The sequence below is a fragment of the Curtobacterium sp. ODYSSEY 48 V2 genome, assembly GCF_023712625.1.
In the GTDB taxonomy this organism is placed as follows: domain Bacteria; phylum Actinomycetota; class Actinomycetes; order Actinomycetales; family Microbacteriaceae; genus Curtobacterium.
Genome location: NZ_JAMAXX010000003.1, coordinates 230,687 through 287,557 on the forward strand (window position 1 = coordinate 230,687; position 56,871 = coordinate 287,557).

General features: G+C 71.3%; 52 protein-coding genes and 3 tRNA genes (1 of these 55 running past the window's edge). 34 read left to right on the forward strand and 21 right to left on the reverse strand.

Annotated features, from left to right (window positions below):
- Positions 1-110: 110 nt before the first annotated feature.
- Positions 111-1,349, reverse strand: coding sequence for an MFS transporter (locus M3666_RS06115; protein WP_251154758.1), 1,239 nt, complete (start codon positions 1,347-1,349; stop codon positions 111-113).
- On the reverse strand, positions 1,346-1,867 hold the full coding sequence (locus M3666_RS06120) for a MarR family winged helix-turn-helix transcriptional regulator (protein WP_251154759.1): 522 nt from the start codon (positions 1,865-1,867) through the stop codon (positions 1,346-1,348). The genes M3666_RS06115 and M3666_RS06120 overlap by 4 nt, the downstream gene beginning before the upstream one ends.
- Between M3666_RS06120 and M3666_RS06125 the strand changes: the two genes are divergently transcribed.
- The 3 genes from M3666_RS06125 (at position 1,857) to M3666_RS06135 (ending at position 2,970) form a co-directional block, all read left to right on the forward strand.
- A complete protein-coding gene (locus M3666_RS06125) occupies positions 1,857-2,147 on the forward strand; it encodes a hypothetical protein (RefSeq protein WP_066653044.1) in 291 nt (96 codons plus the stop codon). The genes M3666_RS06120 and M3666_RS06125 overlap by 11 nt on opposite strands.
- A 29-nt stretch (positions 2,148-2,176) precedes the next feature.
- Positions 2,177-2,437, forward strand: a complete 261-nt coding sequence (locus M3666_RS06130) for a thioredoxin family protein (protein WP_251154760.1) — start codon at positions 2,177-2,179, stop codon at positions 2,435-2,437.
- A 460-nt stretch (positions 2,438-2,897) separates the two neighbouring features.
- Positions 2,898-2,970 (forward strand) — tRNA-Arg (locus tag M3666_RS06135).
- 59 nt (positions 2,971-3,029) lie between these two features.
- Here M3666_RS06135 and M3666_RS06140 read toward each other — a convergent pair.
- Together M3666_RS06140 and M3666_RS06145 are read right to left on the reverse strand one after the other, a co-directional pair.
- Positions 3,030-4,202 (reverse strand): hypothetical protein, encoded by a 1,173-nt coding sequence (locus M3666_RS06140; protein ID WP_251154761.1) that lies wholly within the window; start codon positions 4,200-4,202, stop codon positions 3,030-3,032.
- 169 nt (positions 4,203-4,371) lie between these two features.
- Positions 4,372-4,737 carry a hypothetical protein gene (locus tag M3666_RS06145; protein WP_209683505.1) on the reverse strand — a complete coding sequence of 122 codons (366 nt, stop codon included), beginning with the start codon at positions 4,735-4,737 and terminating at the stop codon, positions 4,372-4,374.
- A 74-nt stretch (positions 4,738-4,811) separates the two neighbouring features.
- Here M3666_RS06145 and msrA point away from each other — a divergent pair, with 74 nt between their 5' ends.
- The 5 genes from msrA to M3666_RS06170 all read left to right on the forward strand — a co-directional run bounded on the left by msrA (position 4,812) and on the right by M3666_RS06170 (position 8,796).
- Positions 4,812-5,339, forward strand: a complete 528-nt coding sequence (gene msrA / locus M3666_RS06150) for a peptide-methionine (S)-S-oxide reductase MsrA (RefSeq protein ID WP_066653055.1) — start codon at positions 4,812-4,814, stop codon at positions 5,337-5,339.
- A gap of 37 nt (positions 5,340-5,376) precedes the next feature.
- A complete protein-coding gene (locus M3666_RS06155) occupies positions 5,377-5,580 on the forward strand; it encodes a hypothetical protein (RefSeq protein ID WP_081984725.1) in 204 nt (67 codons plus the stop codon).
- A 117-nt stretch (positions 5,581-5,697) separates the two neighbouring features.
- Complete coding sequence (locus M3666_RS06160; protein WP_251154762.1) at positions 5,698-6,408, forward strand: single-stranded DNA-binding protein; 711 nt, start codon at positions 5,698-5,700, stop codon at positions 6,406-6,408.
- Between the two features lie 216 nt (positions 6,409-6,624).
- Positions 6,625-8,310, forward strand: a complete 1,686-nt coding sequence (gene ettA, locus M3666_RS06165; protein ID WP_209683500.1) for an energy-dependent translational throttle protein EttA — start codon at positions 6,625-6,627, stop codon at positions 8,308-8,310.
- Between the two features lie 3 nt (positions 8,311-8,313).
- Positions 8,314-8,796 (forward strand): thioesterase family protein, encoded by a 483-nt coding sequence (locus M3666_RS06170; protein WP_251154763.1) that lies wholly within the window; start codon positions 8,314-8,316, stop codon positions 8,794-8,796.
- 122 nt (positions 8,797-8,918) lie between these two features.
- Here the strand turns inward: M3666_RS06170 and M3666_RS06175 are convergent, their stop codons facing one another.
- Positions 8,919-9,776 carry an acyl-CoA thioesterase II gene (locus M3666_RS06175; protein WP_066653071.1) on the reverse strand — a complete coding sequence of 286 codons (858 nt, stop codon included), beginning with the start codon at positions 9,774-9,776 and terminating at the stop codon, positions 8,919-8,921.
- Between the two features lie 43 nt (positions 9,777-9,819).
- On the opposite strand from M3666_RS06175, the gene M3666_RS06180 reads away from it, so the two are divergent.
- Both M3666_RS06180 and M3666_RS06185 read left to right on the forward strand, forming a co-directional pair.
- The gene (locus M3666_RS06180; protein WP_066653076.1) at positions 9,820-10,521 is read left to right on the forward strand and encodes a hypothetical protein; all 702 of its coding nucleotides are present in this window, start codon (positions 9,820-9,822) and stop codon (positions 10,519-10,521) included.
- Between the two features lie 109 nt (positions 10,522-10,630).
- Positions 10,631-11,473, forward strand: a complete 843-nt coding sequence (locus M3666_RS06185; protein WP_251154764.1) for an NAD-dependent epimerase/dehydratase family protein — start codon at positions 10,631-10,633, stop codon at positions 11,471-11,473.
- 125 nt (positions 11,474-11,598) lie between these two features.
- On the opposite strand, the gene M3666_RS06190 is transcribed toward M3666_RS06185, so the two are convergent.
- The 3 genes from M3666_RS06190 to pepN all read right to left on the reverse strand — a co-directional run bounded on the left by M3666_RS06190 (position 11,599) and on the right by pepN (position 15,800).
- Positions 11,599-12,009: a globin gene (locus M3666_RS06190; RefSeq protein ID WP_209684416.1), complete on the reverse strand. Its 411-nt coding sequence runs from the start codon at positions 12,007-12,009 to the stop codon at positions 11,599-11,601.
- 44 nt (positions 12,010-12,053) lie between these two features.
- Complete coding sequence (locus M3666_RS06195; protein ID WP_251154765.1) at positions 12,054-13,139, reverse strand: mechanosensitive ion channel family protein; 1,086 nt, start codon at positions 13,137-13,139, stop codon at positions 12,054-12,056.
- An 81-nt stretch (positions 13,140-13,220) separates the two neighbouring features.
- Positions 13,221-15,800, reverse strand: coding sequence for an aminopeptidase N (gene pepN / locus M3666_RS06200; RefSeq protein WP_251154766.1), 2,580 nt, complete (start codon positions 15,798-15,800; stop codon positions 13,221-13,223).
- A gap of 120 nt (positions 15,801-15,920) precedes the next feature.
- Between pepN and M3666_RS06205 the strand changes: the two genes are divergently transcribed.
- Positions 15,921-16,565, forward strand: coding sequence for a DsbA family protein (locus M3666_RS06205; protein WP_308301834.1), 645 nt, complete (start codon positions 15,921-15,923; stop codon positions 16,563-16,565).
- A gap of 87 nt (positions 16,566-16,652) precedes the next feature.
- Here M3666_RS06205 and M3666_RS06210 read toward each other — a convergent pair whose 3' ends face one another.
- On the reverse strand, positions 16,653-17,180 hold the full coding sequence (locus M3666_RS06210) for a GNAT family N-acetyltransferase (RefSeq protein ID WP_251154767.1): 528 nt from the start codon (positions 17,178-17,180) through the stop codon (positions 16,653-16,655).
- Here M3666_RS06210 and M3666_RS06215 point away from each other — a divergent pair.
- Genes M3666_RS06215 through M3666_RS06225 form a run of 3 tightly spaced genes read left to right on the forward strand, consistent with a single transcriptional unit; the run spans position 17,179 to position 19,279 of the window.
- Positions 17,179-17,832 carry a helix-turn-helix domain-containing protein gene (locus M3666_RS06215; RefSeq protein WP_251154768.1) on the forward strand — a complete coding sequence of 218 codons (654 nt, stop codon included), beginning with the start codon at positions 17,179-17,181 and terminating at the stop codon, positions 17,830-17,832. The two genes, M3666_RS06210 and M3666_RS06215, sit on opposite strands and share 2 nt — an antisense overlap.
- Before the next feature lie 10 nt (positions 17,833-17,842).
- Positions 17,843-18,331 (forward strand): ribose-5-phosphate isomerase, encoded by a 489-nt coding sequence (locus M3666_RS06220; RefSeq protein WP_251154769.1) that lies wholly within the window; start codon positions 17,843-17,845, stop codon positions 18,329-18,331.
- Between the two features lie 18 nt (positions 18,332-18,349).
- Positions 18,350-19,279 (forward strand): Fpg/Nei family DNA glycosylase, encoded by a 930-nt coding sequence (locus tag M3666_RS06225; protein WP_251154770.1) that lies wholly within the window; start codon positions 18,350-18,352, stop codon positions 19,277-19,279.
- 28 nt (positions 19,280-19,307) lie between these two features.
- Here the strand turns inward: M3666_RS06225 and M3666_RS06230 are convergent, their stop codons facing one another.
- Both M3666_RS06230 and M3666_RS06235 read right to left on the reverse strand, forming a co-directional pair.
- Positions 19,308-20,786, reverse strand: coding sequence for an amidohydrolase family protein (locus tag M3666_RS06230; RefSeq protein WP_251154771.1), 1,479 nt, complete (start codon positions 20,784-20,786; stop codon positions 19,308-19,310).
- Positions 20,783-21,436: an FMN-binding negative transcriptional regulator gene (locus tag M3666_RS06235; protein WP_251154772.1), complete on the reverse strand. Its 654-nt coding sequence runs from the start codon at positions 21,434-21,436 to the stop codon at positions 20,783-20,785. Before M3666_RS06235 ends, M3666_RS06230 begins: the two co-directional genes overlap by 4 nt.
- Positions 21,437-21,469: 33 nt before the next feature.
- Between M3666_RS06235 and M3666_RS06240 the strand changes: the two genes are divergently transcribed.
- From M3666_RS06240 to M3666_RS06255, 4 genes are all read left to right on the forward strand, one after another.
- Positions 21,470-22,876, forward strand: coding sequence for a serine hydrolase (locus M3666_RS06240; protein WP_251154773.1), 1,407 nt, complete (start codon positions 21,470-21,472; stop codon positions 22,874-22,876).
- A gap of 94 nt (positions 22,877-22,970) precedes the next feature.
- Positions 22,971-24,587, forward strand: coding sequence for a sensor histidine kinase (locus M3666_RS06245; protein ID WP_251154774.1), 1,617 nt, complete (start codon positions 22,971-22,973; stop codon positions 24,585-24,587).
- 60 nt (positions 24,588-24,647) lie between these two features.
- Entirely contained in the window at positions 24,648-25,310 is a 663-nt protein-coding gene (locus M3666_RS06250) for a response regulator transcription factor (protein WP_066653098.1), read from the forward strand.
- A 22-nt stretch (positions 25,311-25,332) separates the two neighbouring features.
- On the forward strand, positions 25,333-26,220 hold the full coding sequence (locus M3666_RS06255) for a DMT family transporter (protein WP_251154775.1): 888 nt from the start codon (positions 25,333-25,335) through the stop codon (positions 26,218-26,220).
- 36 nt (positions 26,221-26,256) lie between these two features.
- On the opposite strand, the gene M3666_RS06260 is transcribed toward M3666_RS06255, so the two are convergent.
- The 3 genes from M3666_RS06260 to M3666_RS06270 all read right to left on the reverse strand — a co-directional run bounded on the left by M3666_RS06260 (position 26,257) and on the right by M3666_RS06270 (position 27,934).
- Positions 26,257-26,409, reverse strand: coding sequence for a hypothetical protein (locus tag M3666_RS06260; RefSeq protein WP_158407736.1), 153 nt, complete (start codon positions 26,407-26,409; stop codon positions 26,257-26,259).
- A gap of 100 nt (positions 26,410-26,509) precedes the next feature.
- On the reverse strand, positions 26,510-26,827 hold the full coding sequence (locus M3666_RS06265; protein ID WP_066653100.1) for a hypothetical protein: 318 nt from the start codon (positions 26,825-26,827) through the stop codon (positions 26,510-26,512).
- Positions 26,828-26,875: 48 nt separating this feature from the next.
- The gene (locus tag M3666_RS06270) at positions 26,876-27,934 is read right to left on the reverse strand and encodes a LacI family DNA-binding transcriptional regulator (RefSeq protein ID WP_251154776.1); all 1,059 of its coding nucleotides are present in this window, start codon (positions 27,932-27,934) and stop codon (positions 26,876-26,878) included.
- A gap of 103 nt (positions 27,935-28,037) precedes the next feature.
- Between M3666_RS06270 and M3666_RS06275 the strand changes: the two genes are divergently transcribed.
- The 9 genes from M3666_RS06275 (at position 28,038) to M3666_RS06315 (ending at position 42,908) form a co-directional block, all read left to right on the forward strand.
- The gene (locus M3666_RS06275) at positions 28,038-29,333 is read left to right on the forward strand and encodes a sugar ABC transporter substrate-binding protein (RefSeq protein ID WP_251154777.1); all 1,296 of its coding nucleotides are present in this window, start codon (positions 28,038-28,040) and stop codon (positions 29,331-29,333) included.
- Positions 29,333-30,205, forward strand: a complete 873-nt coding sequence (locus M3666_RS06280) for a carbohydrate ABC transporter permease (protein WP_058727596.1) — start codon at positions 29,333-29,335, stop codon at positions 30,203-30,205. Before M3666_RS06275 ends, M3666_RS06280 begins: the two co-directional genes overlap by 1 nt.
- Positions 30,202-31,167 (forward strand): carbohydrate ABC transporter permease, encoded by a 966-nt coding sequence (locus tag M3666_RS06285; protein ID WP_220456183.1) that lies wholly within the window; start codon positions 30,202-30,204, stop codon positions 31,165-31,167. Before M3666_RS06280 ends, M3666_RS06285 begins: the two co-directional genes overlap by 4 nt.
- Positions 31,167-32,546, forward strand: a complete 1,380-nt coding sequence (locus tag M3666_RS06290; RefSeq protein ID WP_251154778.1) for a glycosyl hydrolase — start codon at positions 31,167-31,169, stop codon at positions 32,544-32,546. The genes M3666_RS06285 and M3666_RS06290 overlap by 1 nt, the downstream gene beginning before the upstream one ends.
- Positions 32,547-32,612: 66 nt before the next feature.
- Positions 32,613-35,642: a glycoside hydrolase family 38 C-terminal domain-containing protein gene (locus M3666_RS06295; RefSeq protein ID WP_251154779.1), complete on the forward strand. Its 3,030-nt coding sequence runs from the start codon at positions 32,613-32,615 to the stop codon at positions 35,640-35,642.
- An 86-nt stretch (positions 35,643-35,728) separates the two neighbouring features.
- The gene (locus M3666_RS06300; RefSeq protein WP_066653112.1) at positions 35,729-36,691 is read left to right on the forward strand and encodes an endo-beta-N-acetylglucosaminidase H; all 963 of its coding nucleotides are present in this window, start codon (positions 35,729-35,731) and stop codon (positions 36,689-36,691) included.
- Between the two features lie 13 nt (positions 36,692-36,704).
- On the forward strand, positions 36,705-39,896 hold the full coding sequence (locus M3666_RS06305; protein ID WP_251154780.1) for a GH92 family glycosyl hydrolase: 3,192 nt from the start codon (positions 36,705-36,707) through the stop codon (positions 39,894-39,896).
- Positions 39,897-40,032: 136 nt separating this feature from the next.
- Entirely contained in the window at positions 40,033-41,199 is a 1,167-nt protein-coding gene (locus M3666_RS06310; RefSeq protein ID WP_251154781.1) for a hypothetical protein, read from the forward strand.
- Entirely contained in the window at positions 41,196-42,908 is a 1,713-nt protein-coding gene (locus M3666_RS06315; RefSeq protein WP_251154782.1) for a glycosyltransferase, read from the forward strand. The genes M3666_RS06310 and M3666_RS06315 overlap by 4 nt, the downstream gene beginning before the upstream one ends.
- Before the next feature lie 75 nt (positions 42,909-42,983).
- On the opposite strand, the gene M3666_RS06320 is transcribed toward M3666_RS06315, so the two are convergent.
- Positions 42,984-43,057, reverse strand: a tRNA-Gly gene (locus M3666_RS06320).
- 55 nt (positions 43,058-43,112) lie between these two features.
- On the opposite strand from M3666_RS06320, the gene M3666_RS06325 reads away from it, so the two are divergent.
- From M3666_RS06325 to M3666_RS06345, 5 genes are all read left to right on the forward strand, one after another.
- Complete coding sequence (locus tag M3666_RS06325; RefSeq protein WP_251154783.1) at positions 43,113-43,436, forward strand: hypothetical protein; 324 nt, start codon at positions 43,113-43,115, stop codon at positions 43,434-43,436.
- A gap of 53 nt (positions 43,437-43,489) precedes the next feature.
- Positions 43,490-43,566 (forward strand) — tRNA-Pro (locus M3666_RS06330).
- Positions 43,567-43,602: 36 nt separating this feature from the next.
- Positions 43,603-44,946 (forward strand): trigger factor, encoded by a 1,344-nt coding sequence (gene tig, locus M3666_RS06335; RefSeq protein ID WP_251154784.1) that lies wholly within the window; start codon positions 43,603-43,605, stop codon positions 44,944-44,946.
- Positions 44,947-45,104: 158 nt separating this feature from the next.
- The gene (locus M3666_RS06340; protein WP_066653123.1) at positions 45,105-45,731 is read left to right on the forward strand and encodes an ATP-dependent Clp protease proteolytic subunit; all 627 of its coding nucleotides are present in this window, start codon (positions 45,105-45,107) and stop codon (positions 45,729-45,731) included.
- A gap of 26 nt (positions 45,732-45,757) precedes the next feature.
- Positions 45,758-46,417 (forward strand): ATP-dependent Clp protease proteolytic subunit, encoded by a 660-nt coding sequence (locus M3666_RS06345; RefSeq protein WP_066653125.1) that lies wholly within the window; start codon positions 45,758-45,760, stop codon positions 46,415-46,417.
- Between the two features lie 114 nt (positions 46,418-46,531).
- Here the strand turns inward: M3666_RS06345 and M3666_RS06350 are convergent, their stop codons facing one another.
- Together M3666_RS06350 and M3666_RS06355 are read right to left on the reverse strand one after the other, a co-directional pair.
- The gene (locus tag M3666_RS06350; RefSeq protein WP_251154785.1) at positions 46,532-47,155 is read right to left on the reverse strand and encodes a copper resistance CopC family protein; all 624 of its coding nucleotides are present in this window, start codon (positions 47,153-47,155) and stop codon (positions 46,532-46,534) included.
- 65 nt (positions 47,156-47,220) lie between these two features.
- Entirely contained in the window at positions 47,221-47,943 is a 723-nt protein-coding gene (locus M3666_RS06355) for a YcnI family protein (protein ID WP_251154786.1), read from the reverse strand.
- Between the two features lie 196 nt (positions 47,944-48,139).
- Between M3666_RS06355 and clpX the strand changes: the two genes are divergently transcribed.
- Positions 48,140-49,420: an ATP-dependent Clp protease ATP-binding subunit ClpX gene (gene clpX / locus M3666_RS06360; RefSeq protein WP_066653131.1), complete on the forward strand. Its 1,281-nt coding sequence runs from the start codon at positions 48,140-48,142 to the stop codon at positions 49,418-49,420.
- 423 nt (positions 49,421-49,843) lie between these two features.
- Here the strand turns inward: clpX and M3666_RS06365 are convergent, their stop codons facing one another.
- From M3666_RS06365 to valS, 4 genes are all read right to left on the reverse strand, one after another.
- Positions 49,844-51,871 (reverse strand): M3 family metallopeptidase, encoded by a 2,028-nt coding sequence (locus tag M3666_RS06365; protein ID WP_251154787.1) that lies wholly within the window; start codon positions 51,869-51,871, stop codon positions 49,844-49,846.
- A gap of 139 nt (positions 51,872-52,010) precedes the next feature.
- Positions 52,011-52,619: a TetR/AcrR family transcriptional regulator gene (locus M3666_RS06370; RefSeq protein WP_251154788.1), complete on the reverse strand. Its 609-nt coding sequence runs from the start codon at positions 52,617-52,619 to the stop codon at positions 52,011-52,013.
- A gap of 116 nt (positions 52,620-52,735) precedes the next feature.
- Positions 52,736-52,987 (reverse strand): hypothetical protein, encoded by a 252-nt coding sequence (locus M3666_RS06375; protein ID WP_066653141.1) that lies wholly within the window; start codon positions 52,985-52,987, stop codon positions 52,736-52,738.
- A gap of 99 nt (positions 52,988-53,086) precedes the next feature.
- Positions 53,087-55,678, reverse strand: a complete 2,592-nt coding sequence (gene valS, locus M3666_RS06380; protein WP_066653142.1) for a valine--tRNA ligase — start codon at positions 55,676-55,678, stop codon at positions 53,087-53,089.
- A gap of 225 nt (positions 55,679-55,903) precedes the next feature.
- Here valS and proP point away from each other — a divergent pair, with 225 nt between their 5' ends.
- A protein-coding gene (gene proP, locus M3666_RS06385) for a glycine betaine/L-proline transporter ProP (protein WP_235426521.1) crosses the window boundary here: on the forward strand, positions 55,904-56,871 show its 5' portion. The gene runs 607 nt beyond the window's last position; 968 of the gene's 1,575 nt are visible here — the first part of the coding sequence; its start codon is at positions 55,904-55,906; its stop codon lies off the right edge, out of view.

The following is a 56,871-nucleotide window of genomic DNA, read 5'->3' on the forward strand; positions in this document are numbered from 1 at the left end:
ACCGCAGCCCTCGCCCGCAGCGAAGCGCACCGGGCGCGAGCAGGCTCACCGCCCACCCGCGCTCGCACCGAGCGCGAGCGGGCTCATCGCCCACCCGCGCTCGTGTCGACTCAGACCATCTCGCCCGCCGAGATCGCCTCTGCCTCGACACGCTCCGGCTCGGCCCCGTCGTCGACCCGCCGCAGCACCTTGGTGGTCAGCACCACGACCACGAACGCGACCGCCACCGAGACCCCGGCGAACACGTAGGCCGCCGACGGCGAGAACGAGTCGGCGAGCAGCGTCGCCACGGGCGGGGCGATCGCACCGCCGATGAAGCGCACCGCGGAGTACGCGCTCGATGCCACCGAGCGGGGGAGGTCCGTCGCCTCCATCACGCACTCGGTGAGCACCGTGTTGAGGACACCGAGCACGAGGCCGCCGATGACCACGCAGATGATGAGCCCGGCCTGCGAGGTCACGACGACCGCCGCGGCGAACAGGTCGAGGGCGAGGAGCGGCAGCGCGATCTTCAGCACGGTCGTGCGGCGCATGCGCGCGGTCAGCATCGGGGCGACCCACACGGAGGTGATCGCGAGCCCGACACCCCACCCGAAGAAGGTGAAACCGATGCCGAGTGCGCCGAAGCCGAGCGGGAACGGCGTGTACGCGAGCAGCACGAAGAAGCCGATGTTGTAGAAGAGCGCGGTCACCGCGAGGGCCGCGAGCGCCGGCTGTCCGAGGGCGCGGAACGGTGCCGAGAGCTTCGTCGGCGTGGGCTTCTCGAGTCCGGAGGTCTTGAGCAGCGCGACGACGGCGATGAACGCGATCGCCATCAGGGTGGTGACGCCGAAGAAGGGACCGCGCCAGCTCACCGACCCGAGCAGTCCGCCGACCAGGGGCCCGATGGCGATGCCGAGGCCGAGCGCTGCCTCGTAGAGGATGATCGCCGACGCCGTGCCGCCGGACGCTGCACCGACGATGGTCGCGAGTGCGGTGGAGATGAAGAGCGCGTTGCCCAGACCCCAACCGGCGCGGAAGCCGATGATGTTCCAGACGCTGCCCGAGGTCGCTGCGAGCACCGAGAAGACCACGATGAGCGCGAGCCCGATGAGCAGGGTGTTCTTCGCACCGATGCGGCTCGACACCCAGCTGGTGAAGAACATGGCGACGCCGGTGACGGCGAGGTAGCTCGTGAAGAGCAGTTCGGTCTGCGCGGCGGTGGCGTGCAGCGACGTCGCGATCGCGGGGAGGATCGGGTCGACCAGGCCGATGCCCATGAAGGCGACGACGCAGGCGAACGCGATCGCCCAGACGGCGGACGACTGCTTGAGGATGCTGCCGGACGCAGCGGGTGCGTGGGCGTTCACGCGTGGATCTCCGTTCTGGTGGGGTTCGTGGTGGTGCGCGAGGCGATGATGGCGGCGGCGTCGCGCAGGACGTCCCAGTCGTCGTCGTCGAGGTCGGCGAAGACCGGTCCGACGGAGTCGGCGATCGTCGCGCGCCAGGTGGCGAGCCGCTCGCGCCCCGCGTCGGTGAGCTCGATGAGCTGCCCGCGTGAGTCGTCGGGGTCGACGGTGCGCGAGAGCAGACCGTCGGTGAGCATGCCGGCGACGATCCGGGTCATCGTGGGCTGTGCCACACGGGACGCGGCGGCGAGCTCACCGAGGCGCAGCGGCTGCTCGGTCTCGAGGATGCCGAGCGTGCGCCAGACCGCGGCCGAGGTGGCGTCGCCGGAGGCCTGCGCCGCAGCACGGACCAAGCGGTTGACCGAGATGATCAGCGTCTCCAGCGCCTGCGCCCGTGATGCTTCCATGTCTGAACTATATAGCGGTGCTATACATTCGTCAACAGGGCGCTCCTGGTAGAAGGGACGCATGAGCGACATCACCATCCACGAGGGCGACGAGTACACCGCGATCTTCCACGGCGGTCCCTTCGACGGCACGACCGACACCCGCACCGCCACGAGCGACGCGGTCGACGACGAGGTCACGGTGTACGCGGACGTCGAGGGCCTGCAGACGGCCTTCGCCTACAAGGCCACCAAGACCCGTCAGGTGCTCGACCAGACCTCGGTCGAGTACGAGTACGACGCCGCGGACTCCGACCCGGTCGACGACCTGCAGGACCGCGGGGACCGCAGCGGCGAGTTCGACCGGGAGTAGATCGCGCGCCGCGCACGTTGCACCGTCCCGTGCAGCTCGATCTCTGGACCTCCGCCTTCTGCGCGCCGTGCGCTGCCGCCCGCCGTGTGAGCGGTGAGGCAGCGGCGCTCGTCCCCGGGCTCCGGGTCACCGAACGCGACGTCGCGGCACACCCTGACACTGCAGAGGACCTCGGCATCCGTTCGACCCCCACGATCATCGTGCGTCGGGACGACGGTGCCGAGGTCTTCCGTTCGCCGGGCGTCCCCTCGCGGGACCAGCTGCTGGTGGCGGTCGCGGAGGCGCTCTGAGCGGACCCGGTCGGGAGGCACGGGTCACGTCCGCCTCGTCAGGTCACCGTGGAGCCGTGCTCGGCCAGGAGGCGCGGTGCATGTCCGCCACGTCGGTCGCGCCGGCAGCGCGTGCCCTCACGCGAGCGGGCGTTCCCTGCTGACCGGCGGTGCCGCGCGGACCGGTTCCGCCCGCTCGGTGCGCCGGTCGTCCGGGCTGCCGGGCGTTTCCGCGCGGGCGGGCGTTCCCTGCTGACCGGCGGTGCTGCGCGGACCGGTTCCGCCCGCTCGGTGCGCCGGTCGTCCGGGCTGACCGGTGCGACCCCGGCGGGCGGGCTCTTCGTGCTCACCGGCGGCACGCGCCGCACCCCTTCCGCCCGCTCGGGACTAACGGAGCAGTCGGGCGCGATCGCCGAGCACCGGCCTCGTGCGTGGCAGTGCAGCGCCCCGACGACCGACGGCGGTAGAATCGTCGCCGCTCGCCTCCGTAGCTCAGTGGATAGAGCAGGTGGTTTCTACCCTCCGTGTCGCGGGTTCGATTCCTGCCGGGGGCACACGCGACGAGAGGCCGCCATCCGTCGGGATGGCGGCCTCTCGTCGAACGGGGGAGGTCTCAGTCGTCCTCGGCTGCTCGGCGTCGCAGCTCGCTCGCGCTGATGGGCTGGGTGTACGGCGAGGCGTCGTCGTCGTCCTCTCGAGCACCCGGCGTCGCGTTCGCCGCCCCGGGCCGGTCGAGCCCGGTCGCGGACGCTGCGGCACGGTTCACGTGGGCGTCAGCCGACGTCGGGCTCGCGACCCGGGGCGCGGAGGTCGGCCGGTCGTCGGAGCGGGCATCACCGCCACGATCGGTCACGTCGACCTCGCCGGAGTCCGAGGAGTCGTCGCTGCGCGAGCCGAGGTCGTTCCGAGCGCTCGGAGTCGTGCCGCTCCCCGGACGCGCCGACGCGATCGGCGACCCGAGCGGAGGGCGGACCGGCGTGCCGTCGAGCTGGACCGTCTCGCGGTCGCCGTAGGGGCGCGTCCGGTTGTCGGCAGCACCTCGGACGTCGTCGATGGGGGTGGTGGCGTCCTGGTCGACCGCCGGCGCAACGGTCGGACCCGAGGTGCGGCCCGCCGACGTCGCGGCCGCAGGGGAACCGACGGGAGACTGCTGCGGCGCAGGACGGAGCGAGGTGGTGGTCGGCGTCGGGCGCGACGGGGCCGTGCCGGCGTCTGCCTCGGCCGACCGCTGCTGCTGCTGACCGGCGTTCCAGTCCTGCTGGCGGGCGATGAGGTCGGCGTCGGGGTCCGGGGAGTCGAACTTCCAGCGTTCGAGATCGGCCTTGAACAGCTTCTTCGCGCGACCTGGCTTGCCGTTCCACTCGAGCAGACGGTCGCGGAGTTCACCGAGCGACTGGTCCGCCTGCGAGGTGAAGGTCGAGGAGTTCCGCTTGATGTCGGCGATCTCGTGCTGCACCCAGTCGGCGGCCAGCGGAGCACCGCTCACCGGCAGGAGGCGCAGCCGCACGTCGGCATCCTCGGCGAGGTGGTCGGCGTAGGCACGTTCCTCGTGTCCGAGTGCTCCCCAGCGCGAGGCCTTGCGCGCCGCGGTGACCATGCCCGCCACCGCTGCGTTCCGGCTCTCGCGGTCGTGGAGCGCGACGACGCGCTTCGTTGCCGCGCGTCCGATCAGCGCGGCGATCACTCCGGCGACGACGATCGCGACGAAGGGGATGATCGCGCCGGACAGCACGCGCCATCCCTCGTCGGATGCCGTCCAGTCGGTCAGGTCGTTCCACCAGTCCATGGGCGAACCCTACGCAGCGTGCGACGCAGAACCGCGGAGGCCGGACGGCGTTCCGTCGAGCCGGACCGCGTTCCGTCGAGCCGGGCTGCGCTCCGTCGAGCGGGGCGGCGTTCGCTCACGCGGGGCGGCCTCCCGTCGAGCGGCGCGGTCGAAGTGCGCGGGCGGCTGGTCAGCCCCAGCGCAGGCAGTCGACGGCGTCGTCCGCCGACCACACGTTCGGCAGCTCGACGAACCGTCGCTCGACCGCCACGTAGCGACGGGCGCGGTAGGCCGTGCCGCCCGCGACGTCCACGCGGTCGACGTACCCGACGATCTCGCCGTTGGTGCGGGTGACCCGGCTGAGGTCGTCCCGCACGTCGAGCACGCGCAGGTCGCCACGGCTGCGTGCGACCGGCGTGGAACGGATCCGGAACGCTGGTTCGGTGCTGGTCTGCACGGGTGCCTCCTGCTGGTTCGTCGTGGTCTTCGTTGCCTCGACGGTACGGCTGACCACCGACACTCCACGGCCGTGCAGTGGCGTCAGGGGAGCGCTCACGGCGAGGACGATGCTGTGCAGGAGACGTACCCCGGCCCCGTGTTCCGTGAGCGCAGGAGGGTACGGTGGCGCGCATGACGACGTTCGTGCTCGCAGGTGGATGCTTCTGGTGCCTCGACGCGGTGTACCGCACGTTGCAGGGTGTGCAGGACGTGGTGTCGGGCTACACCGGCGGCGTGGTCGAGGACCCGACGTACGAAGCGGTCTGCACCGGTGCGACCGGTCACGCCGAGGCGGTCGCGGTGACCTTCGACGAGTCGGTCATCCCCGCCGACGTCGTCCTCGACGTCTTCTTCACGCTCCACGACCCGCGGCAGCTGAACCGCCAGGGCGCGGACGTCGGCACCCAGTACCGCTCGGCGATGTTCCCGGCGGACGACGAGCAGCGAGCGCTGTTCGAGCACGCGGTGCAGCGCGCTGCGGACATCTGGGACGGCGGGATCGTGACGACGATCGAGCCGCTCGGTACGTTCTTCCGTGCGGAGGAGCACCACCAGGACTTCTTCGCGAAGAACCCCGGTCAGGGCTACTGCCTCGCGGTCGCGCTGCCCAAGGTGAACAAGGTCCGCAAGGCCTACAGTCAGTACATCCTGGCGTCCTGAGGCACGGACGTCGGGGCCACGAGGAGGTGGTCGAACGATGATGGACAACACCGGGACCTGGGTGGCCGTCGGTCCGGCGGGCGCGGTCGGGAGCATCCGCCGCGCGTCGGACGGCTTCCACGTCGAGCTCTACGGTCGACGGGGCCGAGGCGGGACCTACCCGTCGCTGGAGACCGCGAAGGGTGCGGTCCACGCGGCGCTCGGGCCTCTCGCCGACCGACCCGAGTTCCGCGCGCACTGACCCGCCAGCCCGGAGGTTCGGGGGAGTCTTCCTCCACAGCCCACCTCGACGAGTCGGCTGCTCACAGATCGAGCCCCGGGTCGCAAGTGCGGCCCGGGGCTCGCAGACGATCGAGTCATGAACGACACGATCACCGTCTGCGGCATCGTCGCGACCGAACCCCGGCACCTCGTCACCGACACCGGCATCGCCATCTCGAGCATGCGCCTGGCGTCCCCCTCCCGTCGTTGGGACCGCAGCACGTCGTCATGGACGAACGGTCCGACGAACTGGTACACGGTCACCGCCTTCCGGTCCCTCGCGGCGAACGTCCACAAGTCGCTGAAGAAGGGCGATCGCATCCTCGTGACCGGACGCGTCCGGATCCGCACCTGGGAGCGTGACGGACGGAACGGGACCGCGGTCGAGATCGACGCCGACGGCATCGGGCACGACCTCGCCTGGGGCATCAGCAACTGGATCCGCGTCCCGCGGCACGTCGGCGACTCCAACGCGGGTCCCGGGGTGCCGCCGGGGGTGCCGACGGTGGACCCGGACACCGGCGAGGTGACGGGCACGGTGCCCGAGGACGACCACGCGACGCCCGTGCTCGGCGGGGACGGCGACGATGCGCTGCCCGGGGCAGCAGACGGGACCGTGCTGGCGCGCCACGGCGTCCGGGACGGCGGCGTCCTGCGCGACGGCATCCCGGGCGACGGCGTCGCGCACGGCGGCGACCCGGGCGACAGCGGCGCGCGGGCAGCCGGAGGGGTCGCCCCGGTCGTGCCCGGATCCCGAGAGCCCGAGCCGGGAGCAGACGCCGACGCCGACGCCCGTGCCGTCGCATGAGTCGTCGCACGGTTCATCACCGGGACCGTCGGCGGCGCACGACAACCGCACCCTGCCCATGCCGGCCGTCCCGGCGCGAGGCACACGCGTCCTGCCGGTGCCGGCCGCCTCGGCGCGCGCCCCACCGTGGTCCTGTCGGCGCCGCCGACCCGCGAGCCCTGCGCCGCGGCGCAGGGGGGAGCGGTGACGTGCCCGGGTCAGTAGACTTGCGCCGATATGGCTGAGTACATCTACCAGATGGTCCGCGCCCGCAAGACGGTCGGCGACAAGCTGATCCTCGACGACGTCACGATGTCGTTCATCCCCGGCGCCAAGATCGGCGTCGTGGGGCCGAACGGCGCGGGCAAGTCGACGATCCTGAAGATCATGGCGGGTCTCGACCAGCCGTCCAACGGCGAGGCGAAGCTCACGCCGGGCTTCTCCGTCGGCATCCTCATGCAGGAGCCCGAGCTCGACGAGTCCAAGACCGTGCTCGAGAACGTCCAGATGGGCGTCGGTGCGATCAAGGGCAAGCTCGACCGCTTCAACGAGATCTCCGCGCTGATGGCGGAGCCGGACGCCGACTTCGACGCCCTCCTGGCCGAGATGGGCACCCTGCAGGAGGAGATCGACGCGGCCGACGCGTGGGACCTCGACTCCCAGCTCGAGCAGGCCATGGACGCGCTGCAGTGCCCGCCGGCTGACGCGCAGATCGCCAACCTCTCGGGTGGCGAGAAGCGCCGCGTGGCGCTCTGCAAGCTGCTCCTCGAGAAGCCCGACCTGCTCCTCCTCGACGAGCCCACCAACCACCTCGACGCCGAGTCCGTGCTGTGGCTCGAGCAGCACCTGTCGAAGTACCCCGGTGCAGTGCTCGCCGTCACGCACGACCGGTACTTCCTCGACCACGTCGCACAGTGGATCGCCGAGGTCGACCGCGGCCGCCTGTACCCGTACGAGGGCAACTACTCGACCTACCTCGAGAAGAAGCGCGAGCGTCTCGAGGTCCAGGGCAAGAAGGACGCCAAGCTCGCCAAGCGTCTGTCCAGCGAACTCGAGTGGGTCCGGAGCAACTCGAAGGGCCGCCAGGCGAAGTCGAAGGCCCGTCTCGCCCGGTACGAGGAGATGGCTGCCGAGGCCGAGCGCACGCGGAAGCTCGACTTCGAGGAGATCGTCATCCCCGTGGGCCCGCGTCTGGGCTCGCAGGTGATCGACGCCGAGAAGCTCCAGAAGCAGTTCGGTGAGCGCGTCATCATCGACGGCCTGTCCTTCACGCTGCCCCGCAACGGCATCGTCGGGGTCATCGGCCCGAACGGCGTCGGCAAGACCACGCTGTTCAAGACCATCGTCGGCCTCGAGCCGCTCGACGGCGGCCAGCTGCGGATCGGCGACACGGTCGACATCTCGTACGTCGACCAGAGCCGCGGCGGCATCGACCCGAACAAGAACCTGTGGGAGGTCGTCTCCGACGGCCTGGACTTCATCCAGGTCGGCAAGACCGAGATCCCGTCCCGCGCCTACGTCTCGCAGTTCGGGTTCAAGGGTCCGGACCAGCAGAAGAAGGCCGGTGTGCTCTCCGGTGGTGAGCGCAACCGCCTGAACCTGGCGCTCACGCTCAAGCAGGGCGGCAACCTCCTGCTCCTCGACGAGCCGACCAACGACCTCGACGTCGAGACCCTCGGCAGCCTCGAGAACGCCCTGCTCGAGTTCCCCGGCTGTGCCGTGGTCATCACCCACGACCGGTGGTTCCTCGACCGCATCGCGACGCACATCCTCGCGTGGGAGGGCGTGAACGAGGACGGTACCCCGAACTGGTACTGGTTCGAGGGCAACTTCGAGGCCTACGAGGAGAACAAGCTCGTGCGCCTCGGCCCGGACGCGAACAAGCCCGGTCGCTCGACGTACCGCAAGCTCACCCGCGACTGACCCGTGGCGAGGCTGCACGCTCCCGTCCGCATCCGGTGGAGCGACATCGACGCGTACGGCCACGTCAACAACTCCGCGATGCTGCGCCTCCTCGAGGAGGCGCGCATCGCGGGGTTCTGGGGCCACGACCCCGCCGACGTCGCGCCGGAGGACGACCTGCCGGACCCGATCATCGACGGCCGGCCCGGCTCCGGGACGATGACGGTCATCGCTGCACAACGTCTCGAGTACCTCGCATCGATCCCGTACCTGCGCCGGCCGCTCGACGTGCAGATGTGGATCGGACGCATCGGTGGCGCGAGCATCGACGTGTCGTACGAGATCTGGTCACCCGTCGGAGTCGAGCCGCAGGTGCTCTACACGCGCGCCACGACCGCCTTGGTGATGGTCGACGCGGCCTCGAACCGGCCTCGGCGCCTGTCCGAGGCCGAGCGCGCCGCCTGTGCGCCGTTCGTCGAAGCGCCCGTGCAGTTCTCCCGCCCGTAGCGGCGGGACCACCGGTGCAGTTCTCGAGCCCGTAGCCGGCTGGACCGCCGGCGCAGTTCTCGAGCCCGTAGCGGCCAGGACGGGCGGCACCGTGTGTCCGCCAGGAGCGGGCAGGGCAGCCGTCAGCGCGGCACGCGCAGCATCCCCTCCTGCGCCACCGAGGCCAGCAGCCGACCGTCGCGCGCGAACATCCGCCCGAACGCCAGTCCCCGGCCGCCCTGGGCGCTCGGGGACTCCTGTGCGTACAGGACCCAGTCGTCGGCACGGCCGTCGCGGTGCCACCACATCGCGTGGTCGAGGCTCGCGCTCTTCACTCCCGGCGTGCCCCAGGCGACGCCGTGCCGCCGCATGATCGGCTCCAGGATCGACATGTCGCTCGCGTAGCCGAGCACGGCCCGGTGCAGCGACGGGTCCTCCGGCAGGTCACCGTCGACGCGGAACCACACCGCCTGGTGCGGGACGCGCTCGCCCTGTACGTCGACGAACACCGGGCCCTCGACGTGCCGCAGGTCGATCGAGCGTTCCGCCCAGGCCTGCGCCACGGGGTGGTCGATCGCGGACAGGATCGACGCGGCCGAGGGCAACGACTCGGGATCGGGGGTACCGACGGGGAACGGGTCCTGGTGCTCGAGTCCGTCGTCCGGTCGCTGGAAGGAGGCGATCATCGAGAAGATCGGCACACCGCGTTGGTAGGCCTGGACACGGCGCGTGGCGAACGAGCGGCCGTCGTGGATGCGCTCGACGGCGAAGGTGATGGGCACGTCGATGTCACCGGGACGCAGGAAGTACCCGTGCATCGAGTGGATGCCGCGGTCCTCGATCGTGTGCTGCGCGGCGACGATGCACTGCGCGAGCACCTGTCCGCCGAAGACCCGGCCGCCGGGCGACCAGTGGCTGGCACCGGTGAGGATCGTCTCGCCCGTGCTCGCGCCGGTGTCCTGCAGGCGGAGGGTGCTGAGGAAGTCGGGTTCGCCGTTCACCCCCGCAGTCTACGAACCCGTCGCCGGTAGGATCGGTGTCGACATGGGCACCTCGTTCACGCTTCCCGACGCCGCTTCGCTCGGCGATCTCCGCACCTACCTCGGACGCGCTGCCCGGATCGAGGACGGCTCCGTGCGGCTCATCGCCGACTCCGGCGTCCTCGCCGTCTACGCCGCGATCCTCTACCCGGTCGGGCTCCTCGACGAGCTGCCGACCGTGCTCGGTCTCCGCACCTTCTCGCTGACCGAGCCAGCGACGATCGACGCGGTCGTCCCGCTCGCCTCCCTGCGGGAGCGGCTCCGTGTGCTGGCCGAGGAACACGACGCCGCCGGTGCCGACGGTGCCGACCCGACGCGACCGACCCCGATCGAGGTCGGGCTGCCGCACGAGGTGCACACCGTGACGTGGGCCGCGATCTCGCCGCCCCGCGGGGGATGGGTGCCGCTGCCCGACGTCTCGCCGGAGCTGCTCCGCCGCGCTGCCCGCGACGGGATCGCCGAGGTCGCGGACGCCGTCCCGTCGAACGCCGGTGACGCCATCGTCCGCCGCATCCGCGCCGAGGTCTGGGGCCGTCCCGTCCCCGGGATCGAGCACGTCCCCGCAGCAGCCGGGTTCGCGGGGGAGAGCCTCGGCTTCCTCGGGCACGATCCGGTCCGGCTGTTCGAGACCGGCCCCTGGAGCCGCCTGACGACGTCGCGCGGGCACATCCTGGTGAAGCGACGCGCCTGGAGCCTCGACCACTAGTGCCGCCGCGGCACTGCCGATCCCTGCACGGTCGCGCACGAGCCCTCGTCCGTCCACACCTCCGACGGGCACCCGGTCAACGCCGTGAGCGGCATGGTTGGGTTGCGTCATGCACGTCTTCCTCACCGGCGCATCCGGGTACATCGGGTCATCAGTCCTCCGCGCACTCCTCGCCCACGGGCACCAGGTCACCGCGGTCGTCCGTTCCGACCAGAAGGCGCAGGCGATCCGTGACGCCGGCGGCCAGGCGGTCGTCGGCGACCTGTCCGACACCGAGCTCGTGCGCCGACTCGCGCACGAGAGCGATGCCGTCGTCCACACCGCGTCGGCCGAGTCGGTGGACCCGGACTTCACGGCGACGGTGACCGAGGCGTTCTCGGGGACGTCGAAGCCGTTCGTGCACACGGGCGGCATCTTCACGTTCGGCGACTCGACCGACATCTCGGAGCAGTCGCCCGTCGACCCGCCGGAGCTCACGGCGTGGCGCGCCCCGATCGAGGCGCGGGTCCGCGCGAGCGACGCACGGACGACGATCGTCGCACCGGGCATCGTGTACGGCCGTGGCGCGGGCATCCCGGCGATGTTCGTCGGCGACGGGGAGCACGAGGTCCGGCTGGTGGGCGACGGGTCACAGCGGTGGACGACGGTGCACGTCGACGACCTCGGCGATCTGTACGTCCTCGCCGTGCAGCGCGGGGAGCAGGACGGCTACGTCGTCGCCGCGACCGGTGACAACCCGACCGTGCGCGAGATCGCCGAAGCGGGCGCGCACGGGTCGCCGGTCGTCGCCGAGAGTGCCGGCGACAGTCGGGAGCGGCTCGGGCGCACGTACGCAGACGCCCTGCTGCTGCACCAGGAGGCCTCGGGCGCGCACGCGCGTGCCGCCTTCGGCTGGAACCCGACCCGACCGACACTGGTCGAGGACCTCGCCAGCGGGTCCTCCGCCCGCTGAACCCAGGTGCGGGGCGGACCAGCCGGGTACCGAGCGGACCGGCCGGGTACCGAGCGCACCGGCCGGATACCGAGCGGACCGGCCCGGGTTCGAGCTGACCGGCCCGGCGTCGAGCGAGAGGACGCTCAGTCGAACGTGTTCGTCATCGCGTGTGCCGCCCGGTCGAGGTACGCCCACAGTTCGGCCTCGTCGAGGGGCGCCAACCCCAGCGACTCGACGGCGTCGTGCATGTGGTGGAGCCAGCGCTCCCGGGCTTCGGAGGTGATGCGGAACGGGTTGTGGCGCATCCGGAGCCGGGGGTGCCCGCGCTCCTCGCTGTACGTGCCGGGGCCGCCCCAGTACTGCTGCAGGAACGCCGACAGCCGCCAGATCGCACCGTCGAGATCGTCAGCCGGGTACATCGGCCAGATGACCTCGTCCTGCTGCACCCCCTCGTAGAAGCGTCGGACCAGCCGGTCGAAGGTGGGAGCACCGCCGATGCGTTCGTACAGGGAGCCGGTCGCGCTGGCGCCGTGCTCGCCGACGCGGAGCGTGATCGGCTGCGCCGGTACGCCGCCCCGGTCCGGAGGGGTGAGGTCGCTCACTGGTGGTCCTTCCCGGGGTCCTGGCCGCGGTCGGTGTCGTCGGTGCGGATCGCCCGTCCGAACAGGTTCCCACGCTTCCCACCGCGCGACTTCGTCGGTGCGGGCGTCGGCTGCGTCCGGACCGACCGGAGGCCGTTGATCGAGGTGGCGTTCTCCCACCCCTCGGGCATGATCATCGCCATGGCGGGCAGTGTGACGCCGAGCTCGTCGACGGCGCGCTTCAGCCGCACGCGCATCTCGCGCCCGACGACGTCGAGCTCGGACGCGCGGGTCTTGACGACGAGACGGAACACCATCCCGGCGTCGGAGATCGACTGGAGACCCCAGATCTCCGGCTTCTCGACGATCCGCTGACGCCAGCGCGGCTCCTGGGACATCGTCACCGCGGCACGCAGCAGGGCGTCCTGCACGGCGTCGATGTCGGTGTCGTACGGGACGGTGATGTCGACCAGCACGCGCGACCAGCCCTGGGACAGGTTGCCGACGCGCAGGATCTGCCCGTTCGGGACGAACCACAGGATGCCGTTCACGTCGCGGATCTGCATGACGCGGAGTCCGACGTTCTCGACGACGCCGGTGGCCTGCCCGGTGTCGACGACGTCCCCGACGCCGGCCTGGTCCTCGAGGATCATGAAGACGCCGGACAGCAGGTCCTTCACGATGCTCTGCGCACCGACGGCGAGGCCCGCGGCGATCAGCGAGGCGCCACCGACGATCCCGACGGCCGCGCCCTGCCACACGGCGGTGACGATGACGATCAGCGCGATGACCACGACGACGACGGTCGCCAGGTTCTCGAGCACACTGCCGAGGGTCCGGGTCCGTTGCACGACGCGGGCGGTCTGCACCGGCGAGGCGATGAGTGCCTGGGTGTCATCGACGTTCTGGCGGCGCTTCGCCCCGTTGACCACCTGGTCGACGACGCCCTTGATCACGCGCCGGAGGATCAGCCGCAGGATGATCGCCGCGATCACCGTGATGACGATCGTGATCGGTGCTTGCCAGGTGTCGACGAACTGGGTGAATGCGTTCGACGCCCACTTCGAGACGTCGTCGGTCGTGTTCGCTGCCGAGTTCATCATCCGGACGATGCTAGAGGGCGAGGCCTCGGCGACCCTTGAGGATCACCGAGGCCCCGCCCCTGCACTGCCGTCGGACGAGGATCAGGCGTCGGCCGTCTGGACACGCAGCGCACGCTCGGTGCCCGCGAGGTTCTCGGACACGATGCGGCGGAGCGCCGGGGTCTCCGGGTGTGCCTCGAGCCACGCGTTCGCGGCGTCGCGGAGCTCGACCGACGCGAGCGGCGCCGGGTAGAGGCCGCTGACGATCGTGTCGGCGATGTGGTAGCTCCGCTCGGCCCAGATGCTGGTCAGCACGTCGAAGTACCGCGACACGAGCCCCTCGAGGACGACCGGGCTGTTGGTGTGCTGGAAGCCGACGGTCGTCTGGCGGACGATGGCATTCGGCGCCTCGGACGAGTCGACGAGCGACGAGAACGCCGCGAGCTTGCCCTCGGCGGTCGGGATCGTCGCACGCGCCCGGGCGGCGGCCTGCTCGCCCGAGGCCGTCTTGTCGGCGGCGAGCTCGGCGTCGACCTCGGCGTCACCGGCAGCACCGGCGAGGACGAGGCCCTCGAGCAGCTCCCAGCGCAGGTCGGTGTCGATCTCCAGGCCCTGCAGTGTGACGGACCCGTCGCGCAGGCCCTGCAGGGTCGTGACGTGCTCCGGCGTCGAGGCGATCTGCGCGAAGAACTTCACGAACTGGAACTGGGCGTCGGACCCGGCCTCGGCCGAGGAGGCCAGCTGCCAGAGGGTGTCGCCCACGGTGCGGACGGTGGCGTCGACCTTCGCCGGTGCCACGTAGCTCCGGGCGGTCAGCAGCAGCTGCGAGAGCGTGGTGCGGATCGTCGTCGACTCGGTCTCGGTCGCGATGTTGCCGAGCACCAGGCGGACGTAGTCGCTCGCGGGCGACTCGGCGTCGCGCGTGGCGTCCCACATCGCGCCCCAGACGATGGAGCGGGCGAGCGGGTTCGCGATCGCGGCGAGGTGCTCGATCGCGGTGCGGCGGGACTGCTCGTCGAGACGGATCTTGGCGTAGGCCAGGTCGTCGTCGTTGAGGAGCACGAGGTCGCCGCGGTGCACGCCGACGAGCTCGGGGACCTCGGTGCGGGCGCCGTCGACGTCGATCTCGACGCGGTGCGTGCGCTCGAGCTTGCCGCCGGCCGACGCGGTGTCGGCACCGAAGGGCGCCGACTCGTCCGTCGTGAAGCCGTAGACGCCGATCGCCAGACGGTGCGGGCGGAGCGTCGGGTGGTCGGCCGGAGCCTCCTGCAGCACGGCGAAGGACGTGATCACGCCGGACTCGTCGACCTCGATCTCGGGGCGCAGCGTGTTCACGCCGGCGGTCTCGAGCCACAGCTGCGACCACTCGGACAGGTCGCGGCCGCTGGTCGCCTCGAGCTCGACGAGCAGGTCGCGGAGCTCGGTGTTGCCGTGGTGGTGCTTCGTGAAGTAGGCCGAGACGCCTGCGAAGAACGCGTCGATGCCGACCCACGCCACGAGCTGCTTGAGGACGGAACCGCCCTTGGCGTACGTGATGCCGTCGAAGTTGACCTGGACGTCCTCGAGGTCGTTGATCGTCGCGACGATCGGGTGCGTCGAGGGGAGCTGGTCCTGGCGGTAGGCCCAGGACTTCTCCATCGCCTGGAAGGTGGTCCACGCCTCGGTCCACTCGGTGGCCTCGGCGGTGGCGATGGTCGACGCCCACTCGGCGAACGACTCGTTCAGCCACAGGTCGTTCCACCACTTCATGGTGACGAGGTCGCCGAACCACATGTGCGCGAGCTCGTGCAGGATCGTGACGACCCGGCGCTCCTTGATGGCGTCGGTGACCTTCGAGCGGAAGACGTAGGTCTCGGTGAAGGTCACGCAGCCCGCGTTCTCCATCGCGCCGGCGTTGAACTCCGGCACGAAGAGCTGGTCGTACTTCTCGAACGGGTACGGGACGTCGAACTTCTCCTCGTAGTAGGCGAAGCCCTTCTTGGTCGTCTCGAACACGTACTCGGGGTCGAGGTACTCGGCGAGCGAGCGCCGCGCGAAGACGCCGAGCGGGATGGTCCGACCGTCGCGACTCGTGAGCTCGTCGCGGACGACCTCGTACGGGCCGGCGACGAGCGCGGTGATGTAGCTCGAGATCGTCGCGGTCGGGCTGAACGCCCACGTGGCGATCTCGCCGTCGACGTGGGGCTCGGGCGTCGGGGAGTTCGAGACGACCTGCCAGCGCGACGGTGCCGTGACGGTGAAGGAGAACTCGGCCTTGAGGTCGGGCTGCTCGAACACCGCGAACATCCGGCGCGAGTCCGGGACCTCGAACTGGGAGTACAGGTAGACCTCGTCGTCGACCGGGTCGACGAAGCGGTGCAGGCCCTCGCCCGTGTTCGTGTACATCGCGTCGGCGACGACCACGAGCTCGTTCTGCTCCTGCAGGTCGTCGAGCTGGATGCGCACGCCGTCGTTCACCGCGGCGACGTCGAGCGCCGAGCCGTTCAGGGTGATCGAGTGCACGGTCTTCGTGATCGCGTCGATGAAGGTCGAGGCGCCGGGCGTCGCGGTGAACCGGACGCGCGTGGTGCTGCCGAAGGTCTCGGCCCCGCGGGTCAGGTCCAGCTCGACGTCGTACGTCTGCACGTCGACGATCGCGGCGCGTTCCTGGGCTTCGGTTCTGGTGAGGTTCTCTCCGGGCACGGACGCTCCAACTTCGCTTGCGGCGCGGACGATCGATGTCCGCGGTGAGGGGATCCCGGCAGGCGTCGTGCGCCGTCGGGACGATGGGATCAGCCTAGCGAGCGCGCGTACGCTCGCAGCGTGACCGAGACGACTGTGGACAACACCGAGACCGCCCGCACCGCCGTGGAGTTCTGGTTCGACCCGAACTGCCCGTGGGCCTGGATGACGAGCCGCTGGGTCGGCGAGGTCGAGCGCCAGCGCCCGATCGACGTGACCTGGAAGGTGATGAGCCTCTTCGTCCTCAACGAGGACCAGGACATCCCGGACGAGTACCGGGAGCGCATCCACAAGGGACAGCTCTACCCGCGCATCGTCACCGCCGCGCTGCTCCGCCACGGCCAGGACGTCGTCAAGCCGCTGTACGACGCGCTCGGCGAGCACGTCCACCACCGCCAGGAGTCCGACCCCGACCAGGTCGTGCCCGCCGTGCTCCGCGAGCTCGACCTCGACGAGGACCTGCTCGAGTACGCGTGGACCGACGAGGTCGACCAGGCCGTCCGCGCGAGCCACCAGGACGGCATCGACCGGGTCGGTCAGGACGTCGGCACCCCGGTCATCGCCGTCGAGGGCACCGCGTTCTTCGGCCCGGTCATCTCCCCGGCGCCGAAGGGCCAGGAGGCGCTCGACCTGTGGGACGGCGTCGTCGCCGTCGCGAACGTCCCCGGGTTCTTCGAGCTCAAGCGTTCGCGGACGGTCGGTCCGATCTTCGACACCGTCGAGTAGCCCGACCGGCGTCCACGACGCGACCGGTGGACGGACGGGAGGCGCGGTGCGGCTCCGCCCCGCGCCTGCCGTCCGGCCGGCACCCCGTCAGGCCAGGGGCAACCGCATCAGGGTCAGGTCGAGCCACCGGTCGAACTTCCGCCCGACCTCGGGCAGCACGCCGACGGTGGTGAAGCCGAGTCGCTCGTGGAGGGCGATCGAGCCGGTGTTCGTCGAGCAGATGCCCGCCATCAGGACGTGCACGCCGGCCGACCGGGCGTGCGCGACGAGCGCGTCCATGAGCACGGTGGCGATGCGCCGACCGCGGAACGCCGGGACGACGTAGACGCTGTGCTCCACGGTGTGCCGGTACCCCTGGTGCGGCCGGAAGGCGCTGTAGGTGACGTACCCGGCGACGGCGCCGTCGACCTCGGCGACCAGGACGGGCAGCCCGGCAGCCCGGCGCTCCGCGAGCCAGCCGTCGAAGTACTCCCGCGGGTGCGGCTCCTCCTGCCAGATCGCGGTCGAGTGCAGCACGGCGTCGACGTGCAGGGCGTGGACGACGTCGAGGTCACGCGGCTCGCAGTCGCGGACCGTGACCGAGGACGCCGACTCCGTCGCATATGCTGTCGCCATGTCTCAGATCGTAGACGACTTCTCGGCGACGGTGGAACCGGTCACCGAGCACCCGGACGACGCCGACCAGCGTCGCCTGGGGGAGCGACTGCAGCGCCTCCGCACCGAGCGGAAGTGGAGCCTGACCGAGCTCGCCGAGGAGTCCGGTGTCTCCCGCGCGATGATCAACCGCGTCGAGCGCGGGGTGTCCAGTCCGACGGCGACGATCCTCGGGCGGCTGTCCGGGGCGTTCGGACTCACGATCTCGCAGCTCCTCGACGAGGCACTCGACCACGAGGTGCCCAGGGCGACCGACCCGGACGAGGCGCGTGGCGTCCAGCGCGGGGTGACCGCCGACTCCTGGACCGATCCCGAGACCGGGTACCGCCGTCGTCCGGTCTCGAGCGCCGACTTCCCCGCGGACGTCACCGAGGTGCGCCTCCCGGCCGGTGAACAGGTGGCGTACCCGGCGTCCGCCTACGCGTTCCTCCGGCACTGCATCTGGGTGGTCGACGGCGTGCTCGAGGTCGTCGTCGGCGACGAGCCCACCCGGCTCGGTGCCGGCGACCGCATCGAGCTCGGTGAGCCCGCCGACGTGGTCTACCGGAACCCCGGCGCGGAGCCCGTGCGGTACGTCGTCGTGGTGGTCCGGGCCCCTCGGGGCCGGGAATAGGATCGGAGCCATGCGCATCCACCTCGGAACGGACCACGCCGGCCTCGAGTTCACCAAGACCCTCGCCCAGCACCTCACCGAGGCGGGGCACGAGGTCGTCGACCACGGGCCGACCGAGTACGACGCGCTGGACGACTACCCGTCGTTCTGCATCAACGCCGCGCACGCGGTCGTGCAGGACCAGCGCGCGGGCGTCGAGGCGCTCGGCGTCGTCTTCGGCGGGTCGGGCAACGGCGAGCAGATCGCCGCGAACAAGGTGGAGGGCATCCGCGCCGCGCTGGTCTGGAACGAGTCGACCGCGCTCCTCGCCCGCCAGCACAACGACGCGAACGTCATCTCGATCGGCGCGCGCCAGCACACCGAGGAGGAAGCGATGCGCTTCGTCGACCTCTTCGTCGCCGAGCCCTTCTCGGGCGAGGAGCGTCACGCTCGCCGCATCGCGCAGCTGGCCGAGTACGAGACGACGGGGCACATCGCCGGTCGGCAGATCGACGAGTAGTCCGGGTAGACAGGACCGATGCCAGAGGGTCACTCCGTCCACCGCATCGCGAACCAGTTCTCCCGGCACTTCGTCGGCAAGCGCTGCGAGGTCTCCAGCCCGCAGGGGCGGTTCGCCGCCGGTGCCGCCCAGCTCGACGGCAAACGCATGGTCGCCGCCCGGGCCGTGGCGAAGCAGATGTTCCTCGAGTTCGAGGACGACCTGTTCCTCCGGGTCCACCTCGGGCTCTACGGGGCGTGGGACTTCGCGGGCGTGATCTCGTCGGCCGAGGCGCTGTCCGAGGACGGCGACGGCGAGGAGTCGCTGTCGTCGATCGGCGCCCCGCGGCTCGCCCGGTACCGGATGGCCGAGCAGGAGAAGTCGGAGGACCCGATCGAGTCCTTCCCACCGGACCCGGTCGGGCAGGTGCGCGTCCGCATCCTGACCGAGGACACCGTCGCCGACCTCCGCGGTCCGACGGCCTGCGTCGTCGAGGACCCGGCCGGGGTGCAGCGCGCGCTCGACAAGCTCGGGCCGGACCCGATCAACGACGACGGCCCGGAGGCCGAGCAGACCTTCGTCGACAACGTCCGGAAGCGGAACGTCGCGATCGGGCAGCTGCTCATGGACCAGGCCGTCGTCGCGGGCATCGGCAACATCTACCGGGCCGAGCTGCTCTTCCGGCAGCGCATCGACCCGTACAAGCCCGGCAGGAAGATCACCGTCGAGCAGGCGAAGGCGCTCTGGCAGGACTGGTCGAAGCTGCTGCACGCGGGGGTCCGTGACGGCCTCATGCTGACCATGGACGACCTGTCCGAGGCCGACCACGCCAAGGCGGTGCGCTCGCGGAAGGACCGCCACTGGGTGTACCACCGCGAGGGGGAGCCCTGCCGGGTGTGCGGCACCGAGATCCGGATGGCGGACATGGCCGGACGCAAGCTCTACTGGTGCCCGAAGGACCAGGAGTAACGCCGGGGACCAGGACGAGCCGGCGCCGCTACAGGTCGCGGTGCGTGAACCGTCCCGCGATCGCGGTCCCGAGCACCTCGGCGTGCCGCAGCGACGCCGAGTCGGCGACCGCCAGCGGGTCCGCGGCGAGCAGCACCAGGTCGGCGACGTCGCCGACGGACACGCCGACCCGACCGCCCTCGGTCGAGCCGCGCCACGCGGTCAGCGCCGCCAGCCGCTCGGACGGGTGCCACGGTGTGCGTCCGTCGCGGTCCCGCCCGACCGCGGCCGCCATCGACACCCACGGGTCGAGCGGCGCCACGGGAGCATCCGACCCGAGCCGGAGCTCCGCACCGGCCCGGTGCAGCGACGCGAACGGGAAGGCCCGGTCGGTCATGCCCGCCCAGTACCGGTCCGCGATGTCCCGGTCGTCCATCGCGTGCTCGGGCTGGACGGACGCAGCGACCCCGAGCCGGGCGAACCGGTCGACGTCGGTGTCGACGAGCAGCTGGGCGTGCTCGATGCTGCCCCGCGCGCCCACGGCCTCGAACACGTCGAGCGCCAGGGTGTTCGCCCGGTCGCCGATCGCGTGCACGGCGGGGACGAGTCCGGCGTCGACCGCGCGCCGGACCATCGCGACGAGGTCCTCGAACGGGTACGCGAGCACCCCCTCGCCCGACGTCAACGCGGCGGTCCGGGTTCCGAGCGAGCCGTCGGTGATCACCTTGAACGGACCCGTCCGGACCAGACCACGGGTACCGTCCACGACGTCGCCGGTCCGGAGACCACGGGCGATCGCCGCGTCGAGGCCGCCCGGGTACACCCCGCAGTCCACCCGCAGGCCGTCGGTGCCGGCGCGGACCCGTCGCGTCCAGCGGTCGAGTCCGGGCACCATCTCGAGGTCGACGACACGCGTCACGCCGCGGGCGGCCGCTGCGTCGACCGCCTCCGCCGCCCAGTCGTCGAGCACGTCGTCCGGCACCCGGGACAGCACCGCGGTCACGTCGAAGGCGTCCTGCTCGCGCAGGACCCCGTCGTCCCCGGCGGCGAGCGGCCGTCCGACGAGCGCCGAGCAGTGGGCGAGCGCGAGCGCGTTGCACCACACGGCGTGCAGGTCGGCGCTGATGACGACGACCGGGAGGCCCGGTGCGGCTCCGTCGAGCAGCTCGCGTCGTGCGGGGCGCGGCCAGGTCCCGTCGCGGTAGCCGTGGCCGACGAGCACCAGGTCCGACACCCCGGTGCGCGCGACCGCGGCGAGCGACTCGGCCGTCGCCTCCGCCGACGTGCAGGCGGACACGTCGACGCGCCGGCGGACCAGGGCCCACTGGTCGAAGTGCACGTGGTGGTCGACGAGCCCCGGACCGAGCCACGCGCCGTCGGTCTCGACGACGTCGGTGTCGGCGCCCGGGGGCGGGTCGAGCGTGCCGGCGGGGGCGACCGCGTCGACGCGGCCGCCGACGATGCGCACGTCGCACGGCGCGCCGGCGGTGCCCACCCGGCGGACGGTGCGGAGCAGGACGTCGGTCACGATGCCTCCCGGTCGTCCCGGCGCGCCACCTGGGCGCGCTCGACGGCGTCGGCGAGCGCTGGCGAGGCGTACGGGCCGTCGCCGCGGAGCCCGGCGACGATCCGCTCGACGACCTCGGGAGCCTTGTTCTGCGAGAGCTTCGCGCGGGCGTCGAACCGGGCGACCCGGATGCGGATGCCGACGGTGCCCTTCGCTGCGCGGCGGGCGGTCGCGGGGTCGACGTCGAGGGACACCGGCTCGGGCATCACGCGCTCGAAGTGGTCGACCAGCTCGCCGAGCACCCGGAAGTTCTCCTCGTCGGACAGGATCTCCGGCGTGCCCCAGCAGTGCGCCGTCACGTGGTCCCAGGTCGGCACGAACTGCTCCGGTGGGTACCAGGCGGGGGAGACGTAGCCGTGCGGGCCCTGGAAGACGACGAGGACCTCGTGCTGGCCGAGCTCGTGCGCGACCTCGTCCGGTCGGCCGACGTGCGACACGAGGACGAGCGCGTCGGGATCGTCGTCCGGTCCCGGCGCCTCGAGCAGGAACGGGTAGTGCGAGGCGACGAGCCCCTGGGCGGTGTGCGACACGATCGTCGCCCACGGGTGCCCGTCGATCAGACGTCGCACCTCGTCGACGTCGGTCATGAGGAAGTGGGGTGTGTGCCGCATGCGACGAGCGTGGCACATGCGAGGCTGGTCGGCATGGAGAAGCGCGCCGCGTACGAGTCCGTCCTGCCCTACGTCCGTGAGTGGATCGACTACAAGGTGTGGCAGCTCCGGCTCCCGGGCGTGCAGGTCGCGATCGGATTCGAGGACGAGGTGCTGTTCTCCGAGGCCTGGGGTCACGCGGACGTCGAGGCCGGACGGCGCCTGACGACCACGGATCTGTTCCGGATCGCGTCGCACTCGAAGACCTTCACCGCGACCGCGCTGCTGCAGCTCGCCGACGCCGGCGCGCTGCGGCTCGACGACACCGTCGGGTCGTTCGTGCCCGCCCTCGTCGACGCCGGGTCGCCGATCGCCGACGCGACGGTGCGCGAGCTCATGGAGATGGGCGGCGGTGTCGTGCGTGACGGTGCCGACGGCGACCACTGGGCGCTCGACCACCCGTTCCCGGACGCCGACCAGCTCGTCGCGCTCGTGGTCGAGGGCGGCGCGAAGGTCCCCGTCGGCTCGGCCTTCAACTACTCGAACCTCGGCTACGGCCTGCTCGGACTCGTCATCGAGGCCGTCACCGGCACGACCTACGCCGAGCACGTCCGGCGTGCGATCGTCGAGCCGCTCGGACTCACCGGCACCGGGCCGGAGTACGACCCGGCGCGCGAGGACGAGTTCGTCGTCGGCTACACGGGCCTGCACATCGCCCGCACCCGCCAGCGTGTCCCGCACGTCACGACCGGGGCGCTCGCCGCGGCGACGGGCTTCCACGGCACCGCGTCCGACCTCGTCCGGTACTTCTCGGCGCACGTGCCCGGCCGGGGTTCGCTGCTGTCCGACCACGCGAAGCGCATGGCGCAGCGGAAGGCCTGGAGCGCGCTCGACACCGATCCGGCCGCGCGGGGCTACGGCGCGGGCTTCATCGTCGACCGGATCGGCGGGCGCGAGGTCCGTGGGCACTCCGGCGGCTTCCCCGGCCAGATCACCCAGACGGTGTTCGACCCGGCGTCGTCGCTCGTCGTCTCCGTCCTGACGAGCAGCGCGACCGGCCCGGCGGGGATGCTCGCGACGGGCATCGTGCACCTGCTCGACGCCGCGGCCGACGAGCACGCCCCCGGTCCCGAGCTGCCCGCGGACGTCGACACCACGCGGTACACCGGACGCTTCACGACCTTCGAGGGCATCACCGACGTCGCACGGGTGGGGGACCGGCTGCTCGCGATCGACCCGACGCAGCCGGTGCCGACCGAGTCCCCGGTGCGCCTGGGCGTCGTCGACGAGGACACGCTCCTGATGGCGGCGGGGAACCGCTTCGGCTCGGTGGACGAGCGGATCACCTACGCGCGCGGCGAGGACAGCACCGTCGTGTCGTTCCGCGGGGACAGCGGCATGACGCACCGCCCGTGGTCGGTCCCCGAGGAGTCCCCGGAGGTCGCCGCCGCCCTCGTCTGACGGCGCGACGGGCACAGGGGGTGGGGACAACCCCACCCCCGATCCGGGAGACGGCAGGATGGGACGCGGGGACGGGCTCCGTGAGGCTGGACCCATGACCGACACCGACCGCCTCGACCAGGCCGAGACCGTCCCGCTGGACGACCATGCCGCCGATCGTGCACAGACCGTCCCGCTCGACGGAGCCGTGCCCCAGGGAGCCACGAAGCCGATGCCCGAACAGCCCCGCACGCCCGACGGCGGCCCGTCCTCGGCGCCCTCGGGATGGGGTGCGACACCGACCACGGGGCGGGCGTCCGCTCCGGGGGAGCAGCCCTTCGCCCCCGCGGGTGCAGCGGCGCAGCCGCCCTTCGCCGCCGCGGGTGCGCCGGGCAACGGGGGTGGTGCCGGCTCCGGCATGACCGCCGGTCGCTTCTACCGCGAGGCCTGGCGTCGCCTGCCGCGCGACTTCGGCTACATGGCGCTGACGGCCGTGCTGCTCTGCACGCTGTACGCGGCGTTCCCCGCGGCGCTGTTCGGGCGGGGCCTGCGCGACCTGTTCAACCCGTTCGTGCTCCTGATGTTCTTCATCGCGCTGTTCGTGGCGCGGTGGCTCGGCCAGTTCGAGAAGACCCGCATCGGGTGGGCAGACCCCCGGCCGATCCGTCCGGTGGACTGGACGCCGCGGTGGCAGCAGAACTGGTGGACGCGCACCGGGTCCGCGGTGGCGAACCCGCACTACTGGCTGTACCTGCTGCACGCGGCCGTGGTCTACCCGCTCGCGGCACTCGTGACCGTGGGAGCCGGTGTCGTGCTCCTCGCCGGGTTCGCCTGGCCGTTCGTGGTCGCCGTCGCCTGGGGCTTCCTCGGCGTGGGCGGCATGTACCTGCCCAGCTCGGACAGTGCCGCGCTGCTCGCGATCGGACTCCTCAGTCTGCTGTCGATGGCCGCGTCGGTGGCGCTCCTGCCCCTCTGGGCACGTGGCTCCGTGCTCGCCCACTACTGGATCGACCTCGGTCTGCTCGGTGGCTTCCGTGCCGAGCAGCTCGAGCAGCGCGTCGCCGGGCTGCAGGCCTCCCGCGCGGGTGCCGTGACGGCCGAGGGCCAGGCACTGCGCCAGATCGAGCGAGACCTGCACGACGGTCCGCAGCAGCGGCTCGTCCGGCTCCGCATGGACCTCGCCGCTGCCGAGCGCGCCTTCGACCGCGACCCGGAGAAGGCGAAGCGGCTCATCGGCGAGGCGACCGAGCACGCGCAGGACGCCCTCGACGAGCTCCGCGCCCTGTCCCGCGGCTTCGCACCGCCGATCCTGCTCGACCGCGGACTCGTGGCAGCGCTCGAGGCACTGGTCGCCCGGACGCCGATCCCCGTCGGGCTCGACGTCCGCCTGCCCGAGGGGCTCGAGCTCGCGACGGAGATCCAGCGCAACGTGTACTTCACGGTGAGCGAGCTCCTGACGAACACGACGAAGCACGCCGGTGCCTCGACGGCCGGCGTGTACCTCGGGCTCATCGTCGACGCCTCGGGCCTCTGGTACCTGACGGTCAGCGTCACCGACGACGGCCGTGGTGGCGCACGACCGCAGGAGGGCCACGGCATCGAGGGCCTGATGGGTCGGATGCGCGCCCTCGACGGCGAGCTCGTCGTGAACAGCCCCGAGGGTGGTCCGACCGAGGCCACCGCCCGGATCCCGCTCGGAGCCCTGAACGGCGTCCCCGTCGTCCGCGGGTGACGGCGTCGGGAGCGGCCCGGCGCCACGGTCGGCGCACCCGCTCCCACTAGGCTGGTCGGCATGAGCGACGGCCCGGGTGCAGCACGCATCCGGGCCGTCGTCGTCGACGACGCGGTGCTCCTGCGTGAGGGGCTCGCCCGCGTGCTCGACGAGGCCGGCATCGACGTCGTCGGCCAGTACGCCGACGCGGACGCCTTCCTCGCCACGCTGCCCGACGGTGCCCCCGACGTGGTCGTCATGGACGTGCGGATGCCGCCGACCTTCACCGACGAGGGTGTGCGCGCCGCCGTCGCCACCCGCCGCGTCGCACCCCGCACCGGGGTCCTGCTGCTGTCCCAGTACGTCGAGGCCACCTACGCCGAGGACGTCCTGGCCGCCGGGGCGACCGGCATCGGGTACCTGCTCAAGGACCGCGTGACCCGGCTCGAGGAGATCGACGACGCCGTCCGGCGCATCGCCGCGGGCGGCACCGTGCTCGACCCCGAGGTCGTCACGCAGCTCATGGGTCGCCGGCGGGACCCGCTCGCCGCCCTGACGCCCCGCGAGCGCGAGGTCCTCGGGCTGATGGCCGAGGGGCGCACGAACGCCGCCATCGCCCGTGCGCTCGTGATCGGCACCGGAGCCGTCGAGAAGCACGTGTCGAGCATCTTCGGCAAGCTCGCCCTGGAGGACACCGGTGAGGACCACCGCCGCGTCCTCGCCGTGCTCGCGTACCTCGGCTGACCCGACGCATGGCGACCGCACCGTGACCCGCGTCCCCGCACCGGTGCTCGCCCTCGCCGCGATGCTCTCGGTGCAGATCGGTGCCGCGCTGGCGAAGACCCGCTTCGACGAGGTCGGGTCGGTCGGTGCCGCTGCGCTCCGGCTCGTCATCGGTGCGCTCGTGCTCCTGCTCGTCGTGCGCCCGCGCGTCCGGCACTGGACCCGCGGGCAGTGGACGGCCGCGGTGCTGCTCGGCCTCGCGCTCGGCGGGATGAACGTCTTCATCTACGTGGCCTTCGCGAGCATCCCGATCGGCGTCGCCGTGACGATCGAGTTCCTCGGACCGCTCACCCTGTCGCTCGCGCACACCCGACGGTGGCGGGACGTCACGTGGGCGGTCCTCGCGCTCGCCGGGGTCGTGCTGCTCGGTGTCGGTCCGGCCGCGGTCACCGCGGTCGGTGGCGTCGTCGCCGCGATCGCCGCTGCCGCGTGCTGGGCGGGCTACATCGTGATGAACCGGCGGGTCGGTGCCGCCATCCCCGGGGTCGACGGGCTGGCGGTGTCGATGGTCGTCGCGATGCTCGTGTCGCTGCCGACCGGACTCCGTCCGGCCGTCGACGGCGTGGTCGGGGACCCGTCGCTGCTGCTCGTGTTCGCGGGCGTCGCGCTGCTCTCGACCGTGCTGCCGTACGCCCTCGAGATGCTCGCGCTCCGCCGGATGCCCACCCGGGTGTTCGGTGTGCTGCAGAGCCTCGGTCCGGCGATCGCGGCCCTGGCGGGCCTCGTGGTGCTGCACGAGGAGCTCGCGGTGCAGGAGGTCGTCGCCCTGGCCTGCGTGAGCGTCGCCAGCGTCGGGGTCACCCTGTCGGCGCGACGCGGTCGCGCGCGACCGGACGCGGGTCGGACGGGAGGCGCGGGGCAGGTTCCCTGACGTCGGGGACGTCCGTCGTGCCTCCCGGCCGACCGCCTACTCGGCGCGCAGGAAGTCCGCGTACGTGGGTTCCGACTGCACACCCGACAGCAGGGCCGGATCGTTGATCCGGCGCTCGACGTAGGCCGCGATGACCTCCGGCGGGGTGAGCACGTGGGCGACCCAGGACGGCACCTCGTTCCTCTTCACAGTGCCTCCTCTCGTCGGGTCGTGGCCGTCGAACTTCTCGATGATCGTGTAGTTCGACGAAGCGGTACGGGCAGAACGATCCTCGTGATGCGGGTGGAAGTCAATGCGGTGCGTTCCCCGGATGCCGTGGGTCGGCGCGGAGCGTGCGGTGCTTCACGGCCGACCGCCAGACCCAGGCGTCGGCCTGCTGCCCGAACTGCGCCCACTCGACGAGCACGGCGTCACGGGTCCAGCTCTTCGCGAAGCCCTTCACGCGGATGTGGAACGTGGGGAACTGGATCCACGCCCACACGGGTGCGGGGGTGACCGCGTGGCAGACGTCGGGCCCGCGGGCATCCTCCGACAGGGAGTAGGCGCGCGGGCGTTCGACCTCCGGGTGTTCCGGGGGCTGCCACCGGTTCTCGCGACGCCGTCCCACAGGGGTATTCGAACGTGTGTTCGAACCGGCGTCAAGTCGGCCGCGCGGTCAGCGTGGGGATCGGCCGCCGTGCGGGCGTGTCGGTGCGCGACCGGTGGAGTCGCGCACGCTCAGGGTCAGCGAGGGGCCGGGGCGTGAGGGCAGGACCGCGCCCGAGTCGATCTGCTCGCGCAGGAGCACGGCGGCCCGCTGCCCGAGCTCGACCGTGTCGCGGGTCAGGGACGTGATCGCGGGTCGCACGAGGCGGATCATCGCGGAGTCGTCGAACGAGACGATCGACACCGCGTGGGGGACCGCGATCCCCATCTCGCTCGTGACGCCGAGGCCGGCGACGGCGAGCACGTCGTTGTCGTACACGATCGCGGTCGGCCGGTCGGTGCCGGACAGCAGCGTCCGCGTCGCACGGGCGCCGGCCTCCGCCGAGTAGTCCGTCGGGATCGACACTGTCCGCTCGAGCCCCTCGGTCGCGGCGAACGTCTCGAGGCGCGCCGTGCGCATCGCCGTGTGCTCGAACTCCGGAGGACCGGCGACGTGGGCGATGCGGCGGTGACCGAGGGCGTGCAGGTAGCGCAGGACGGTCTCGGTGGCGTCGGAGTCGTCGATCCAGACGCTCGGCGCCGCACCCGCCGGTGACGGGTGGGATCCGACGACGACGGCCGGCATCCCGAGCTCGGCGAGCAGGGCCAGGCGGTCGTCGTCCTGTCTCGGGTCGATCACGACGACGCCGTCGACCCGGTGGCCTCGCCACCAGTCCCGGTACGTCTGGAGCTCCTCGTCCGCATCCCGCGCCACGAGCAGGGTCATGCCGACGTGGGTGCCCGCGAGACCGAGCTGGATCCCGGAGATCAGGTCGCCGAAGAACGACTCCGTCCCGAGGGTGCGTGCGGGCCGGTTCAGCACGAACCCGATCGAGCCCGCCCGGGCTCCACCGAGCGCGCGCGCCGCGGTGTGCGGCTGCCAGTCGAGCTCGCGCGCGATCTCCTGCACCCGTCGACGGGTCTCCGGGGAGACGCCCGGTCGGTCGTTGAGCGCGAACGACACCGCGCTGATGGACACGCCGGCTCGGGCGGCGATGTCGGCGATCGTCGTCCGACGCTTCGGTTGCACGGGGTTGACTATAACGCTTTAGTCCCGCACAGTGGCACGCAACCCGGTTGCAGCACACGACGGCTGAACCGCTTGAGCAGGATGACGAAGGAGTCACAACGCCATGAGGACCACACCACGACCGACGAGGGGCCGCGCGGCAGCGCTGCTCGCGACCGCGGCGGCCACCGCCCTCGTCCTGACCGGCTGCTCGAGCGGCAGCAGCGGCGCGACCGGCGGAGGGAACGGCAAGGTCGAGGGCACCATCACCCTGCAGACCTGGGCGCTCACGCCGACCTACACGGACTACCTGCAGGGCGTCATCGACGGCTTCGAGCAGGAACACCCCGACGCGAAGGTGAAGCTGCAGGACCAGCCGGGCGACGGCTACGCGGACAAGGTGCTCAGCCAGGCGTCGTCGAACTCGCTGCCGGACGTCATCAACCTGCCGCCGGACATCGCGCTGCCGCTCGCGAAGCGCGGGTTCCTGCAGGACGTCTCGAAGGACGACAGCACGCTGAGCAGCACGTACGTCGCCGGCGCGCTCGACTCGTACGAGTACAAGGGACTCGACGGCACCTACGGCTACCCCTGGTACCTCAACACCGACGTCGACTACTGGAACTCGACGATGTTCGCGAAGTGCGGGCTCGACGCGAACGACCCGCCGAAGACCACCGACGAGCTGTTCACGCAGGCGAAGACCATGCACGAGAACTGCCCGGACGACTACCTGATGAGCCGGAAGCCCGGGCTCGGTGACTTCACGCTCGCCGGCGTCAAGGTGGTCAACGGGGACGGGACGAAGTTCACGTTCGCGGACTCGTCGAAGGCCGCCGACCTGATCGACCGGTACAGGACGGCGTACCAGGACGGCTACATGCCGTCGAACGTCCTCAACAGCGACTACCTCGGCAACTCGACGCTCTTCACGCAGGGCAAGGTCGCCTGGACCACCGGTGGTGCGACCGCGCTCGCCGACATGGAGAAGAGCAACCCGTCGCTCACGGGCAACGTCACCGTCAGCCCGGCGCTCGACACCCCGCCGCTGTACGTGCAGGGCCTGTCGGTGTCCAGCAAGTCGAAGCACCTCGCCACCGCCGAGGCGTTCGCGCAGTACATGACGAACGCGAAGAACCAGGAGGCGTTCGCCCACCAGGTGAACATCTTCCCGTCGACCGTCTCGTCGCAGTCCGACCCGTACTTCTCGAAGGACGACGGAACCGTGAACGGCAAGGCCCGCGTGCTCGCGAACGAGGCGCTCAAGGAGGCGAAGGTCCTCAACCCGGTCGAGGCGAACTCCGCGATGACGGACTTCCTCGACCAGCAGATCGCCCTCGCCATGAAGGGGCAGGTCTCGCCGGAGAAGGCCCTGCAGACCGCGCAGGACAAGATGAACTCGCTCCTGGCCAACGGCTGATGCGCGCCAACCGCTGGTTCACGCCCTGGCTGCTCGTCCTGCCGGCACTCGTCTGGCTCCTCGCGTTCAGCCTCTGGCCGTCGATCAACACCGTCCGGTTGTCGTTCACGAACGCCAGCCCGCTCGGGGGCGTGAGCCAGTGGGTGGGCGTCCGCAACTTCCAGACCCTGCTCGCCGACCCGCAGGTGTGGGAGGCGTTGCTCAACAGCGTCATCTACATGGCGATCTGCCTGCCGCTGCTCACCGTCCTGCCGCTGCTCATCGCGGTGCTCGTGCAGCAGAAGCTCCCCGGGATCGCGTTCTTCCGCACGGCGTACTACACGCCCGTGATCGCCTCGGCCGTCGTGGTCGGGCTCATCTGGACGTGGATCCTCGACGACCGCGGCGTGGTGAACGAGATCGTGAAGGCGCTCGGTGGCGCGGGCATCCCGTTCCTCACCGACCGGTGGCTGCTGCTCATCAGCGCGATCAGCCTGACGGTCTGGAAGGGCCTCGGCTACTACATGATCATCTTCCTCGCGGCGCTCGGGAACGTCGGCAAGGACCTGCACGAGGCCGCCGCCCTCGACGGTGCCGGGTCGGTCCGCCGCTTCTGGTCCGTGACGATGCCCGGTGTCCGCGGCACCATGACGCTCGTCGGCATCCTGGTGTGCGTCAGCGCGCTCCGGGTGTTCAGCGAGCTCTACATCCTCACCAACGGCACCGGCGGACCCGGTGGGCAGGACAACTCGCTCGTCATGCTCATCCAGCAGTACGCCCGCGGCTTCACCGGCAACCTCGGCTACGCGTCCGCGCTCAGCCTGCTGCTCTTCGTGGTGACGCTCGTGCCGATGCTCGCCCTCGCGCGCATGAACAGCAAGGCGGACAAGTGACGAACACGACCAGCACCACGGAACCCGTGATCGGGGGCGCCGCCGGCGCCGCCGCACCCGCACCGGACGTGACCGGCGGGACGGACGGACGCCGCGCCTCCAGGCCGACACCACGGAAGCGCCGCCAGGTCTGGGGCGTCATGTCCACGCGCGAGAAGGTCGTCCGCTACGTCCTGCTGATCGTGGTCCTCTTCATCACGATCGGCCCGTTCCTCTGGCAGCTCTCCACCTCGCTCAAGGGCGCGGGCGAGGACATCTACACCGCGAACCCGTCCTTCATCCCGAGCGAGCCGACGTTCGACAACTACCTCAAGGTGGCGGCGGCGATCCCGGTCTTCCGGTACATCGGCAACTCGCTGCTCGTCGCCGCGATCGACGTGTTCGGCAACATCGTGTTCGCCACCCTCGCCGGGTTCGCCCTCGCACGCCTGCAGTGGCGCTTCCGCAAGCTCGTGCTCGGCCTGTTCCTGGCGACCCTGGTGCTGCCGGGCGAGGCGACGATCATCAGCCAGTTCGTCACCGTGAAGGACCTCGGTCTCGCCGACAACCTGGTCGGCGTCGCACTGCCCGGCATGATCGCCGCGCTGAACGTGCTGCTGATGTTCAACGCGTTCCGACAGATCCCCGAGGAGATCGACCAGGCGGCGGTGATGGACGGGGCGAACGCGATGCAGCGCCTCCGGTACATCTCGCTACCCGCCGTGCAGGGGACCATCGCCGTGATCGCGATCTTCTCGTTCATCGGCGCGTGGGACGACTTCCTCTGGCCGCTCATCGTGCTGCAGTCGCCCGAGAACCTGACCCTCACCGTCGGGCTGCAGTACCTGCAGGGCACGTTCGCCACCGACCAGCGCATGATCGCGGCGGGCACCATGATCGCGTTCATCCCCATCGCCGTGATCTTCGCCGTCCTGCAGCGCTTCTTCTTCAAGGGCGTCGAAGAGGGCGGGGTGAAGGGCTGATGCGCTTCGGCGTCAACCACACCCCGTCGGTCGGCTGGTTCCACTCGTGGCTCGACTTCTCGGCGTCGGACACCGCGCGCGACATGGAGCAGATCGCCTCGCTCGGCGCCGACCACGTGCGCATCTTCCCGCTGTGGCCCGTCGTGCAGCCGAACCGGACGCTCATCCGGCAGCGGGCGCTGGCGGACGTCGCCACCGTCGTCGACATCGCCGGGTCCTTCGGGCTCGACGTGAACGTCGACGCGCTGCAGGGGCACCTGTCGAGCTTCGACTTCCTGCCGTCGTGGCTCGAGAGCTGGCACCGCCGGAACCTGTTCACCGACCCGGACGTGGTCGCGTCGACCGCGGCGTACGTCGAGGCGCTCGCCACGGCGGTCGGCGACCGGCCCAACCTGCTCGGCGTCTCGATCGGCAACGAGGTCAACCAGTTCGCGCACGCACCGCACCCCGCCCCGCACGACATCACCGCGGAACAGGGACACGCGTGGGCCGCGGCGATGGTCGCGGCGGCGCGGCGCGGGCTGTCCGGTGGGTCCACGGTCGGGTCGTCGGCCGGCCGGGAGGCACCACCCGCGTCCGCCTCGTCGGCTCCTGCCGCCCCCGGGTCGCGTCCTGCGCCGCTGGTCACCGTCGCGCAGTACGACGCGGCCTGGTACGACGACACGCAGCCCTTCGGTCCGGCCCACGCGGCGGACCACGGCGACGCGACGGTCACGCACTCGTGGGTGTTCAACGGGTCCGCGGCCCTGCACGGCGCACTCGGCGCCGGGTCGGTGCGGCACGGGGAGTACCTGCTCCAGCTCGCCGCGGCCTGGAACCGTGAGCCCGGTCGACCGAACTGGCTGCAGGAGGTCGGCGCCCCGACGAACGTCGTCGACCCGGCCGACGCCGCCGCGTTCACCGACCGGACCATCCGGCACGTCGCCGGCGCCCAGGACCTGCTCGGGGTGACCTGGTGGTGCTCGCACGACGTCGCACGGTCGCTCGCCGACTTCCCGGAGCTCGAGTACGACCTCGGGCTGTTCACGAACGACGGCCGGCTGAAGCCCGCGGGCGAGGCGTTCGCCGCCCTGGCCCGGACCGGTCTGCCCGCCCCCGCGGCGCCGCCGACCACCGCGGTCGTGCTGGACGACGTGCTCCCGGACGGCTCGCCCCGGTACGGGGTGCGTGCGGACTGCGCCCCCGGTGGCCGGTTCGCGGCCGCGTGGCTCGCGTGCGCCGAGTCCGCCACGGACGGCCGCGGACCCCAGGTCGTGCTGCGCTCCCGGCTGCCCGACACCGCGCACACCGCGGCCAGGGGCATCAGGAGCACCGTGGAGGTGCCGGACGACCTCGCCGGCACCGCGCTGTCGATCGCCCACCCCGCGACGATGCCCTGACCCCGGCCCACCACGGCCCAACGCCCCGCCCGACCACGCCCCGATCCGTCCACCCGGAAGGACCCCATGCACGACGACATCCCCCTCACCACCGGACGCGCCCGACGGGTCCTCCACGAGCGGATCCTGCCCGCGGTGCACGCGACCGCGGTGCCGCTCGGAGCCGCCTGGCACGAGCTGCCCGGTGAGCCGGTCCCGCCCGCCGCCGGTCTGCAGCTCGACTTCACGCCGTACGAGGTGGGGACGCCGTGGGGCGCGGCCTGGGGCACGACGTGGTTCCGGCTGTCCGGCACGATCCCGCAGGAGTACGCCGGGCAGCGCGTGGAGGCGGTGATCGACCTCGGCTTCGACGAGAACATGCCCGGGTTCCAGTGCGAGGGGCTCGTGTACCTGGCCGACGGCACGCCGGTGAAGTCGATCAACCCGCGGAACCAGTGGGTGCTCGTCACCGAGCGGGCCGAGGGCGGCGAGACCGTCGAGCTCTTCGTCGAGGCCGCGTCGAACCCGGTGCTGCTCGACTACCACCCCTTCCTGCCGACGCAGGAGGGCGACGTGCAGACCTCGTCGTCGAAGCGGCTGTACACGAGCCGCCGGATGGACCTCGCGGTGTTCGCGTCCGAGGTGCACGACCTGTCGCTCGACCTCGAGGTCCTCCTCGAACTCCAGGCCCAGCTGCCCGACGGCCCGCGGCGGATGCGGATCCTGCAGGCACTCGACGACGCCCTCGACCGGCTCGACCTCCAGCACATCGTCGGGACGGCAGCGGACGCCCGCGCCGCACTCGCCGACGTGCTCGCCGCGCCCGCAGCGGCCTCGGCGCACACGATCTCAGCGATCGGGCACGCACACATCGACTCCGCGTGGCTGTGGCCCGTCCGCGAGACGATCCGGAAGGTCGCCAGGACGACCTCGACGATGACCGAGCTCATCGACCAGACCGACGACTTCCTCTACGGCATGTCGAGCGCGCAGCAGTACGCCTGGATCAAGGAGCACCGGCCCGAGGTCTACGCGAGGGTGCAGGCCGCGGTCGAGGCGGGTCGCTTCCTGCCCCTCGGCGGCATGTGGGTCGAGTCCGACACCGTGATGCCGACGGGCGAGAGCATCGTGCGGCAGTTCTCGCAGGGACAGCGGTTCTTCGAGCGGGAGTTCGGCATCCGGCCGAAGGGCGTCTGGCTGCCGGACAGCTTCGGGTACTCGCCGGCGCTGCCGCAGCTCATGCGCCGCGCGGGCTTCGAGTGGTTCTTCACCCAGAAGATCTCGTGGAACCAGGTGAACAAGTTCCCGCACCACACCTTCCTCTGGGAGGGCATCGACGGGTCGCGGGTCTTCTCGCACTTCCCGTCCATGGACACCTACAACTCCCGGCTCTCCGGGGAGGAGGTCGCGAAGGCCTCCCGCCAGTTCCGTGAGAACCGCCTCGCCACGGGGTCGATCGCCCCGGTCGGGTGGGGTGACGGTGGCGGGGGCACGACGCGCGAGATGACCGGCACGGCCGAACGCCTCGCCGACCTCGAGGGCAGCGCGAAGGTCCGGTGGGAGCACCCGGACGCGTTCTTCGACCGGGCGAAGTCGGAGCTGCCGGACCCGCCGGTGTGGGTGGGGGAGCTGTACCTCGAGCTGCACCGCGCCACGCTCACCAGCCAGCACCAGACGAAGCAGGGCAACCGCCGGTGCGAGCAGCTGCTCATCGAGGCCGAGCTCTGGGCCACGACCGCCGCGGCACGCACCGGGTTCGTGTACCCGTACGACGAGCTCGACGCGCTCTGGCAGCAGGTCCTCCTGCAGCAGTTCCACGACATCCTCCCCGGCACCTCGATCGCCTGGGTGCACCGCGAGGCGGTCGCGAAGTACGCGGAGACGGCCGCAGCCCTGACCGCGATCATCGAGGACGCGCTGTCAGCACTCGCCGGCCCCGGGACGGAGACCGTCGTCGTCAACCCGGCCCCGGTCCTCCAGGCCGGTGCTCCCGCGCAGGGTGCGCTCCCGGCGACCGACGTGCCCACCGCGGAGCCGGTCTCGCTGGCCCGGCAGGACGGCGGGTACGTGCTCACCAACGACCTGGTGCGGATCGTCGTGACCGCACAGGGGCTCGTCACGAGCGCCGTCGACCTGGCCACCGGACGCGATGCGATCGCCCCGGGGCAGGCCGCGAACCTGCTGCAGCTGCACCAGGACTTCCCGAACATGTGGGACGCGTGGGACGTCGACCGGTACTACCGGAACCGGGTCGAGGACCTGGTCTCCGTCGACTCGCTCGACGCATCGGTCGACGCCGCCGGGATCGCGCGCATCGTCGTGTCGCGCTCGTTCGGGGACTCCACCGTCACGCAGGAGATCGTGCTCGCGCCCGGTTCCCGCACGCTCGAGTTCGACCAGACGACCGACTGGCACGAGACCGAGAAGTTCCTCAAGGTGGCGTTCCCGCTCGACGTCCGCGCCGAGCACACGGTCGCCGAGACGCAGTTCGGCGCGCAGAAGCGCGTCACGCACACGAACACCTCGTGGGAGGCCGCGAAGTTCGAGACGTCGATGCACCGCTACGTGCTGGTGGAGGAGCCCGGGTTCGGGGTCGCCCTCGTGAACTCGTCCATCCACGGCTTCGACACCACCCGTGACGCCGTCGACGGCCACGTCACCACCACCGTCCGGCTCTCGCTGCTCCGCGCACCGCGCTTCCCCGACCCGGAGACCGACCAGGGCGTGCAGACCCACCGGTACGGCATCGTCGTCGGGACGGACCAGCTCGGCGCGACCGCGGCCGGCATCGTGATGAACGCCCCGGCACGGCGCATCACGGGCGCCCACGGGTTCGAGCCGCTCGTGCAGGTGTCGGGCGACGTCGTGCTGTCGAGCGTCAAGCTCGCCGACGACCGCTCGGGCGACCTGGTCGTCCGCGTGTACGAGCCGAGCGGGCGGCGGGGGACCGGCGGCATCGCCGTGGCCGAGCCCGGCGTCTTCGGCGACCCGGTCGAGGTGACGCTGCTCGAGGATGTCGACGACGCCCTGCCGGGCGTCGCCGCGCTCACCGACGGTGTCGCGGCCTTCCCGGTCGACGCGTACGAGGTCCGGACCTTCCGCTACCCGCGCGCCTGAGACCCCCGCCGCCGGGGGTTCGGGATCCCCGGCGGCGGTCCCCGGTCGGCACCGGTCGACCGGGCCACCACTCGATGAGGAGTGACATGAAGCAGTCCGTGAAGATCGGCATCGTGGCGGCGCTCGCCGCGATGCTCGCAGCACCGATGGTGCCGGCCGCAGCGTCGGCGGCACCGTCCCCGACCGGCCTCTCCCACGGGGTCGGCGCGTACCACGGCGTCGGCCACGGGAAGCAGCCGCACGACGTCCCCACGAAGGACGGCCCGACGAGCATCGCCTACGTCGAGGTCAACAACGACCAGCTCGCGAACGTCGGCCGCTACCGGCTCGCGAACGGCGCGAACGCCTTCGACGTGGCGATCATCTTCGCCGCGAACATCAACCGCGACGCGGACGGCAACGCGGTGCTGTACGCCAACGAGAACGTGCAGCGCACCCTCGACGACGCCGCCACGCAGATCCGGCCGCTGCAGGCGAAGGGCATCAAGGTGTCGCTGTCGATCCTCGGCAACCACCAGGGCACCGGCATCGCGAACTTCCCGACGCAGGCCGCCGCCGAGGACTTCGCGGCACAGGTCTCCGCGACCGTCGCGGAGTACGGCCTCGACGGGGTCGACCTCGACGACGAGTACTCCGACTACGGCACGGACGGCACCCCGCAGCCGAACCAGCAGTCGATCGGCTGGCTCGTCAGCGCCCTGCGCGCCGACATGCCCGACAAGCTCGTCTCGTTCTACGACATCGGCCCGGCGTCCGACGCCCTGTCGTCGTCGAGCAGCGCGATCGGCTCCCAGCTCGACTACGCCTGGAACCCCTACTACGGCACGTACTCGGCGCCGTCGATCCCGGGGCTCGGCAAGGACCGGCTCTCGGCGGCGGCGGTCGACATCCAGAACACCCCGCAGTCGACGGCGGTGTCGCTCGCGCAGCGCTCGAAGGCCGACGGGTACGGCGTCTTCATGACGTACAACCTGCCGGACGGCGACGTCAGCGGGTACGTGTCCGGGCTGACGAACGTGCTGTACGGGCAGAGCACGACCCACGAGTGAGGACGACCGACCGATGAGTGCTGAACGCCGTGGCGGCCCGACCGGCCCTGTGACCGCGGTCGCGGCCCGGAACGGGGTCGGGTTCGTCTCGCAGCAGGCGACCCCGATCGAGCAGACCGACCCGACGGGGACCGTGCAGGTCCTCGACGGGCACCGAGGTCACGATGTCGGGCCGACCGACGTCCTGACCTGGGTCTGGTTCCCGGAGCGGTCGCTGCCCGACGGGCGGACCGAGCCGACGACCACGGACCTCGACCGGTTCTGGGCCGCCACGGCGTTCGCACTCGACGTCGTCTTCACCGACGGCGCCCGACTCAGCGCGGGCGGCGCCCGCGACCAGTACGGCGACCTCGTCACTCCCGAGGCACAGGACGACGCCCGCAAGCAGTGGGTCGACCAGTGGAACCGGCGGACCGTCGACCTGTCGGCGCACGTCGGCCGGACGGTGGACCGTCTGGAGGCCCGGCTCGGCCGGGCGGACCGGCCCGCGCCCGACGGTGACCCCGGCACCGCCGTCCGCGGTTGGCTCGACGACGTCCGGATCGGACCCGCCGGGCGCGCGACCGGTTACCTGCCGGAGGGTGCCCGACCGCTCGACCACGTCCGCACCACGCGTGGCACCCACTCGTCCGGCACGTTCTCGCGCGGCAACACCGCACCCCTCGTCGGCCTCCCGCACGGAGGTGTCTTCGGCCTGCCGATGACCGACGCTGCCGACAGCCGGTGGCCGTACGCCTACCAGGAGCACAACCGGCGGAGCGACAACCGGCCCACGATCCAGGCGTTCGCGACGAGTCACCTGCCCTCGCCGTGGATGGCCGACCGCGGGGTGTTCCAGGTCATGCCCTCCCCGCTCGCCGACCCCGACCTCGACCGGACCGCCCGCGCGCTCGGCTTCGACCACGTCGACGAGGCCGACGGCCCGCACCGCTACCGGGTCACCCTCGACGCAGGCGTCACCGCCGAGATGACCGCCGGGGAGTTCGCCCTCGCGTGGCGGTTCACCGGCGTCCGCAGCATCGTCCTCGACCACCACGGCGTCCTCCGCTCGTGCACGGTCCGCATCGAGGACGGCACCGCGGTCGTCGACGCCCTGCTCGACGACCGGGCCGAGACGCCGCCGCACCACGTGCACGTGCGGATCGGGAACGCCCTCGCCGACCGGACGACGTTCGTCGACGGCGAGCTCCGCGGACGGGTCGAGGTCGCCGGTGACACCGACGTGCTCCTCGGCATCTCCACCGTGTCCGCCGAGGACGCGGTCGCGAACCTCGACGCCGCCGGTGACTTCGACGCGATGTACCAGCACGCCGAGGAACGCTGGACCGCCGAACTCGACACACTGCAGGTCGAGGGCGCCACCCCGGACCAGCTCGTCTCGCTGTACTCCGGCCTGTACCGGGCGTTCCTCCACCCGACCCGGGCGGGGGAGACCGCGCTGACCGGGAGCCCGCGACACCGTTCCCCGTACGGCGGCGTGCTGACCGTGCCGATCCGCGACGAGCCCGGGCCCGAGGTCGTCGACGGCCCGCTCACCACCACGAACGGGTTCTGGGACACCTACCGGACCGCCTGGCCGCTGCTCGCGCTGCTCACGCCCGACACCGCCGCCGACCTCGCCGAGGGGGTCGTCGGCCACTTCACCGACGGCGGGTGGACTCCGCGGTGGAGTGCGCCCGGGGCCGAGGACGTGATGACCGGCACGACGAGCGACACCGTCCTCGCCGATCTCGTGGCGAAGGGTGTCGACGGCTTCGACGTCGAGCAGGCGTACCGGTCCGCGGTGCGGAACGCGACCGTCCCGTCACTGGACCGACGCGTCGGGCGGAAGGGGAGCCTCCCGGGCGACCTCCGCGGGTACGTCGACACGGCGACCGACGAGGGGATGTCGTGGACCCTCGACGCCGCGATCAACGACTGGGGCGTCGCCGTCCTGGCCGACGCGATGGCCACGCGAGCCGCGGCCACCGGTGACGCGGACGGCGAGCGACGGTACCGGGCCGAGCACGAGTGGTTCGCACGCCGCTCGCTCCGCTACCGGAACGTCTTCGACCGGGAGCGCGGGTTCTTCATCGGCCGCACGCCGGACGGCGCCTGGCGGTCCGGGGACGACTTCGACCCGGACGTGTGGGGGAGCGACTACACCGAGACCAACGCCTGGGGCACGATGTTCACCGCGCCGCACGACGGCGCCGGGATCGTCGACCTGCACGGTGGACCGGCCGGCTTCGACGACGCCTTCCAACGGTTCCTGCAGCGGCCCGAGACCGGCGCCACCGACCGGTCCGGGTCCTACGGGTTCGCCATCCACGAGATGACCGAGGCGCGCGACGTCCGCACGGGGATGCTCGGCCTGTCGAACCAGCCCGCGCACCACATCCCGTTCTTCCCGATGTTCACCGGACGGCACGACGACGCGCACCGCATCGTCCGCGAGTGCCTCGACCGGCTCTTCGTCGGCTCCGACCTCGGTCAGGGGTACCCGGGCGACGAGGACAACGGCGAGATGAGCGCCTGGTACGTCCTCGCCACGATCGGCCTGTACCCGCTGGCACCGGCGACCGGCACCTACGTGCTCGTCCCGCCGTCGGTCCGGCGGACGGTCCTGCGACGGCCGGGAGGCGCGTCCACCGTCATCGAGACCGCCGGGGACGGACGGTTCATCGCGTCCGTCACGGTCGACGGTGAGCCGTGGGGCTCGATCAGCATCCCGCACACGGTGGTCGCCGCCGCGGAGCGGATCGTCGTCACCCTGGCGGAGGCCCCGACGGGGTGGGCTGCGGACACCCGACCGGTCTCGGCGTCCGAGCTGCACGGCTTCCGGGACACCCCCGACGACGTCCTGCCCGTGGGGGCGTCGCCCCTGACCGACGACACCGGACTGACCCCGGTGGCGCTCACCGCGGGGGAGTCGGTGTCGGTGCCGGTCACCGCGGCCGGGACGTCCCTGTACACCGTGACCGCGGCAGCGCCGGTGACGGCCTCGTGGCGTGCGGTGCTCCGGAGTGCGGACGGCACGGTGGTGCACGCCGTCGAGGAGCGGGACGCGGCCTTCACCTGGGCCGGGCAGACCCGGGTCTTCCGGTTCGCGGGCGGGGTGACCGGCGGGACGCTGGCGTTCGAGGCTGCCACACCCGTGGTGCTGACGCAGCTGCAGCTCATCGCGGCGGACAGCACGGTCACGGCCGGGACCGACGTGCACTGACCCGGCGCACCCGGTGTTGGTCGTCCGCCACGAGGGGGACCGGCTTGTACCCCGTTCGTGGGCTGTCGCGCTCCGGGGACACGGGGTGGAATGGACGGTGCAGGACACCCCTGCGTGCTTCACCCGGAGGAGCCGCATGACCGTCACGCTCTCCCGCCCGCACCCGGCGCCGACCGGTGCGGTGCCGGCACCCGCACCGCTACGGCCCCTGCCGTCCGTCGCCGTCCGGTGGCTGCTCCGCGCCGCCTTCGCGCTGCCCTACGTGGCCCTCGCGCTCGTGGCGTCGCGCATCACGACGACGCCGCTCATCGGGCTGACCGGCAACCAGGTCACGCTCGACCGGGCGACGGCCGCGCTCGACGGCGGCGTGGTGCCGGCCATCGGGCAGCTCTGGCCGCTGCTCTCCGGGGTGCTCCTGCGCTTCATGCCCTTCGGTGTGCAGGGTGCCGCGGTGCTCGGCGGGATCGTCGCCGGCGTGCTGCTCCAGCTCCTCGCGCAGGACATGCTGCGCCGCGGCCTGCGCATGCGCGAGGTCGTCGCGTTCACGATCGCGCTCGGCGCCAACCCGCTGTACGCCTTCCTCGCGCTCGACGACCTGCAGGCGTTCCTCGGCATCGCCCTCTTCGCCCTGGCCGTCGTCGACATGGTGCGGTTCTTCGCGTGGGGGGACACGCAGGCGGGGTTCCGCGCCGGCCTCGCGCTGATGCTGTCCACGCTGGTCGACCCGATGGGCTTCGTCTACGTCGGCATCGCGGCGCTCGCCGCCCCGTTGCTCGACCTGGCACGGCACGACCAGCGCGGCATCCGGCGGGCGAACGTGCTCGTCCTGGTGTTCCCGAGCATCGCCGTCGCGCTCTCGACGGCCGTCCTCGACCTCATGGTGCTCCACGACCCGTTCGCGGCGCTGCGCGGGACGATCAGCGTGTCCGAGGAGCGACTCGACGGCCTGCGCCACCTCTTCGCCTCGGCGGACGGCCTGCTCCTGGTGACGATGCTCGTCGCCGGCGCCACCCTGGCCCTGCTCGTGCGCCGGCCCGGCGCGATCGCCCTCGTCGCGGCGCTCTTCGTCGGCACCGTGGGCGGGTACGCGATCGGGCTCGTGCCGGTCGCGACGGCCGGCAACGTCTTCGTCACGATGCTCAGCGTCGCGATCGCGATCCTGCCGCCGGTCGCCGGCCGGGTCACCAGCACCCTGGTCGTCGTCCTCGCCGTCCTGCAGGTCCCGCTCGCGTGGGCCGCGGCCTCCGAACGCCAGGTCGTCGTCGAGTGGATGCACGCCGTCGTGGCGGTGGTGCTCCGGTGACCGCCGTCGGAGCGCGGTCGCCGGTGGACGCCGAGCCGACCGTCGTGGTCGGTGGGACCGGTCGGCACCGCGGCGAGGACGTCGACTGGCGACCGCGGCACCGGTGCTCCGTGCAGCGGCACGTCGAGGAGGGCTGGGTCGCGTCCGCCCGCATCCGCGAGGGCGTCCTCGTCCTGACCAGCGGTCGGTCGGACCCGGACGTCCTCCGGGCGGCGCTCACCGAGGAGTTCGGCGAACCCGTCGTCCTCCGCAGCGCGTCCGAGGCGGACGTCCGGCAGCGCATCGCGTACGAGCTCGAGGAGGAGGTCGCCGACCTCGCCGCCCACGGTCTCGCCCGGACGAACCCGGCCCTGTCCGCACGGACCGTCCTCTCACGAGGACAACGGGTCGGCGGTGCGGTCGCCCTGCTCCTGTTCGCGGTGTGCCTCGTCCTCGCACCGGGCAGCACGGTCGCGGTCGCGACGGCGGTGCTCTCCCTGGGGTTCCTGGCCGGGATCCTCTTCAAGTTCTGGGTGTCGATGGTCGGGGCCCGCTTCGACCTGGTCGAGCAGGTCTCGGCCGAGGACGTCGCCGCCCTGGACGACGCCGCCCTGCCGACCTACACCGTGCTCGTGCCCGTGTTCCACGAGGCGAACATCGTGCACGACCTCGTCCGGAACCTCGAGGTGCTCGACTGGCCGAAGGACCGGCTCGAGGTCCTGGTGCTCGTCGAGGCCGAGGACCACGAGACCCGCGAGGCCGTCATCGACGCAGCCCCGCCGGACTGGATGCGCATCGTCATCGTCCCGCCGGGGTCACCCCAGACGAAGCCGCGCGCCTGCAACGTCGGCCTCGCCATCGCGCAGGGGGAGTACGTCGTCATCTACGACGCCGAGGACCGTCCCGACCCCGACCAGCTCAAGAAGGTGTTCCTGACCTTCGACCGCGCCGGGGACGACACCGTGTGCGTGCAGGCGGCGCTGAGCTACTTCAACGCCGACGAGAACGCGCTCACGCGCATGTTCACGCTCGAGTACTCGTACTGGTTCGACTACATGCTCGCCGGCCTCGACGCGCGACAGCTGCCGATCCCGCTGGGCGGGACGTCGAACCACTTCCGCGCCGAGCTGCTCCGCGAGCTCGGCGGGTGGGACCCCTACAACGTGACCGAGGACGCCGACCTCGGCATCCGCGCGTCCGCCGTCGGGTACCGCGTCGCCGTCGTCAACTCCACGACGATGGAGGAGGCGAACACCTCGATCCCGAACTTCGTCCGGCAGCGCTCCCGGTGGATCAAGGGCTACATGCAGACCGCCCTCGTGCACGCGCGCAGGCCCCGGGCGCTCGTCCGCGAGATCGGCCCGCGTCGCGCGGCCGCGTTCGCCCTGCTCATCGCGGGGACCCCGCTGACGTTCCTCGGGATGCTGCCCGGCGTCCTCGTGACGATCGCGACGCTCGTGCTGCCGGCCGACTGGACCGCGCCGCTGTTCCCGGCGCCGGTGCTGTGGCTCTGCGTGCTCGACTTCCTGCTCGGCAACGCCACGATGATCTACCTGACGATGATGGGGCCGTACAAGCGCGGTCGGTTCGACCTGATGGGCTGGGCGCTCCTCAGCCCGCTGTACTGGATCCTGCACTCGGTCGCCGCGTACAAGGGCCTGTGGCAGCTGATCACCCGGCCGCACTACTGGGAGAAGACCGAGCACGGCCTGACGAAGACGACCGCCTGATCGCGACGACGGTGTGGAGGGGATGACGGGAACCGAGTTTCGGCGCAGCGCCGGTCGGAAGCCGTGAAGAGGACGTGGAGGGGATGACGGGAATCGAACCCGCGTGGCCAGTTTGGAAGACTGGGGCTCTACCATTGAGCTACATCCCCGCACTGCGGCACCAGTCCGCAGCGCCACCATCGTAGCGGACGAACGGCCCCCGACATGCCATCGAACGTGCTGCCGCAGCCGGACGGCTCCGACACGCGCCGGATCAAGCGCTCGCGGGTGCTCTCGTTCGTGCTGCTCGCCGTCGCCGCCGTGGTGTTCTCGCTCCGTCCCGAGGCCTTCGGCGACCCGCAGGCCCAGCCCTGGCACGCCCTGCTGCACGTCTGGCGCATCGTCCTCGGCGTCGCGCTCATGGTCGCCGCGCTCGGGGTGCAGGTCGCCGTCGGGGTGCGGTGGCGACGGGGCCTGCGGCGCAGCGCCGAGCAGGAACCGTCCACACGCGGCACGCCGCCCGGGAACCAGGCAGCGGGGGACCGCTAGACTCGTCGCGGTCGTGCGTGCCCTCGGGCGTGCGCGGTCACCTGGCCCAGTCACGGGGCGTAGCTCAGCTTGGTAGAGCGCCCGCTTTGGGAGCGGGAGGTCGCAGGTTCGAATCCTGTCGCCCCGACCAGGTCCACTCGAACGTCAACCAACAGGAGTACATCCCTTGGCCACCAGCACCGTCGACAAGGTGAGCGACACCCGCGTCAAGCTCACCGTGAACGTGACGCCGGACGATCTCAAGCCGAGCATCGACCACGCCTACAAGCACATCGCCGAGCAGATCAACATCCCCGGCTTCCGCAAGGGCAAGGTCCCGCCGGCGATCGTCGACCAGCGCGTCGGCCGCGGCGAGGTCCTGAACCACGCCGTCGGTGACGCCATCGACACCTTCTACCGCCAGGCGGTGGAGGAGCAGGAGCTGCGCATCCTCGGCCGTGCCGAGGCCGACGTCGCCGAGCTCCCGAACGTCGCGGACTTCTCGGGCGACCTCGTCCTCACCTTCGAGGTCGACGTCCGTCCCGAGTTCGACCTCCCCGCGTACGACCAGTACGAGCTCACGGTCGACGCCGTCGAGGTCTCCGACGACGAGATCGAGGAGGAGCTGCAGAACCTGCGCACCCGCTTCGGCACGCTCGTGACGGTCGACCGCCCGGCCAAGGCCGGCGACTTCGCCCAGATCGACCTGACCGCCACCATCGGTGACGACGAGGTCGACTCGGCCACCGGCGTCTCCTACGAGATCGGCTCGGGCGACCTGCTCGAGGGCATCGACGAGGCGCTCGAGTCGCTCACCGCCGGTGAGTCGACCACCTTCGAGTCCACGCTGGTCGGTGGCGACCGCGAGGGCGAGACTGCGCAGATCGCCGTGACCGTCACCGCCGTCAAGGAGCGCGAGCTCCCCGAGGCCGACGACGAGTTCGCCCAGATCGCCAGCCAGTTCGACACCATCGACGAGCTCAAGGCGGACCTGAAGGAGCAGATCGCGAAGTCCAAGACCTTCGGTCAGGGCGCCGCGGCTCGCGACAAGCTCGTCGAGAAGCTCATCGAGGACGTGGACATCCCGATCTCGGAGCAGCTCATCGAGGACGAGGTGCACCGTCACCTCGAGCAGGAGAACCGTCTCGAGGACGAGGAGCACCGCAAGGAGGTCTCCGAGTCCAGCGAGAAGGCCTTCCGCTCGCAGCTGCTCCTCGACGCCATCGCCGAGAAGGAGGAGATCCAGGTCTCCCAGGAGGAACTCACGCAGTACCTCATCCAGGCGGCGTCGCAGTACGGCATGGAGCCGGCCGAGTTCATCAAGGTGATCGACCAGAACGGGCAGATCCCCGGCATGGTCGGCGAGGTCGCCCGCTCGAAGGCGGTCGCGACGGTCCTGTCGAAGGTCACCGTCAAGGACACGAACGGCGACGCCGTCGACCTGTCCGCCTTCACCGCCGGTGTGGCGCAGGAGTCGGTTGACGACGAGTCGGCCGACGCCGACGAGGTCACCGAGGCCGACGCGAAGTAACGCGACGCGCTGACGGACGGGAGGCACGGTGCCAGCTGGCACCGTGCCTCCCGTCCGTCGTCCCGGCACCATCCGACCGCCCAGAGCGAACAGACGCGAAGTGGTGCGTTGCACCCGATAAGTTCGACATCAAGCGACAACTGAACGGGAGCTTTTCCATGGCCGAAGCGACACTGAACCCCAGTGTTTTTGACCGCCTTCTGAGAGACCGGATCGTGTGGCTCGGCTCTGAGGTCCGCGACGACAACTCGAACGAGATCGCAGCGAAGCTGCTGATGCTCGCCGCCGAGGACCCCGAGAAGGACATCTACCTCTACATCAACTCGCCCGGTGGCTCGATCACCGCGGGCATGGCGATCTACGACACGATGCAGTTCGTGCCGAACGACATCGTCACCGTGGGCATCGGCCTCGCCGCCTCGATGGGGCAGTTCCTGCTCTCGTCGGGCACCCCGGGCAAGCGCTACATCACCCCGAACGCCCGCGTGCTCCTGCACCAGCCGTCCGGTGGCTTCGGCGGCACCGCTGCCGACATCCAGACGCAGGCGAAGGTCATCCTCGACATGAAGCAGCGGATGGCGGAGCTCACGGCGGAGCAGACCGGCAAGACGATCGAGCAGGTCCTCAAGGACAACGACCGTGACAACTGGTTCACGGCGCAGGAGGCCCTGGAGTACGGCTTCGTCGACCACCTCCGCGCGTCGTCGGTCGAGGTCGTCGGCGGCGGCGGCACCGTGAGCGACGGCGAGACGCCGACCGCGGCAGCCGAGCCCGAGTCCAACTGACCACCACCGAAGAGAAGGAAACGAGAATGCACCTCCCCATGCTCGGTGGCGCGCAGAACGTCCCGGCTCCGTCCGATCGCTACATCCTCCCCAGCTTCGAGGAGCGCACGGCCTACGGCTTCAAGCGGCAGGACCCGTACGCGAAGCTCTTCGAGGACCGCATCGTGTTCCTCGGCGTCCAGGTGGACGACGCGTCCGCCGACGACGTCATGGCCCAGCTGCTCGTGCTCGAGTCGATGGACCCGGACCGCGACATCGTGATGTACATCAACTCGCCCGGTGGCTCGTTCACCGCGATGACGGCGATCTACGACACGATGCAGTACATCCGTCCGCAGATCCAGACGGTCTGCCTCGGCCAGGCCGCTTCGGCCGCGTCCGTACTCCTCGCCGCGGGGACCCCCGGCAAGCGTCTCGCGCTGCCGAACGCCCGCGTGCTCATCCACCAGCCCGCCGTCCAGCAGGGTGGCGGTCAGGCGTCCGACATCGAGATCCAGGCGGCGGAGATCCTCCGCATGCGCACCTGGCTCGAGGAGACGCTGTCGAAGCACTCGAACCGGACCCCGGAGCAGGTCAACAACGACATCGAGCGCGACAAGATCATGTCCGCGGAAGAGGCACTCGAGTACGGCCTGATCGACCAGGTCCTCACGAGCCGCAAGAACCTGCCGGCGCTCGTCAAGTAGCGCTGCACGCACGAAGGCCCCGCACCGATCGGTGCGGGGCCTTCGTCGTGTCCGGTGCGGCGTCGAGGATGCGGATCCGGCCTGGAGGCGCGGTGCCGGTCCGGTGGGAGGGTGTCAGTCCTCGTCGTGGTCGTCGGTCGCCGGGGCAGCGGGACGGCGTCGGAGCAGCAGCAGGACCGCGACGACGACGCCGGCGAGGACGATGCCACCGGCGCCGATGAACAGGGCGTCGGTCGCGCTCGAGTCGCCGGTGTCACCGGATGCGGCGTCGGGTGCGCTGGACGCTGCGGCCCCCGAGCCGCCCCCGCTGCCGTCGGCGCAAGTCGCCGGCGTCGCGGTGCCGCGGTCGGGGGAGAAGCCGGCCGGGGCCTTCCAGGTGAAGTCGTACCGGTCGGAGACCGTGTGGCCGTCGGCCGAGACGATCTGCCACTCGACCTCGTACTTCCCGGAGTCGCCGAGGGCGGCCTTCGTGGTCATCGAGGGGCCGTCCACGGAGACGCAGCCGTCCTCGTGGTAGCGACCGTCCGGGCCGATGACCCGGAAGGCGAAGCCCGAGTCCGACCCGCCGATCGCCAGGAGCCGGTCGTTCGTCGTGATGTCGAAGCGGTCGGGGAGCTCGGTGAGCGTCCCGCCCACCTTCGGCGTCGACGACACCAGGTAGTTGTGCGCGCTGGCGGGGGCGGCGAGCCCGAGGACCGCGCCGCCCGCGACGGCGAGGGTCGCGGCGGTCGCGGCCACGGGCCTCCAGACCGGACGCCGGTCACCCGGGGACCGACGGGCGCGCGTCGGCCGTGCGGTCCGCGTCACTTCGATGCGTCCCGGCGGCGCGTGGCGGCGACGGCGACGACCAGGCCGACGGCCCCGACCACCAGGCCGCCGAGGCCGAGGAAGCGACCGACCAGGTCGGGCTGCGCCGCGGTGGTCGTGGTGTCGCTCGCGGTGGCCGTCGTCGCGTCGTCGTCGTCACCGCTCGCCGCGCTGGCGGCGGTCAGGACGATCGACGGCGCGGGGTGCTCGGGCTCGGACTCGCCGCTCTTCTGCACCTGGTCCCAGTCGGTCGACCCCTGCTCGCAGGTCTGCACGACCGGGAACGCCACGCGGTCGCCCGGCTTGCCGTCGGGCAGCGCGAAGGACAGTGAGAAGGTGTCGCGCTCGTCGGCGGGCAGCGGGGTCTTCGCGGTGTAGGTGACGCTCGTGACGCGCTCGGCGCCGGCCTCGGACTCCTCGTCGCTCGCAGCGCTGCTCGACGGGGCGGTGTAGGGCTCGGTCGCCTTCGTGATCGTCCAGTTCGGGTTGACGGTCGGCGTGACCTCGATGACGGACTCGGGCACCTGGAAGACGAGCTTCGTGGTGGGGGAGCCGTCGCAGCCGTGCGGCACCGAGAACGTCGCGGTCGTGTACGAGTTCGCCGCCGTCGAGGTCGCATCCGCCTCGACGTGTGCGCTCGCGGCGGCCGCGGTGCCGAGGACGATCGCGGCGGTGACGCCGAGGGTTCCGGTGCCGAGGAGGGCGAGGCGCTTCGTCATGGGGTCCTTCCGGTTTTCTACAACTTGTAGAGGAACGTGCCAACGGTACCAGGTGTGCACGCCCTGGGCGAACGCGTGGGGACAGGCCGGACGGCGTCGCCGTGGGTGTCACCGGATGCGGTTAGAGTCGATCACATCGGGCGGGTCACCAGCCTGCATCGCTGAACTGCACCGGTCATCCAAGGAGGGCACCGACATGGCACGCATCGGGGAGAGCGCTGACCTGCTCAAGTGCTCCTTCTGCGGCAAGAGCCAGAAGCAGGTCCAGCAGCTCATCGCCGGGCCGGGGGTGTACATCTGCGACGAGTGCGTCGAGCTGTGCAACGAGATCATCGAGGAGCGCCTCGCCGAAGCGGGTGAGGACACCACGAGCGGCGACTTCGAGCTGCCGAAGCCCCGCGAGATCTTCGACTTCCTGCAGGAGTACGTGATCGGCCAGGACCCGGCGAAGCGTGCGCTGGCCGTGGCCGTCTACAACCACTACAAGCGCATCCGTGCACAGGGGCAGATCACCGCTGCCGAGGACCGCGACGACGTCGAGATCGCGAAGTCGAACATCCTGCTCATCGGGCCCACCGGCTGCGGCAAGACCTACCTCGCGCAGACCCTGGCGAAGCGGCTCAACGTGCCGTTCGCCGTCGCCGACGCCACCGCCCTGACCGAGGCCGGGTACGTGGGCGAGGACGTCGAGAACATCCTGCTCAAGCTCATCCAGGCCGCGGACTACGACGTCAAGCGGGCCGAGACGGGCATCATCTACATCGACGAGGTCGACAAGATCGCGCGCAAGGCGGAGAACCCGTCGATCACGCGCGACGTCTCCGGCGAGGGCGTGCAGCAGGCGCTGCTCAAGATCCTCGAGGGCACGACCGCGTCGGTCCCGCCGCAGGGCGGTCGGAAGCACCCGCACCAGGAGTTCATCCAGATCGACACGACGAACGTGCTGTTCATCGTGGCGGGGGCGTTCGCGGGACTCGAGGACATCGTGTCGTCGCGCGTCGGTAAGCGCGGGATCGGGTTCGGCGCTCCGCTGCACAGCCCGCTCGACCAGCAGGACCTGTTCGCCGACGTCCTGCCCGAGGACCTGCACAAGTTCGGGCTCATCCCCGAGTTCATCGGTCGTCTGCCCGTCGTCACGACGGTGTCGCAGCTCGACCAGGCGGCGCTCATGCAGATCCTGACCGAGCCGAAGAACGCGCTCGTGAAGCAGTACCAGCGGATGTTCGCGATCGACGGTGTCGAGCTCGACTTCGACCGCGGGGCGCTCGAGGCCATCGCGGACCTCGCGGTGCTGCGCCAGACCGGTGCCCGCGGCCTCCGGGCCATCCTCGAAGAGGTCCTCGGCCCGGTCATGTTCGACGTGCCGTCGGACGACGACGTCGCGCGCGTCGTGATCACCCGCGAGTCCGTGCTCGAGAACGCCGCGCCGACGATCGTGCCGCGTCCCCGCGCGAAGCGCGTGGAGAAGTCCGCGTAGCGTCCGACACCCGCAGGCCGACGGCCCGGTCCCCGCGTGGGGCCGGGCCGTCGCCGTGTGCGGGAGGGGGCGCGGGCGCGGGTGCGTTCGTGGGAGCGGTCGTGGGAGCGGTGCGCAGGCGGACCGGGGTGATCCGCGGTGTGACATGGCGCTGCACAACGGGAAGCACGTCGCGCCGCGGACTTCCGCGGCGCGACGTGCTTCCGGTTGTGCCGACGCACTGGCCCAGCGCCGCGGCGGCGCGCCGGCCCGCGGCGCGCCGGCCCGCGGCGCGCCGGCCGTCGCGCGGTTCGTCCGTCCGTGATCGAACCACGTTTCCGACATCGAACCAACCGCGGCGCCTGGTTCGATGTCGGGAACGTGGTTCGACGGGCGGCGCGACGCCCGCCGTGCGCCGACCCGCCGCCGCGGCGCGGCGCCGCGCTACTCGAGCCCGCGACGGCGCAGCAGCGGCCCGACCTCGGCGTCGCGGCCGCGGAACGCACGGTAGGCCTCGAGCGGGTCCTGCGCGCCGCCGACCCCGAGCACGAGCGACGCGAACCGCCGCCCGGCCTCGCGCGAGAGTCCGCCGTGCTCGCGGAACCACTCGACGGTGTCCGCGTCGAGCACCTCGGACCAGATGTACCCGTAGTACCCGGCGTCGTACCCGCCCGAGAACGTGTGCGCGAAGTACGTCGACGAGTACCGCGGCGGCACCGCGGCCACGTCGATGCCCGCGGACGCGAGGGCCTGGCGCTCGAACGCCTCGACGTCGGTCACCTCGGCGGCCTCGGCGGCCGACAGGCGGTGCCACGCCTGGTCGAGCAGCGCCGCGGCGAGGTACTCGGTGGTCGAGAAGCCCTCGTTGAAGCCGGCGGAGTCGCTCAGTCCGAGCACGAGCTCGGGCGGCAGCGGCTCGCCGGTCTCGTGGTGCTTCGCGTAGTTCGCGAGGACCGAGGGCCAGGTCACCCACATCTCGTTGACCTGCGAGGGGAACTCCACGAAGTCCCGTTCGACGTTCGTGCCCGAGAACCGTGGGTAGGTCGTCCTGGCGATGAGCCCGTGCAGCGCGTGCCCGAACTCGTGGAAGAGCGTCTCGACCTCGTCCTGGATCAGCAGCGTGGGAGAGCCGGCGGCGGGCTTCGCCACGTTGAGGTTGTTCACGACGACGGGCAGCGTGCCGAGCAGGTGTGACTGCTCGACGACGGGGTTCATCCAGGCACCGCCACGCTTGCCGTCCCGTGTGTAGAGGTCGAGCAGGTAGAGCCCGACCTGCTCCCCGGAGTCGCCGTGCACCTCGAAGACCCGGACCTCGTCGTTGTAGCCGTGCAGGTCCGAGCGTTCGGTGAACGTCAGTCCGTACAGGGCGCCGGCGGCGTGGAACACCCCGTCGTGCAGGACGCGGTCGGCCTCGAAGTAGGGCCGCAGCGCCGAACTGTCCGCGGCGAACTGCTCGCCGCGCAGGACCTCCGTCGCGTGTGCCCAGTCCCAGGCCTCGACGTCGAAGCCGACCGTGCGGGAGCGGACGGCGCGCTCGTCCTCGGCGTTCGCGGCGGCGGCCGGGACGAGCGAGGAGAGCAGGCCGTCGACCGCCTCGGGCGTCCCCGCGGTCTCGTCGGCCGTCACCACGGCAGCGTGGTTCGGGAAGCCGAGGAGCTCGGCCCGATCGGCCCGGAGCCGGACGATGCGCAGCAGGACCTCGCGGTTGTCGTGCGCGTTCCCACGTCGCCCCCGCGACAGCGAGGCGCGCATGATCCGTTCGCGCAGGCCACGGTCGGTCAGCGAGGCGAGCCACGGGTGACCCGTGTACAGCGGCAGCGTCACGAGCCAGCCGTCGAGGCCGCGGTCCGCCGCGGCTGCGGCGGCGGCCGACTTCGCGCCGTCGTCGAGTCCGGCGAGCTCCTGTTCGTCGGTGACGTGCACGGCGAGGTCGTTCGTGTCCTCGAGCAGGTTGCGCTCGAAGGTCGTGGTGAGCGTCGAGAGTTCCTGGTTGATCGCGGTGAGACGCTCCTTCCCACCGTCGTCGAGGCCGGCTCCCGCGAGCGTCATCTCGGTGTGCACCCGCTCGACGAGTCGACGGTCCTCGTCGGACAGGTCCGCACGCTCGTCGAGCGAGGACCGCACCGCATCGACCCGTGCGTACAGGCGCGCGTCGAGGGTGATCGCGTCGCGGTGGGCGGCGAGGAGCGGCGACACCTCGGCCTCGAGGTCGTGCAGCTCGGGCGTCGAGTCGGCGGAGGACAGCGTGAAGAAGACGTGCGAGACCCGGGTCAGCAGCTGCCCGGAGCGTTCGAGCGCCACCAGCGTGTTCTCGAACGTCGCTGCACCGGGATCGGCGGCGATGGCCTCGACCTCGGCACGCTGCTCGGCGATGCCGGCGTCGAACGCGGGACGGAAGTGCTCGAGCCGGACGTCGTCGAACGGCGGCAGGGCGTAGGGGAGGGTGCTCGGCTGGTCGAACGGGGTGTCCATGGCCCCACCCTACGGACCGGACCGGACGCCGGTCTGGAGGCACGTGGCGGGCCCGCCCCGCGCCTCCCGGCCGACGTCGGGTCGTGTCGGGCGTCGTGTCGTCGAGCGTCCGGTCGGAGCGTCAGGTCAGCGCGTCGGGTCAGCGCGTCCGGTCGGTCCCCGCACGCATGGCCACGTCGATCAGCGTGGCTGCCGCGCGCCGCGCGTGCCGTGCCGACGTCGTGTCGCCCGCGATCGCGGCCGTCGTCTGCGCACCCTCGGCGAGGAGTGCGAGCTGGGCGGCGAGCTCCTCGGCCGCGTCGAGGTCCGGCACGGCGGCCGCGGCGAGCCCGGCGACGTACCGCTGGAACGAGTCCTTGTGCTCGCGGGCGATCTCGGCGACCGCGGGTGACGTCGCACCCAGCTCACCGAAGGCGTTGATGAAGCCGCAGCCGCGGAAGGTGTCGTCGCCGAACCACTGCTCCAGGAAGTCGTACATCGCGAGCAGCCGGTCCCGCGGGGTCCCCGCTGCAGCCACCGCCTGCTCGATGCCCTGCTCCCAGAGGTCGTGCCGCCCGCCGAGCACCGCGGCGACGAGCTGCTCCTTGCCGGGGAACACCGAGTAGAGCTTCTTCAACGAGACGCCGGCGGTCGTCCGGATCTCGTCCATGCCGACCGACTGGAACCCGCGGGCGTAGAAGAGCGCGTCCGCGGCGTCGACGATGCGCTCGCGCACCTGCGGGTCGGTCGTGCTGGCGGTGCCGGACACGGGCATCCCCTTCCCTCCGCTGCGGTCCCACTCGTCCCCGTCGCCTCGGGAACGGACGTTCTCCAGTGTAGGCCGCGTCCCCCGGTCCCGGTCGAGCCCGGGACCGGGGGGACGGCCTAGTCCTCCTCCGGCGCGTCGTCCGGGTTCGTCACCTGCGCACGCCCGGCGGGGTCGAGGTGGATCGACGTGCCGTCGTCGAGCTCGACGATCGGCTTGCCCTCGAGGTACGTCAGCGTCCAGCGCCAGGTCGATGCGTCGACCGACGCCGCCGCCAGCTCCTCCTCGACACCGCGCGCGGCGACGACCATCGCCTCGGGGAGTCGCTCGGGTGGCTGCCCACCCACGTTCCAGCGTGTACCCAACTGCATCCGTGCCTCCAGTGCCGACTCGTGCTCGTGCTCGTGCTCGTGCTCGTGCTCGTGACGACGGGCCGGGCCGCACGCGACCCGGCCCGTCGACGGACGACGCTACGCCTGCTGCTCCGCGAGCTCGATCTCGGTCACCGCGAGCTCCTCGCCGTCCGTGAACGACAGGTTCTCGATGCGGCCCACGGCGGCCAGGTCGACCGCCGCGCGCTCGATGAGCGCGCGCTGGTCGGCCGGAGCCGCCACGACGGCACGGGTGACCGGCGTCTTCTGGGACGCCTTGGCGGCGGTCTTCGCACCGCGGATCCCGATCAGCGCCTGGCCGACGGCGGCCAGCAGCCCGGACGGCTCCGCCTGCGTCGGGAGCTCCGCGACCGTCGGCCACGCGGCCGTGTGCACGCTGGTGTCGTGGGTCCAGGCCCACACCTCCTCCGTCGCGAACGGGAGGAACGGTGCCAGCAGACGGAGCAGCGCGTCGATCGCGGCGCGCAGCGCCAGGACCGCACTCGCCTGGGTCTCGTGCGTCGCGTCGGGCGCGGTGCCGTAGGCACGCTCCTTGACGAGCTCGAGGTAGTCGTCGCAGAAGGTCCAGAAGAACCGCTCGGTGACCTCCAGCGCACGGGCGTGGTCGAAGCCGTCGAAGGCCGCGGTGGCCTGCTCGATCACGGAGCCGAGCTCCGCCAGCACGTCGACGTCGAGGGGCTCGGTGACGGTCGTCGCACCGCTCGGCAGCTCGAAGCCGTAGACGAACTTCGCCGCGTTGAGCACCTTGATCGCCAGGCGACGACCGACCTTGATCTGCTTCGGGTTCTGCGGGTCGAAGGCCGCGTCGGTGCCGAGCTTCGACGAGGCCGCCCAGTAGCGGACCGCGTCGGCACCGTGCTGCTCGAGGATCGAGAGCGGCGTGACGACGTTGCCCTTCGACTTCGACATCTTCTTGCGGTCGGGGTCCACGATAAAGCCGGAGATGCTCGCGTGCTTCCACGGCGCGACGTCGGCCTCGAGCTGGCTGCGGAGTGCCGTCGTGAAGAGCCACGTGCGGATGATGTCCTGCGCCTGCGGGCGGACGTCGTACGGGAACACGAGGTCGTAGAGCGCCGGGTCCGTCTCCCACTTGCCCGCGAGCTGCGGGGTGAGGGACGAGGTCGCCCAGGTGTCCATCACGTCGAGCTCCCCCTGGAAGCCGCCGGCGACGCCGCGCTGGTCCTCGGCGTACCCGGGGGCCGGCTCGGACGCCGGGTCGACGGGCAGCTGTGCCTCGGTCGGGACGATCGGCTGGTCGAAGACCGGGTTGCCGTCGGCGTCGAGCGGGTACCAGACCGGGATCGGCACGCCGAAGAAGCGCTGGCGCGAGATGAGCCAGTCGCCGGAGAGGCCACCGACCCAGTTGTCGTAGCGGACGCGCATGAAGTCCGGGTGGAAGGCGATCTCCTCGCCGCGCTTCCGCAGGGTCTCCTTGAGCTGCTCGTCGCGCGCGCCGTTGACGATGTACCACTGGCGGGTCGAGACGATCTCGAGCGGCTTGTCGCCCTTCTCGAAGAACTTCACCGGGTGGTTGATCGTCTTCACGTCGCCGACGAGCTCGCCCGACTCGGTGAGCGCGTCCACGAGGACCTTCTTCGCCGAGAAGACGGTCTTGCCGGCCATCTCGGCGTAGAGCTCCCTGCCGCGGGTCGACTCGATCCACGCGGGCTCGTCCGAGCGGACGCGGCCGTCGAAGCCGATGATCGCGCGGTTCGGCAGCTGCAGTTCGCGCCACCACACCACGTCGGTGGTGTCACCGAAGGTGCAGACCATCGCGATGCCCGCGCCCTTGTCCTGCTGCGCCAGGTGGTGCGCGAGGACCGGGACCTCGACGTCGAACAGGGGGGAGCGGACGGTCGTGCCGAACAGGTCCTGGAAGCGCTCGTCGTCCGGGTGCGCGACGAGGGCGACGCAGGCGGGGAGCAGCTCCGGACGGGTGGTCTGGATGACGACGTCCTCGCCGCCGTCGGTGCGGTGGAACGCCAGGCCGTGGTACGCGCCGGGCATCTCCTTGTCCTCGAGCTCGGCCTGCGCGACGGCGGTGCGGAAGGTGACGTCCCAGAGCGTCGGGGCGTCGGCCTGGTAGGCCTCGCCGCGCTCGAGGTTGCGGAGGAACGCACGCTGCGCGCTCGCCCGCGAGGTGTCGTCGATCGTGCGGTACGACTGCGTCCAGTCCACCGACAGGCCGAGCGTGCGGAAGAGGTGCTCGAACTGCTGCTCGTCCTGCACGGTCAGGCGCTCGCACAGCTCGATGAAGTTGCGGCGCGAGATCGGCAGCTGGTCGCCCGCCTTGCTCGACTTGCCGTCGCCGCCCTCGAACGGCGGCACGAAGGCGGGGTCGTAGGGGAGCTGCGGGTCGCACCGGACGCCGTAGTAGTTCTGCACGCGGCGCTCGGTCGGCAGGCCGTTGTCGTCCCAGCCCATCGGGTAGAAGACGTGCTTCCCGCGCATGCGCTCGTACCGGGCCTTGAGGTCGGTGTGCGTGTAGGAGAACACGTGCCCGATGTGCAGCGAACCCGACGCGGTCGGCGGCGGGGTGTCGATCGAGTACACCGCGTCCTTCGTCGCGCTGTCGCGGTCGAAGCGGTAGGTGCCGTCCTGCTCCCAGACCGGACCCCAGACGTCCTCGAGGCCGTCCACCGTGGGCTTGTCGGGCATGGGCTTCGTCATGGCAGGGCCTTTCGATCGATGTGTGCGGCACCGAGTCCGTGGTGAGGTGCCTGAGTGTCGCGCGTACAGTACGCGGTGGCCTCATCGTAGCGGTCCGCCGCGTCGGAGCGCTCCATCTGGTAGGCTGTCGGAGTTTGTCCGGCGAGCGCGGTGTTCGCGAGGACTGCACAGTCGCTCTCCGCCGGATGCCCGAAGGCAAGACACAGCACTACCGGAGGAACGAACTTGGCACCGAACGACGCACACCAGCACGGCGACCGGCCGTTGCGCACGAAGGGCGCAGCGAAGCGTGCACGCCGCAAGCTGACCGAGGACGACGTCACCGTCGTCGAGGAGTCGCTGCTCAAGCGTGCCGTCGCCGCTGCGGCCCTCGGCAACGCGATGGAGTGGTTCGACTTCGGCATCTTCGCGTACCTGACGGTCACGATCTCGAAGGTGTTCCTGCCGGCGGGCGACCCGACGTCGAACCTCGTCGCGACCTTCGGGTTCTTCGCGGCCGCCTTCATCGTCCGCCCGATCGGCGGCGCCGTCTTCGGCCCCATCGGCGACAAGATCGGCCGGCAGAAGGTCCTCGCGCTGACGATGATCCTGATGGCCGCCGGCACGCTCATGATCGGCCTCATCCCGTCGTACGCGACGATCGGCTTCTGGGCCCCCGTGCTGCTCCTCGTCGCCCGCTTCGTGCAGGGCTTCTCGACCGGTGGTGAGTACGGCGGTGCCGCGACGTTCATCGCTGAGTACTCGCCCGACAAGCGCCGCGGGTTCATGGGCTCGTGGCTCGAGTTCGGCACGCTGGCCGGCTACGTGCTCGGCGCGTCGATCGTCACGGTCCTGCAGTACGCGATGCCCGAGGACACCCTGCTCAGCTGGGGCTGGCGCATCCCGTTCATGATCGCCGGTCCGCTCGGCCTCATCGGGCTCTACCTCCGCCTGAAGCTCGAGGAGACCCCGGCCTTCCAGAAGCAGCAGGAGCAGGCCGCCGAGCGCGAATCGCAGAAGACGCCGTTCCTCAAGCTGTTCGCCGAGAACTGGCGCTCGCTCATCATCTGCATCGGCCTGGTCCTCGTGTTCAACGTGACCGACTACATGCTGCTGTCGTACATGCCGACCTACCTCGAGACGAACCTCGGGCAGAACGCCACGTTCGGCCTGATCCTCATCGTCATCGTGATGATCCTGATGATGGTCGTCAT

What these genes read in the sequence shown, in the direction of transcription:
- M3666_RS06250 (WP_066653098.1), top strand. Translation starts at nt 24,648, where the DNA reads ATGAGCGACGGCCCGGGTGCAGCACGCATCCGGGCCGTCGTCGTCGAC.
- M3666_RS06215 (WP_251154768.1), top strand. Translation starts at nt 17,179, where the DNA reads ATGTCTCAGATCGTAGACGACTTCTCGGCGACGGTGGAACCGGTCACC.
- M3666_RS06155 (WP_081984725.1), top strand. Translation starts at nt 5,377, where the DNA reads ATGATGGACAACACCGGGACCTGGGTGGCCGTCGGTCCGGCGGGCGCG.
- M3666_RS06180 (WP_066653076.1), top strand. Translation starts at nt 9,820, where the DNA reads ATGGGCACCTCGTTCACGCTTCCCGACGCCGCTTCGCTCGGCGATCTC.
- msrA (WP_066653055.1), top strand. Translation starts at nt 4,812, where the DNA reads ATGACGACGTTCGTGCTCGCAGGTGGATGCTTCTGGTGCCTCGACGCG.
- M3666_RS06185 (WP_251154764.1), top strand. Translation starts at nt 10,631, where the DNA reads ATGCACGTCTTCCTCACCGGCGCATCCGGGTACATCGGGTCATCAGTC.
- M3666_RS06290 (WP_251154778.1), top strand. Translation starts at nt 31,167, where the DNA reads ATGCGCTTCGGCGTCAACCACACCCCGTCGGTCGGCTGGTTCCACTCG.
- M3666_RS06310 (WP_251154781.1), top strand. Translation starts at nt 40,033, where the DNA reads ATGACCGTCACGCTCTCCCGCCCGCACCCGGCGCCGACCGGTGCGGTG.
- M3666_RS06235 (WP_251154772.1), bottom strand. Translation starts at nt 21,436, where the DNA reads ATGCGGCACACACCCCACTTCCTCATGACCGACGTCGACGAGGTGCGA.
- M3666_RS06340 (WP_066653123.1), top strand. Translation starts at nt 45,105, where the DNA reads ATGGCCGAAGCGACACTGAACCCCAGTGTTTTTGACCGCCTTCTGAGA.
- M3666_RS06375 (WP_066653141.1), bottom strand. Translation starts at nt 52,987, where the DNA reads ATGCAGTTGGGTACACGCTGGAACGTGGGTGGGCAGCCACCCGAGCGA.
- M3666_RS06355 (WP_251154786.1), bottom strand. Translation starts at nt 47,943, where the DNA reads ATGACGAAGCGCCTCGCCCTCCTCGGCACCGGAACCCTCGGCGTCACC.
- M3666_RS06345 (WP_066653125.1), top strand. Translation starts at nt 45,758, where the DNA reads ATGCACCTCCCCATGCTCGGTGGCGCGCAGAACGTCCCGGCTCCGTCC.
- M3666_RS06195 (WP_251154765.1), bottom strand. Translation starts at nt 13,139, where the DNA reads ATGATGAACTCGGCAGCGAACACGACCGACGACGTCTCGAAGTGGGCG.
- M3666_RS06140 (WP_251154761.1), bottom strand. Translation starts at nt 4,202, where the DNA reads ATGGACTGGTGGAACGACCTGACCGACTGGACGGCATCCGACGAGGGA.
- M3666_RS06220 (WP_251154769.1), top strand. Translation starts at nt 17,843, where the DNA reads ATGCGCATCCACCTCGGAACGGACCACGCCGGCCTCGAGTTCACCAAG.
- M3666_RS06300 (WP_066653112.1), top strand. Translation starts at nt 35,729, where the DNA reads ATGAAGCAGTCCGTGAAGATCGGCATCGTGGCGGCGCTCGCCGCGATG.
- M3666_RS06225 (WP_251154770.1), top strand. Translation starts at nt 18,350, where the DNA reads ATGCCAGAGGGTCACTCCGTCCACCGCATCGCGAACCAGTTCTCCCGG.
- M3666_RS06120 (WP_251154759.1), bottom strand. Translation starts at nt 1,867, where the DNA reads ATGTCGCTCATGCGTCCCTTCTACCAGGAGCGCCCTGTTGACGAATGT.
- M3666_RS06210 (WP_251154767.1), bottom strand. Translation starts at nt 17,180, where the DNA reads ATGGCGACAGCATATGCGACGGAGTCGGCGTCCTCGGTCACGGTCCGC.
- M3666_RS06160 (WP_251154762.1), top strand. Translation starts at nt 5,698, where the DNA reads ATGAACGACACGATCACCGTCTGCGGCATCGTCGCGACCGAACCCCGG.
- ettA (WP_209683500.1), top strand. Translation starts at nt 6,625, where the DNA reads ATGGCTGAGTACATCTACCAGATGGTCCGCGCCCGCAAGACGGTCGGC.
- M3666_RS06240 (WP_251154773.1), top strand. Translation starts at nt 21,470, where the DNA reads ATGGAGAAGCGCGCCGCGTACGAGTCCGTCCTGCCCTACGTCCGTGAG.
- M3666_RS06125 (WP_066653044.1), top strand. Translation starts at nt 1,857, where the DNA reads ATGAGCGACATCACCATCCACGAGGGCGACGAGTACACCGCGATCTTC.
- M3666_RS06280 (WP_058727596.1), top strand. Translation starts at nt 29,333, where the DNA reads ATGCGCGCCAACCGCTGGTTCACGCCCTGGCTGCTCGTCCTGCCGGCA.
- M3666_RS06365 (WP_251154787.1), bottom strand. Translation starts at nt 51,871, where the DNA reads ATGGACACCCCGTTCGACCAGCCGAGCACCCTCCCCTACGCCCTGCCG.
- clpX (WP_066653131.1), top strand. Translation starts at nt 48,140, where the DNA reads ATGGCACGCATCGGGGAGAGCGCTGACCTGCTCAAGTGCTCCTTCTGC.
- valS (WP_066653142.1), bottom strand. Translation starts at nt 55,678, where the DNA reads ATGACGAAGCCCATGCCCGACAAGCCCACGGTGGACGGCCTCGAGGAC.
- M3666_RS06325 (WP_251154783.1), top strand. Translation starts at nt 43,113, where the DNA reads ATGCCATCGAACGTGCTGCCGCAGCCGGACGGCTCCGACACGCGCCGG.
- M3666_RS06305 (WP_251154780.1), top strand. Translation starts at nt 36,705, where the DNA reads ATGAGTGCTGAACGCCGTGGCGGCCCGACCGGCCCTGTGACCGCGGTC.
- M3666_RS06275 (WP_251154777.1), top strand. Translation starts at nt 28,038, where the DNA reads ATGAGGACCACACCACGACCGACGAGGGGCCGCGCGGCAGCGCTGCTC.
- M3666_RS06245 (WP_251154774.1), top strand. Translation starts at nt 22,971, where the DNA reads ATGACCGACACCGACCGCCTCGACCAGGCCGAGACCGTCCCGCTGGAC.
- M3666_RS06295 (WP_251154779.1), top strand. Translation starts at nt 32,613, where the DNA reads ATGCACGACGACATCCCCCTCACCACCGGACGCGCCCGACGGGTCCTC.